The sequence below is a fragment of the Paenibacillus durus genome (assembly GCF_000756615.1).
In the GTDB taxonomy this organism is placed as follows: Bacteria; Bacillota; Bacilli; order Paenibacillales; family Paenibacillaceae; genus Paenibacillus_AQ; species Paenibacillus_AQ durus.
The window spans coordinates 3,228,373-3,286,043 of sequence record NZ_CP009288.1 but is presented as its reverse complement, the minus strand read 5'-3'; the positions used below and the strand labels follow the sequence as shown (position 1 = coordinate 3,286,043).

42 protein-coding genes and 2 pseudogenes (2 of these 44 only partly in view) are annotated in these 57,671 nt (G+C 49.1%); 37 read left to right on the top strand and 7 right to left on the bottom strand.

Going from position 1 to position 57,671, the window contains the following annotated elements; genetic code table 11:
* The 4 genes in view from PDUR_RS13875 to PDUR_RS28780 are tightly spaced (at most 51 nt apart) and all read left to right on the top strand, a layout consistent with a single transcriptional unit that may run on beyond the window.
* Positions 1-495 carry the final stretch of a glycyl radical protein gene (locus tag PDUR_RS13875; protein WP_042206787.1) on the top strand. The gene continues 1,872 nt to the left of window position 1, outside the view, so the window shows 495 of its 2,367 coding nt (coding positions 1,873-2,367); its start codon lies off the left edge, out of view; the stop codon is at positions 493-495.
* A 51-nt stretch (positions 496-546) separates the two neighbouring features.
* A complete protein-coding gene (locus PDUR_RS13870; RefSeq protein ID WP_042206786.1) occupies positions 547-1,476 on the top strand; it encodes a glycyl-radical enzyme activating protein in 930 nt (309 codons plus the stop codon).
* Positions 1,477-1,501: 25 nt separating this feature from the next.
* Positions 1,502-2,188: a transaldolase family protein gene (locus PDUR_RS13865; protein WP_042206785.1), complete on the top strand. Its 687-nt coding sequence runs from the start codon at positions 1,502-1,504 to the stop codon at positions 2,186-2,188.
* Positions 2,189-2,212: 24 nt separating this feature from the next.
* Positions 2,213-2,362, top strand: a complete 150-nt coding sequence (locus PDUR_RS28780; RefSeq protein ID WP_156130459.1) for a hypothetical protein — start codon at positions 2,213-2,215, stop codon at positions 2,360-2,362.
* 117 nt (positions 2,363-2,479) lie between these two features.
* On the opposite strand, the gene PDUR_RS13860 is transcribed toward PDUR_RS28780, so the two are convergent.
* Together PDUR_RS13860 and PDUR_RS13855 are read right to left on the bottom strand one after the other, a co-directional pair.
* Complete coding sequence (locus PDUR_RS13860; protein WP_042206784.1) at positions 2,480-3,406, bottom strand: response regulator; 927 nt, start codon at positions 3,404-3,406, stop codon at positions 2,480-2,482.
* Between the two features lie 4 nt (positions 3,407-3,410).
* Positions 3,411-4,691 carry a sensor histidine kinase gene (locus PDUR_RS13855; RefSeq protein ID WP_042206783.1) on the bottom strand — a complete coding sequence of 427 codons (1,281 nt, stop codon included), beginning with the start codon at positions 4,689-4,691 and terminating at the stop codon, positions 3,411-3,413.
* A 218-nt stretch (positions 4,692-4,909) separates the two neighbouring features.
* On the opposite strand from PDUR_RS13855, the gene PDUR_RS13850 reads away from it, so the two are divergent.
* From PDUR_RS13850 to PDUR_RS13735, 24 genes and pseudogenes are all read left to right on the top strand, one after another.
* The gene (locus tag PDUR_RS13850) at positions 4,910-6,184 is read left to right on the top strand and encodes a cation:dicarboxylate symporter family transporter (protein ID WP_042206782.1); all 1,275 of its coding nucleotides are present in this window, start codon (positions 4,910-4,912) and stop codon (positions 6,182-6,184) included.
* 61 nt (positions 6,185-6,245) lie between these two features.
* A complete protein-coding gene (locus tag PDUR_RS13845) occupies positions 6,246-7,220 on the top strand; it encodes an aromatic acid exporter family protein (protein ID WP_169744912.1) in 975 nt (324 codons plus the stop codon).
* A gap of 202 nt (positions 7,221-7,422) precedes the next feature.
* Positions 7,423-9,492 (top strand): serine hydrolase domain-containing protein, encoded by a 2,070-nt coding sequence (locus PDUR_RS13840; RefSeq protein ID WP_042206781.1) that lies wholly within the window; start codon positions 7,423-7,425, stop codon positions 9,490-9,492.
* Positions 9,493-9,698: 206 nt separating this feature from the next.
* Complete coding sequence (locus PDUR_RS13835) at positions 9,699-12,092, top strand: polyprenyl synthetase family protein (RefSeq protein WP_042209359.1); 2,394 nt, start codon at positions 9,699-9,701, stop codon at positions 12,090-12,092.
* A 297-nt stretch (positions 12,093-12,389) separates the two neighbouring features.
* A complete protein-coding gene (locus tag PDUR_RS13830) occupies positions 12,390-13,868 on the top strand; it encodes an Lsa family ABC-F type ribosomal protection protein (RefSeq protein WP_042206780.1) in 1,479 nt (492 codons plus the stop codon).
* Positions 13,869-13,951: 83 nt separating this feature from the next.
* Positions 13,952-14,293, top strand: a complete 342-nt coding sequence (locus PDUR_RS13825) for a hypothetical protein (protein WP_042206779.1) — start codon at positions 13,952-13,954, stop codon at positions 14,291-14,293.
* Positions 14,294-14,502: 209 nt separating this feature from the next.
* Complete coding sequence (locus tag PDUR_RS13820; RefSeq protein WP_042206778.1) at positions 14,503-14,769, top strand: CD3324 family protein; 267 nt, start codon at positions 14,503-14,505, stop codon at positions 14,767-14,769.
* Positions 14,770-14,917: 148 nt separating this feature from the next.
* Complete coding sequence (gene cysC / locus PDUR_RS13815) at positions 14,918-15,499, top strand: adenylyl-sulfate kinase (protein WP_042206777.1); 582 nt, start codon at positions 14,918-14,920, stop codon at positions 15,497-15,499.
* Positions 15,499-16,230: a Stf0 family sulfotransferase gene (locus tag PDUR_RS13810; RefSeq protein ID WP_042206776.1), complete on the top strand. Its 732-nt coding sequence runs from the start codon at positions 15,499-15,501 to the stop codon at positions 16,228-16,230. Before cysC ends, PDUR_RS13810 begins: the two co-directional genes overlap by 1 nt.
* Before the next feature lie 78 nt (positions 16,231-16,308).
* Positions 16,309-16,995, top strand: coding sequence for a CTP synthase C-terminal region-related (seleno)protein (locus PDUR_RS13805; RefSeq protein ID WP_042206775.1), 687 nt, complete (start codon positions 16,309-16,311; stop codon positions 16,993-16,995).
* A 53-nt stretch (positions 16,996-17,048) separates the two neighbouring features.
* Entirely contained in the window at positions 17,049-18,023 is a 975-nt protein-coding gene (locus tag PDUR_RS13800; RefSeq protein ID WP_042206774.1) for a bile acid:sodium symporter family protein, read from the top strand.
* Between the two features lie 89 nt (positions 18,024-18,112).
* Positions 18,113-18,415, top strand: a complete 303-nt coding sequence (locus PDUR_RS13795) for an ArsR/SmtB family transcription factor (protein WP_042209358.1) — start codon at positions 18,113-18,115, stop codon at positions 18,413-18,415.
* 150 nt (positions 18,416-18,565) lie between these two features.
* Positions 18,566-19,141 (top strand): NAD(P)H-dependent oxidoreductase, encoded by a 576-nt coding sequence (locus tag PDUR_RS13790; protein WP_042206773.1) that lies wholly within the window; start codon positions 18,566-18,568, stop codon positions 19,139-19,141.
* Between the two features lie 93 nt (positions 19,142-19,234).
* A pseudogene (locus tag PDUR_RS30345) lies at positions 19,235-19,448 on the top strand (ROK family protein); the annotation flags it as partial.
* A 326-nt stretch (positions 19,449-19,774) separates the two neighbouring features.
* Complete coding sequence (locus PDUR_RS13780) at positions 19,775-21,208, top strand: SWIM zinc finger family protein (RefSeq protein WP_042206771.1); 1,434 nt, start codon at positions 19,775-19,777, stop codon at positions 21,206-21,208.
* A 22-nt stretch (positions 21,209-21,230) separates the two neighbouring features.
* Entirely contained in the window at positions 21,231-23,060 is a 1,830-nt protein-coding gene (locus PDUR_RS13775) for a HEAT repeat domain-containing protein (RefSeq protein WP_042206770.1), read from the top strand.
* The gene (locus tag PDUR_RS13770; protein WP_042206769.1) at positions 23,057-24,160 is read left to right on the top strand and encodes an AAA family ATPase; all 1,104 of its coding nucleotides are present in this window, start codon (positions 23,057-23,059) and stop codon (positions 24,158-24,160) included. The genes PDUR_RS13775 and PDUR_RS13770 overlap by 4 nt, the downstream gene beginning before the upstream one ends.
* Complete coding sequence (locus tag PDUR_RS13765) at positions 24,157-26,619, top strand: DUF5682 family protein (RefSeq protein WP_233277374.1); 2,463 nt, start codon at positions 24,157-24,159, stop codon at positions 26,617-26,619. The genes PDUR_RS13770 and PDUR_RS13765 overlap by 4 nt, the downstream gene beginning before the upstream one ends.
* A 1-nt stretch (position 26,620) precedes the next feature.
* A complete protein-coding gene (locus PDUR_RS13760) occupies positions 26,621-27,838 on the top strand; it encodes a VWA domain-containing protein (protein ID WP_042206768.1) in 1,218 nt (405 codons plus the stop codon).
* Positions 27,839-28,413: 575 nt separating this feature from the next.
* Positions 28,414-28,809 (top strand): VOC family protein, encoded by a 396-nt coding sequence (locus tag PDUR_RS13755; RefSeq protein ID WP_025696883.1) that lies wholly within the window; start codon positions 28,414-28,416, stop codon positions 28,807-28,809.
* A gap of 107 nt (positions 28,810-28,916) precedes the next feature.
* Positions 28,917-29,759 (top strand): tyrosine-type recombinase/integrase, encoded by an 843-nt coding sequence (locus tag PDUR_RS13750; RefSeq protein WP_042206767.1) that lies wholly within the window; start codon positions 28,917-28,919, stop codon positions 29,757-29,759.
* 245 nt (positions 29,760-30,004) lie between these two features.
* Complete coding sequence (locus PDUR_RS13745; protein ID WP_042206766.1) at positions 30,005-30,673, top strand: Type 1 glutamine amidotransferase-like domain-containing protein; 669 nt, start codon at positions 30,005-30,007, stop codon at positions 30,671-30,673.
* Positions 30,674-30,971: 298 nt separating this feature from the next.
* Positions 30,972-31,400 carry a 3-hydroxyacyl-ACP dehydratase FabZ gene (gene fabZ, locus PDUR_RS13740; protein ID WP_042206765.1) on the top strand — a complete coding sequence of 143 codons (429 nt, stop codon included), beginning with the start codon at positions 30,972-30,974 and terminating at the stop codon, positions 31,398-31,400.
* Positions 31,401-31,855: 455 nt separating this feature from the next.
* The gene (locus tag PDUR_RS13735; RefSeq protein WP_042206764.1) at positions 31,856-34,111 is read left to right on the top strand and encodes an ATP-binding cassette domain-containing protein; all 2,256 of its coding nucleotides are present in this window, start codon (positions 31,856-31,858) and stop codon (positions 34,109-34,111) included.
* Positions 34,112-34,391: 280 nt separating this feature from the next.
* Here PDUR_RS13735 and PDUR_RS13730 read toward each other — a convergent pair whose 3' ends face one another.
* Positions 34,392-34,934, bottom strand: a complete 543-nt coding sequence (locus PDUR_RS13730; RefSeq protein ID WP_042206763.1) for a TetR/AcrR family transcriptional regulator — start codon at positions 34,932-34,934, stop codon at positions 34,392-34,394.
* 305 nt (positions 34,935-35,239) lie between these two features.
* Here PDUR_RS13730 and PDUR_RS13725 point away from each other — a divergent pair, with 305 nt between their 5' ends.
* From PDUR_RS13725 to PDUR_RS13715, 3 genes are read left to right on the top strand one after another with little or no spacing between them, the layout of a single operon-like run.
* Entirely contained in the window at positions 35,240-36,106 is an 867-nt protein-coding gene (locus PDUR_RS13725) for a pentapeptide repeat-containing protein (protein WP_042206762.1), read from the top strand.
* A gap of 13 nt (positions 36,107-36,119) precedes the next feature.
* A complete protein-coding gene (locus tag PDUR_RS13720; RefSeq protein WP_042206761.1) occupies positions 36,120-36,890 on the top strand; it encodes an ABC transporter ATP-binding protein in 771 nt (256 codons plus the stop codon).
* Entirely contained in the window at positions 36,891-37,658 is a 768-nt protein-coding gene (locus tag PDUR_RS13715) for an ABC transporter permease (protein WP_042206760.1), read from the top strand.
* Between the two features lie 295 nt (positions 37,659-37,953).
* On the opposite strand, the gene PDUR_RS13710 is transcribed toward PDUR_RS13715, so the two are convergent.
* Entirely contained in the window at positions 37,954-39,360 is a 1,407-nt protein-coding gene (locus PDUR_RS13710) for an MFS transporter (RefSeq protein WP_042206759.1), read from the bottom strand.
* A gap of 147 nt (positions 39,361-39,507) precedes the next feature.
* On the opposite strand from PDUR_RS13710, the gene PDUR_RS13705 reads away from it, so the two are divergent.
* The 6 genes from PDUR_RS13705 (at position 39,508) to PDUR_RS13680 (ending at position 44,950) form a co-directional block, all read left to right on the top strand.
* Positions 39,508-40,476, top strand: coding sequence for an AraC family transcriptional regulator (locus PDUR_RS13705; protein ID WP_042209356.1), 969 nt, complete (start codon positions 39,508-39,510; stop codon positions 40,474-40,476).
* Positions 40,477-40,797: 321 nt separating this feature from the next.
* Positions 40,798-41,070, top strand: coding sequence for a CD3324 family protein (locus PDUR_RS13700; protein WP_042206758.1), 273 nt, complete (start codon positions 40,798-40,800; stop codon positions 41,068-41,070).
* Between the two features lie 157 nt (positions 41,071-41,227).
* Entirely contained in the window at positions 41,228-42,199 is a 972-nt protein-coding gene (locus PDUR_RS13695; protein WP_042209355.1) for an alpha/beta hydrolase fold domain-containing protein, read from the top strand.
* 240 nt (positions 42,200-42,439) lie between these two features.
* Positions 42,440-42,775 (top strand): EthD domain-containing protein, encoded by a 336-nt coding sequence (locus PDUR_RS13690; RefSeq protein ID WP_042206757.1) that lies wholly within the window; start codon positions 42,440-42,442, stop codon positions 42,773-42,775.
* A 539-nt stretch (positions 42,776-43,314) separates the two neighbouring features.
* Positions 43,315-44,088, top strand: coding sequence for a sugar phosphate isomerase/epimerase family protein (locus PDUR_RS13685; protein WP_042206756.1), 774 nt, complete (start codon positions 43,315-43,317; stop codon positions 44,086-44,088).
* 292 nt (positions 44,089-44,380) lie between these two features.
* Positions 44,381-44,950: a dihydrofolate reductase family protein gene (locus tag PDUR_RS13680; RefSeq protein WP_042206755.1), complete on the top strand. Its 570-nt coding sequence runs from the start codon at positions 44,381-44,383 to the stop codon at positions 44,948-44,950.
* Positions 44,951-45,355: 405 nt separating this feature from the next.
* Here the strand turns inward: PDUR_RS13680 and PDUR_RS13675 are convergent, their stop codons facing one another.
* The 3 genes and pseudogenes from PDUR_RS13675 to PDUR_RS27315 all read right to left on the bottom strand — a co-directional run.
* A complete protein-coding gene (locus tag PDUR_RS13675; RefSeq protein WP_042206754.1) occupies positions 45,356-47,605 on the bottom strand; it encodes an alpha/beta fold hydrolase in 2,250 nt (749 codons plus the stop codon).
* Positions 47,606-47,632: 27 nt separating this feature from the next.
* Positions 47,633-55,234, bottom strand: a complete 7,602-nt coding sequence (locus PDUR_RS13670; RefSeq protein WP_052410222.1) for an SDR family NAD(P)-dependent oxidoreductase — start codon at positions 55,232-55,234, stop codon at positions 47,633-47,635.
* 119 nt (positions 55,235-55,353) lie between these two features.
* Positions 55,354-57,671: pseudogene (locus PDUR_RS27315) on the bottom strand (SDR family NAD(P)-dependent oxidoreductase); its annotated part runs 3,583 nt beyond the window's last position; the annotation flags it as partial.

Sequence of the window (57,671 nt, the reverse complement as noted above, 5' to 3'; positions counted from 1 at the left end):
CAATACCGGAATTACCGGGGAGGACTCTATCATACGGGGATGTATACCGTTTCGGCGCATATACCTATGGGGGAAAATGTCGGCGCTTCGCCGGACGGAAGATATTCGCGGGAACCGTTGGCGGACGGCGGAATGTCCCCGGTATACGGCAGGGATCTGAACGGACCGACCGCTGTGCTGAATTCTGTATCAAGACTCGACAACCACTTGACGAGCAACGGCGGTCTGCTGAACATGAAGTTTCTGCCAGAATTTTTCAAAACAGAGAGCGGGATCAACAAGTTCTCCCAGTTCCTACGGACCTTTGTCGATCTTGAAATTCCTCATATCCAGTTCAACGTGTTAAAAAAAGAGGATCTGATCGCGGCGAAAGCGTCCCCCGAGGATTACCGCGGACTTACGGTTAGAGTGGCGGGATATACCGCCTATTTCACGGAACTTGCGGATGAGCTGCAAAATGAAATTATCGCAAGAACCAGCTACGGGGAGATTTAAGCGAAAGCTTCACAGCGAGCAGGGGAGACGACAGCACAGGAGGAGACAGCTATGGAACATGCAGCGGACATGAAATCCGGCAAAATTTTTGATATCCGAAGATTTTCCACCCATGACGGCCACGGCATCCGTACCAACATATTTCTAAAAGGCTGTCCTCTTGCCTGCCGCTGGTGCCAGAATCCGGAGGGGATTGCATTTCAGACCCATTTGGTCTACTTCCGCAATAAATGCATCCGGTGCGGCTTATGCGCCCGGAATGGACAGTACGGCGCTTCCGCCTTCGAGAACCGAACACGGATCAAGCTTGAGCGGGACCAGATCGAAGAATGTGAGGCATGCATCGACGTGTGTCCTGCCGGAGCGCTGTCCTTGGACTGCCAGGTTATGGCGGTGAACGAGGTGGTTACAGAAGTAATGAAGGATCGCCGCTTTTTCAAATATAGCGGTGGAGTGACCCTTTCCGGCGGGGAACCACTGTTTCAGCACGAATTTGCTTTACAGTTGTTAACAGCCTTAAAGCAAGCAGGCCTCCATACAGCGATCGAGAGCAGCTTGCAGACGTCCCCGGCCATACTGGAACAGGCGGCTGAAATGCTGGATTTGATCTATGCGGATTTCAAAATTTTTGATACGGAACTGCATAAGAAGCATACAGGACTGTCCAATGCCCGAATTAAAGAAAATCTGAAATGGCTGCTCACAGGTAATACCCAAGCTGAAGTAATTGTCCGTACTCCCCTGATTCCTGAATATACGGCTTTTGACGATAATATCCGCAGCATTTCTTCTTTTATATCTGCCATCCGGCCTGACGTTAAATACGAGCTGTTGAATTATAATCCCTTGGCACAGGCCAAATACAACCATGTCGAACAGAAATTCTGCTTTGACAGAAATCCCCGAATGTACAGCGATCAAGAAATGACTCACTTCCACACCATCGCTTTGGATGCAGGCATTACAAATTTGATTAAATAAACGAATCCGCAAAGGAGAGAGAACAATGCTTATATTGCTTGATACCGCAAATTTTGAAGCGATTACCCGGATGTATGATCTGTTCCCATATGACGGCGTTACCACCAATCCAACGATATTGAAAAATGAAAAAAATGATCCGATGAAGCAACTGCTTCGGATTTGGGAGTTTTTGCCTGCCGGTTCGGCGCTGCATGCGCAGGTGATTTCCGTGACCGCCGAAGAGATGGTGGAGGAGGCGCATTATATGGTCAAGCGGCTGGGGGAGGGATTATATGTAAAAGTTCCGGTCTCCGCTCAAGGACTTAAGGCAATCAGCATTCTATCCAAAGAGGGTATACACGTGACGGCAACCGCGATTTATACTCCGATGCAGGCTTTTATGGCGGCAAAAGCGGGGGCCAAATTCACAGCTCCTTATGTTAACCGAATTGACAACATGGGTGCGGACGGCGTGAAAGCAGCGATGGATATTCATGATATGCTCCGGATGCATAAACTTGATAGCGACGTTCTGGCGGCAAGCTTCAAAAATTCGCAGCAAATTCTGGAACTATGCCGGCATGGCATTGGTTCGGTGACTGCCGCTCCAGACGTGTTGGAGGCTTTAATCAGGCATCCAGCCACGGATCATGCGATTACCGCATTTAACAATGATTTTGCCGAGGCCTTCGGAAAAAACAAAACGATGCTGGAGCTTTATGAAATCTAGACCGGGGTTGATTACGGGGCATGATTGATCAACGACGGACTGCAAGCCGCCGGAGCCGACCTTTCCAAGGGCTTGTCAGCCATTGACAACACCGCTTCCAAGCTGTGGAGCGATCCGTCCAAACCCGCCCACACGCAGACCATCGGCTGGAAGCTGGCAGAAATATTTGAATAGAGAAAATAAGGTCATAAAATAGTGAAATCCGCGCTCAGCGCGGATTTTTTTAAAAAATATAAGAATATGCAAGTTTTACGGTTTTAAATGGCCTAATACGAGAGACGGAAGCTTCGGTTAACTCATAGATCGTTTCGTTTCCACATAAAGCACCTGGATGAATTTTTTCGTATTGATCCGCACCTGGGATTGGGAAGGCTCTGCCTCATTTTGCAGTTCCAGCATCCGTTTACGGATTTCGGTGAAATCGAAAAATTTCGAAGCGTAATTCTCAAATTTCGGATGCGAGTAATCGGTTAAGCCGAGAGAGGCCACATGGGTCAGGGTCTGAAAAATAGCCCGGCGCACCCTCTGCTCCGAGGCTTTGATTTCCTTACCCAGCTCAGTGGAGGCTGCCAGGTGTTCAAGTCTTTTTGCGGCGATGCTTCTAAAAATATCTTTAAGCGAAGGGAACGCAAAGGAAGCCTCACCCGTTTCCAAATCCAGCTGATACAGAACCTCCAGCATCTCCAATACGTCTTTGCTTCCCGCTTCCCCGATCATTCCCAGTTCAGAAAGCATAAAATGGCCGGACGTCACGATCTTGTTCTCGGCATCCGCTGTTCGCTGGTTCTTCGGAGAGCTTATGATCTGCAAGCCTTGAATCGTTCTCTGGATATCGCTCATCGACTTTTGCAGCCGCAAATGGTCCATTACTTTACGTATGACCTCCAGAATCTCCAGACGATTAATCGGTTTGGTGATATAGTACTGCACCCCCAGCGAGTAAGCCTCGCCAATCATATCCTTCGATTCAATTTGGGAGATCATAATAATTTTGCCGCTGAAGTCTTGACCTATCGCCCGAATCGTCTGGATTCCGTCCCGAATCGGCATCAATAAATCAATCATCAGAATATCGACTTTCTTCAGTTCAAGCAGATCATGACTTAGACCCGAGCCGTCTTCCAGTTCACCGACAACTTCACCGAGACCGAAGTCTTCAATGATGTCAGCCAACATGGAACGAACTCCCTCATCGTCATCTACGATAAAAAAACGCATGCTGTCATCCTTTCTGGGTTAATGGATCGATCGGAAGCAGCAGAGTAAATACCGTTTCTCCGGTTTCCGGGTCATCCTGCAATTCTATATCCCCCTGAAGCTCCTTTACGACCTCCCGGATATAATACAATCCCATTCCTGTAGAGGGTTTTCCCGAAATATCATACTTTGACGTGTATCCCGGTGTAAAGACCAGCTTCTTCTTCCGGTCCGGGATGCCCGGTCCGTTATCGCGGACCTGAATCTCAATCCTGCCTTGTGTACGGCTGACCGAAATGGCAATCGTCCCTTCCTTGGGAATGGCTTCTACCGCATTGGCCGCCAGATTGTTCATTAAAGATAATAAGGTGTACACATGCAGGGGAGGAAACGGATCGTTCACTTCGATGCCAAATTGAATCGTTTTGCCTAAAGATGCCGCGTATTTGTCGTTCGTCCGGACAATGAGCCGCATGATATCCGGAAGATCCATATAGTCAGACGGTCCTTCGTCGGCGATCAACTTGGAAAGTCCGGCGTGGATTCGCTGGTTGTCTTTTTTGATCTCATGTACCTGCCCTGAAATACTCAACGCTTTCCGCGCCAATGGGTCCAGCTCGTCCAGGGAACGAACTTGCTGCAATTGACGGTACAATTCATAGCCATCTCTCGTAATATCTTCGGCGAATTGCAGCGTCTTTCTGAGCTGGACAGACTCTTCATATAAATTCGATACGAGCAGAAGAACACGTTCCTTTTCTTTCCGCTCATGCTCTTCGGCCAAGACGGACTGGCGTAATTGCATGATATTAAAGAAACCAAGAACAAAAAAACTGCGAATGACCGCGATGACCAGCAGCTTGCCTACCACCTCCAAATTCAACTGACCCATGGAGTCCGCATGCCGAACGGAGAACTCAACCAGATTGGCAATGATTTCGATGAAGATGCTTAGAACCCCTACCCGCACCGGCCGGTAAGGAACCTGATTTAACCGAAGGAGCTGGAACAATGCGGCGTAAGCCAGATAATAAAAGAACGCCGGAAAATGCTTCAGATACAGCGCTCCGATGGAAACATCCGCCTGAACCAAGGAGTCCAATCCGATGCGGAAGGCAACGACGAGAATGCCGGCAAGGAATCCGGATAAGGCAGGGGGGATTCTTTGAATCCATAACAGGAAAAAGAAAAATATGGGAATCCCTAAGCTTACGCGAAATTCATCATGAAAAGGAAAGAATTTTAACTCGCCGGCTAGGGGAACCGCAATAAGCATAAGGACGAACGCAGCGATATTGGTTTTCAATACGAAACACTTCCAAATCTCAAAAAATGATATTTATAGGATGGTTCATATTGTAGCATCAAATGGACCGCTTTTATGCAATTTCAGAACATGTCAGTTTAAATTACATGATTTTATTTTTTTGTTGTCCATTTTTGTAGATTTAAGTAGATGCCCGTTTACGATGTGAATATTAATGTGACCTATAATAACATCTTGACGATTTAAGGAGTGATTCAATGAAAAGAATAGGACTGGCCTGGCAAATACTGATTGGACTTGCATTAGGGATTACGGCAGGCGCATTGTTTTACGGGAATCCATCTATTGAAAAGTTTCTAATGCCTATTGGCGATATTTTTATCCGGCTGATCAAAATGATCGTCGTTCCCATCGTCGTGTCTTCGCTCATTGTCGGCGTAGCGGGAACAGGGAGCGTTAAGCAGCTCGGTAAATTGGGCGGCAAAACGATCCTCTATTTTGAAATTGTGACGACCGCCGCGATTATCGTCGGACTGGTCACAGCCAATCTGCTGCATCCGGGATCGGGGGTGGATATGTCTCATCTGGCCAAAACCGATGTTCATAAATACATGAATTCTGCGGAAGCAGTGAGCAGCCACGGTTTTGCCGATACCTTTGTGAACATCGTGCCAAGCAATATTGTGGATGCCCTGGCGAGAGGAGATATGCTGGCCATCATCTTTTTCTCCGTCATGTTTGGTCTTGGCGTTGCTGCCATCGGTGAGAAAGGCAAGCCGGTGCTCCAGTTTTTCCACGGGGTCATGGAGGCCATGTTCCAGCTCACCAATCAAATTATGAAATTTGCTCCGTTTGGCGTCTTTGCGTTAATCGGCGTAACCGTTTCGAAATTCGGGATCGCTTCTCTTATCCCACTGGGTAAGCTTGTATTCGCTGTCTACTTATCCATGGCGTTCTTCATCATCGTGGTGCTCGGCATCATCGCTAAACTGTGCGGAACAAGCATTTTTGCCATCGTCAAGCTGCTGAAGGATGAGCTTATTCTTGCCTATTCCACTGCAAGCTCCGAGACCGTCATGCCCAAAATCATCGAGAAAATGGAAAAGTTCGGTTGTCCCAAGGCGATTACCTCTTTCGTCGTTCCCACCGGCTATTCATTTAATCTGGACGGATCTACATTGTATCAGGCGCTTGCGGCGCTGTTCATTGCGCAAATGTACGGAATCGATATGTCGCTGACCGCCCAAATTACGTTGATGCTCGTATTAATGGTCACATCCAAAGGGATCGCGGGCGTACCGGGCGTTTCGTTTGTAGTCCTGCTGGCAACGCTCGGTTCTGTCGGAATTCCGCCGGAAGGCCTGGCCTTTATCGCCGGAATCGACCGGATTATGGATATGGCGCGGACCGTCGTTAATGTGCTGGGCAACAGCCTGGCCACCGTGGTCATTTCCAAATGGGAAGGTAAATTTGACGCTGAAAAAGCGAAGAGATATTTGAAGTCCAAAGAGACCGCCCAAGACGCCGCCTAAACTGAAGGAGGTAAAGGAGAACCGTGATAAGTCTACAAATGGTTGCGGTGAAATGGAGAGGATGGATATAGAGAACGGAATGCTTCGGTTAAAATGGAGGGTGCCCACGTTAAAAATCGGGCTGCGGACACTCAAAACGGCGGTTGGCGTCAGCCTGTCCGTCATGGTGTCCCAGCTGCTGCAACTGCAGTATTTTTCTTCGTCCGGTATCCTTACGCTTTTGTGCATTCAGAAATCGCGCCGTAAATCCATACAAGCAGCGGTAAGCCGTTTTTTCGCTTGTATTATCGGCATGTTTTTCGCGAGCGGCATCTTTTTCATCTTTGGATACTTTCCCTATTCTTTTCTGATTCTGATGCTGCTCTTTATCCCGTTATGTGTCCGGCTTCGGATTCAGGAGGGGATCGCCAGCAGCTCGGTCATCGTGATGCACGTCTATATGCACAAGGAGGCGTCGCTTGCGTTTTTTGCCAATGAGTTTCTCGTGATTATGGTAGGCCTTGGCACAGCGCTGATCATCAACGCATATATGCCGAACATCGAGCGGCAGCTTAATCGCTGCAAAGAAGAGGTCGAGGTGCTGTTTCAGGCTCAATTGCAGGAAATCGCCGCTTATTTGAAGGATGGGAACAGGCCTTGTGATGTCAAAGCAATGCAGCGGCTTTCGGATATGTTCAAGAGGGCCAAGTCGTTGGTGCTGCTCTATAACGAAAACCATATTCTAGGCAAGGATGAAATGTATTCTCCCTATTTTGAGAAGAGAGAACAGCAATACGACGCGCTCGCCCGGATGATGCCTTACGTATCCCGGATTACCGTTCAGATGGAGCAGCGGGAGAGGATTGGCGAATTCCTGCTCACTCTGAGCAATAGTCTCCGCCATTCCGGATGGAGTCCGGGCCTGCATGAAGATTTATGTAAAATAAGACGGTATCACAAGCTTCTTCCCATGCCGCAGTCCCGCAAGGAATTTGAAGACCGTGCAAGCTTGTTCGTCGTGGCCAATGAATTGGAGCTTCTCCTAAAAGCCATTTAGTACATCGTTAGAGGCATGTTTGTGTCCCGGGTTTCCGGCATAAACATGCTTTTTTTCATTAGTAGAGCAAAAGCAATTCTATGTTATCTTCCACCCCCCCTTTTTTTCAATAGGAAGGAATATACTTTTTTTGCAATGAATTGAACCCTTTACTCTATTAATTCGTACTATATCATAGTCTACTATTAAAGGAGATATTTCAATGAAGAAAAGATTGGTTTGGTTATTAACGGCCGTAATTGCACTGACTTCGCTTGTCCCAACGGAGGCGATAGCGTCCAGCAACAAAGTGGTCGATACTAATCAGGCGCTGGAGAAGATCGCTTCTGAAAAGGCGGCGCTGTTAACCAAAAATTACGGTACGGTCAGCGTCCAGTATGCATTGATTGATCACGGCGAGATTAAGGTGTCGGGACAGACAGGGGTAAACGATAAGGCAGGGAAAATCCCGCTTAGCAAGGATACCATGTATGGCATTGGATCGACGAGCAAAATGTTTACGGCCGCCGCTGTCATGAAATTGGTAGATGAGGGGAAGATCAATTTGGATACCCCTTTGGTGCAGTACATAACGGATTTCAAGATGAAGGATGAACGTTATAAGCAAATTACCCCGCGTATGCTGCTGAACCATTCCTCTGGCCTGCAAGGCACAAGCCTTAGAAATGCTTTTCTGTTCAATGATCCAGACACCTATGCTCATGATACGCTGCTGCAGCAATTGTCCACCCAGAGCTTAAAAGCGGACCCAGGCGCCTTCTCCGTGTATTGCAATGACGGATTCATGCTGGCGGAGATTCTTGTTGAGAGAGTTAGCGGCATGGATTTTACCGCATTCATCCATCAATATTTTACTGGACCGCTAGAAATGAACCATACGAATACACCGCAGGACTTACTGGAACCAGGCAAACTGGCCGCTCTTTATTATCCGCCTTTTGAGAAGCAGCTGCCGAATGAAACGGTCAATGCAATTGGAGTGGGAGGAATTTATTCCACCGCAGAAGATCTGGTACAATTCTCGCAAATATTTACAGGACAGAAGGACGGCATTCTCTCGGACGAGGCGGTCCGTGCAATGGAGCAGGAGGAATACAAAAAAGGGCTATGGCCCCAAGAAGCCGACAGCTCGATTGACTTTGGGCTTGGCTGGGACAGTGTAAGGTTGTTTCCGTTTAACGATTATGGAATGAAGGGTTTAAGTAAAGGCGGGGATACGATTTTGTATCATGCTTCCTTTGTTGTCCTTCCCGAGCAGAACATGGCTGCGGCAGTGCTGTCGTCGGGCGGCAGCAGCTCGTTGAACGAGATGCTGGCGAGTGAGCTGCTTCTTCAGGCAATGAAAGAGAAGGGCACGATCCAAGACATCAAACCCGGGAAATCATTCGGCACGCCGGTTAAAGCCGATATGTCCAATGACGTAATGAAGAACGTGGGCTATTATGGTACCCTCAACCAACTGGTTAAAATTGATATCAAGGATGGGATACTGTCCATATCGGTTCCGAGTATGCCTGGATATCCGGAGCAGGAGTTTGTATATACATCGGACGGGGCTTTTGTTAACCAGGAGGGCAGCGCGAAGGTCAGTTTTGTAACTGAAAAAAATGGACGCACCTATCTCTGGATCAGACAATATGCGACCATTCCGGGTTTAGGACAACAGGCCATGTCTCAGTATTTAGCTGAGAAGCTCGAATCTAACCCAATATCCACAGAGACAGCAGAGGCATGGGCGAAGCGGGAAGGTAAAACCTATTATCCTGTGAGCGAGAAGTTCAGTTCGGTCATATTCATGATTATGCCGACCCTTAAGATCACCCGGACCGACGATCTGCAAGGATATTTAATGGATAAAAAAATTACTGGCCCGAATACGGCTGTGAGCCAGCATCAAATTCCTGCGATAGGAAGCCGGGATACAGCTGAATACCGTTTTTACACAAAAGATGGGATTGAGTACCTTGAAGCCGCTGGAAGCTTATATGTCAGTGAGGATATCATAAAGCCGCTATTTGCGGGGAAACATTCAGCGGTTACTGTGCAAGCCGATGGCAACGCCAGATGGTACAGAGTTCCCTCTGCCGCGGCCGGTAAGAAGATGACTGTCGCAACACCGGCGAAAGGAGCTTTTGCGGTGTATGACGCCCAGGGAAAATGCGTGAGCTACACTGTAATCAGCCGCAATAACAAAGTGGTTCTGCCTGAAAATGGAACGATTGTATTTGCAGGCAATGCCGGCACTGTATTCCGCATTACATTGGAAAAGTAAATAGAATGAATTTGGCTTAGAAAGCCGCCGTCCCCGAAATGGAATCGATTTCTTTTGGGTAAACGGCGGTTTTTCTATTGCTGCGATTGGTCAGGCTATATCCCTCATAACGATTTGGTAACCAAAAAGCTTCTTTCCCGTATTAAGAATTATGAACATAATCCGATTTTACAAAAATAGAAGTAGGGGTAATGAAGCGTATGGTAATGAATCGTGTGAATGAGGAATTTACAGATCATGCTGATCTATGGTATCGGCTGGCTGAGCAGAAGGCGGCTCAGTATTTTGCAACCCTTTATATGCAGGTTATGGAAAAGACTTATGTGCCCATCCTGACAAAAGATATTGAAGTCTGGAAACGGAACCATGTCCATCATCGTTCCTGGTTATCCTTTTTTTCACGGGGAAAAAGAAAACCTGACTCTCGGGACTATCATAGATATATAGGGTGGCTGGATTATACGGGCAAATTGGATGAGTATCTGGATCGAAGCGTTTCTTATATTTACATGAGGGATTTGGGCAAAGCCCTTGATTCTCCTGACACTCAGACCCGGATTCAGCATGTAGTTGCCGACATCAAAAAACACTTGATTCATTCCACTGCAGCAAAGCGGGGAGAACAGCCCGAGTATATGAGCGTGGCCGGGTTTTATAGGTGGGCTCAGAAAGAAGGCATAGAAATCGCCGCGATGTGGGTGATAGATAAACTAAAGAACGTCGCCGCCCATATTCCAAAAGAAATGAACGCCGAGCAAGCCCAGCGTAAACTGATCAAGATCATTGTCGGGGTTGTTCTGCATGTGATTGAAGAGATGGGGGAGGAAACGCCGCCTGCGGAACGTTCACGGAGACTGGATGAAGCCATCCGGCTAGGGTATTCCTACGGACTGACCTATCCTTTTGTAGACGATCTGCTTGATTCCCAGGTCTTAACCGCCGGGGAGAAAGAACAGTATTCTCATATGATACGAACCGCGCTTCTCACAGGGTTTGTGCCTGAACTTAACGGGTGGGCCAGAAATGACATGGAATTCATACAATACGTCCATTCAGAGCTCCGGGATGCTTTTGAATATATTAAGGGAGTTCAGCGTCCGGAAACAGTGAGCACATTTTTCGAGCAGTCCTATGTGTTTTTTCATTCCCAGGACCTCGACCGCGCAAAGGACCTATCCAATGCAGATTACACCAACGAAGAGCTTTATTTACCCGTCATTTTAAAATCCTCTTCTTCCAGGCTGATTGTCCGTTCCGTACTTAGCGCCCGGATGGATAAAGGCTTTGATCATCGCATGTTCTATTATGGCATCTACAACCAGCTGGCCGATGATTTTGCGGATATGTTTGACGACATGAAGGACGGTGCGGTAACACCCTATACCTATTATTTAAAATACCGTAATCAGCGCTCGGATCTTATTAACCCTTTTGAATTATACTGGGCAGTCATTTCCCATTTGATCCACAACGTATATCACTCCGATGCCAAGACCCGTGAGGTGATACTGGATCGGGCAATCAACGGTCTAAAACGATGCAAACAACGCATAGGCACTGAAAAGTATAATGAAATCATGGAGATATTTGCTTCAGATAATCCGGAATTTAATCGCCTCGTGGGGCAGATGGTTCGAAAAGCGGAGGATGTTGATTTCTTCGATAAACTGCTGCGGGACCAGATGAATACAACTTTGAAAAGCGACCGGAAGGAAAAGGAAGACTATCAGAATACGATCCAAACGGTCCGCGAGCAGATCAACAACCTATTGCTGATTCCCAAAAATAACGGGACTCCAAAGGTGAAAGAGCCGCTTATTGATGCCGCAAATTACAGTCTCGAAGGGGACGGGAAGCGGATACGGCCAATATTGACCTGGGTCATGGGCGTAAACGAATATGGACTGAATGCAGCCGCCATCGCGCCGCTTCTGAGATCACTCGAATACATGCATACTGCATCCCTGATCTTCGATGATCTGCCGTCCCAGGATAATGCGCCTACCCGCAGAGGACGTCCAACACTGCATAAGGTGCATAACAGCGCCACGGCGGAATTAACCGGGCTGTTTCTGATCCAGAAGGCGATCAAAGAACAGGCATCCCTTGACCAGTTCGATGCGAAGACCGTGCTTTCCTTGATGCAATATTCGGCCCAGAAGGCGGAAGATATGTGTATGGGGCAGGCGATGGATTTACATTCCAAAGGGAAAGTATTGACCCTGGACCAATTGAATATGATGTGTTTTTACAAAACCGGAATTGCATTTGAGGCTTGCCTAGTTATGCCTGCCATACTTGCTCAGGTTAAAGAGCCGGAAATCGCGTCTTTGAAGAGATTCGCTTATCATGCGGGCATCGCCTTTCAGATTAAGGATGATTTGCTTGATGTGGAAGGTGATCTGCTCGTACTTGGTAAGCCCACCCGCCAGGATATCCAAAACAACAGTTCAACTTTTGTATCCGTCCTTGGTCAAGAAGGCGCCCGAAAAGAGATGTGGGAGCACTACTGCCTGGCGGTTGAGGCTTTAAGAGAGGTGCCCCGTAATACTGCTTTTCTGAAGCATTTGCTGGATTATTTGGTGAACCGTGATCGTTAAAAAGGGTTACACATGGTTGAGATTGCCTATGGGGTATGATAAGATACTTGTAATTTCTTCAAGGAGCTGAAAAGGATAATGTAGAAACTTTCTTGTTTAAGAATGGAAAACAATCAAGCGAACTCTTTTCGCGTGTTTTTATTCTTTGTTATGCAAGAAAGTTACTGAACCTTTTTAGCTCAAGTTTATATCCCTTATCCTGACCCGTAGCGGGCCGGATTTGCTGTATCTATTTGAGCTGCGAGAAAGGTACTTTCTTGCGGCTTTTTCTATTTTTGGATACAGGGGGATGATTTCATGTCATTAATCAATGTTACGAACCTGACGTTTGCCTATGAGGGCAGCTACGATAACCTGTTCGAGAACGTAAGCTTTCAAATCGATACCGATTGGAAATTGGGCTTTACCGGAAGAAACGGGAGAGGGAAGACTACTTTCCTAAACCTGCTGCTTGGTAAGTATGAGTATAGCGGGAACATTTCGGCGAATGTGCACTTTGAATATTTTCCGTTCCAAGTCGAAAACAAGGAAAATCTTACCTACGATGTCGTGGAGGAGATTGTTCCGGACTATCTTCAGTGGAAATTACTGCGTGAGCTTTCATTGCTGAACGTATCGGAGGATGTACTGTACCGGCCGTTTGATTCATTGTCTAACGGAGAACAGACGAAGGTGCTGCTGGCTGCATTATTTTTGATGGAGCACAGCTTTCTGTTAATTGATGAACCTACGAATCACCTGGACATGGACGCAAGAAGGATTGTCAGTGAATATCTGAGTACCAAGAGCGGATTTATTCTGGTGTCTCATGACCGATCGTTCCTGGATAATAGCGTGGACCATATCCTTGCTATCAATAAGACCAACATTGAAATTCATAAAGGCAATTTCTCGGACTGGTGGGACAATAAAGAAAGGCAGGATCGCTTTGAGCTGGCAGAGAACGATAAGCTGCGAAAAGAGATTAAACGTTTGTCGGATACGGCTAAACGAACGGGCGGCTGGTCCGACGAGGTTGAAAAAACGAAAAACGGCACAAGAAATTCCGGTTCCAAGGTAGATAAAGGCTATATCGGTCACAAGGCTGCCAAAATGATGAAACGCTCCAAAACGATGGAGCACAGACAGCAATCGGCGCTGGAGGAGAAGTCCAAGCTTCTAAAAAATATAGAAAGCTCAGACAGCCTCAAAATTGCACAGCTTGTGTATCATAAAAGCCGGCTTGCCGAGCTTGACAAGGTATCGATTTACTACGGCGATAAGCAGGTTTGCCAGGATATCAGCTTTACGATTGAGCAGGGTGAGCGAATCGCGCTTTCAGGCAAAAACGGCTCCGGAAAATCCAGCATACTCAAGCTGATTTGCGGTGAGGACATAAGCTATACGGGCACGTTCAGAAAGGGCAGCCAGCTTAAAATATCTTACGTCTCACAGGACACCTCCCATTTACAGGGCAACTTAACGGATTACGCCAGAACCCACGGGATTGATGAAAGCCTGTTTAAATCGATTTTAAGAAAGCTTGATTTTTCAAGAAATCAGTTTGAAAAGGATATATCCGCATACAGCGGCGGCCAAAAGAAGAAGGTGCTCATTGCCAAAAGTCTTTGCGAACACGCTCATTTGCATATTTGGGACGAACCGCTGAATTTTATCGATGTGATCTCCCGCATGCAAATTGAGGAGCTGCTGCTTGAACATTCGCCAACGCTCCTTTTTGTGGAGCATGACCGGGAATTTTGCAACAATATTGCCACAAAGCTGATTGAGCTGTAACGACATTTTGGGCTGATGGATTGCGCGCCGCAGCGCCAAGTGATATTTTGTTAAAAACCAGACTTGGTAAGGAGGCGAATGATGTGATCAATAAAGAGGAGTTAGACCGTTATTACACCCTTTCGGGCAAACGCAAGATGCTCTCTCGGCAGTTCGAAGAGGCTCTCCCGAGGTTTCACTCGCATGCGGAGGCCAGGGAATATCTGAATTCGCTGTTTGGCGAAGATTTCGTATACCTGGGATCGCAAGAAGACGAAGAGGACGACCGAGTCGTATATTGCTACACCATTGTCCATGACCGCCCCGGTTGGGAAGAGGGCACGCGAAAGATGAAAGAGACCGGATATGCGAGCGGGTCGGACTTCATTCATTCGTCTCAAGATGTTCAGATCTATGAGAATGGACAGATTTGGATGGTTTATTGATCATTAGTAGTCGGGGAGGGGGGACACAAGCCATGTATGATGACCAAGTAGAGAATCCGCTCTATGCAAAGTCTACATTATGAACAACGGCGGTTGTTTTGTATAGAGTGAGTAAATGAAGACCGCCTTACACCCTTTAATGGTGAAATCCGTTTATAATGAGACTTTGCTGCCTTGAAATGAAATTTATTTTAAGGAGTAGAGTGATCATGAAATATGTCAATGCTGACATTTTACCGGAGGAATTATTAAAGGAAGTACAAAAATATGTTAATGGTGCCATGATTTACGTTCCTAAACCTGAAGGAGTACGTGAGGGATGGGGCGTAAAATCCGGCAGTCGAAAATATATCAAGGAGCGAAATCTTGAAATCCGTCAAAGATTCTCGGACGGCGTGACGATGGATCAGCTTTCGGAGCAATATTTTCTTTCGCTGGACAGCATTAAGAAAATTGTTTACTCAAAATTAAAATAATTCACACCTATACCCCAAGTCACATTGGATTCATTTCTGATGTGGCTTTTTATTATGCAAAGAATACTTCCTAAGTATTTGCTCTATATATCCAAGCAGTTCCAGTTGTTAGAATGATCCTTGTCAACGTAAAGGGGAGGGAGCAGCTATCCGGAGAAATGTTATAGAACGTCTGAACGGACATCGGGGCGGAGTCGTATGGTTCACCGGGTTGTCCGGTTCAGGTAAAACGACGCTAAGTGAGCTTGTCGAGGAAGCATTGTTCAAACGCGGCTTCAAATGTGTTGTTATCGATGGAGACCAACTTAGAGCAGGTTTAAATCGCGACCTTGGGTTTTCCGAAGCAGACCGTGAGGAAAATTTGCGGCGTGCCGCGGAAGTGGCGGCCATGTTCTTGAATGTAGGTTTTGTCGTTCTCGTGCCGATGATTTCACCAGCAAGAGAAGTTAGAGATAAGATCAGGCATCGTTTTGATTCCAAGGATTTTGCAGAAGTTTATGTGAAATGTTCAATTGAAATGTGTGAAAGGCGTGATCCTAAAGGACTTTACCAAAAAGCCAGAAAAGGTGAAATCCGTTATTTCACAGGAATCGATGCTATTTATGAAGCACCCATACGACCAGAGCTGACTGTAGACACGGAACACACATCCATTGAGTACTGTACGCAGCAACTTGTTGAGTTCATCATCCGAAAATTTGATATAAAATCAGAAAGAGAGGAAGCTTGATGACACGGCCTAAATTAAGCTATACGATCTGGTTCTCGCAGCGAACGGGAAGCACACTGCTCAATTATGCGCTGGCCTCGACAGGGGTTGCGGGGGCCCCCCGAGAATGGTTGAATTTCCAATATAATAATCCCGCCAAATTCAAGCGTGAGGATCTGGAACAAATATGGAAGTGTGGAACTACACCTAATGGCGTGTTCGGGTTGAAGATTGGCTTTGAACAGAGATGGATCGACCTATTCCGTACCATGTCGGGGCTCCCGCAGAATGCTTCACGGGCGGAGGTATGGAGCGCTGCCTTCCCCAATTGCTTCAAGCATATTTATATGACACGCCGTAACAAAGTCAGATTGGCTGTCTCGTGGTGGCGCGCGATCGTTACCGGCGAATGGCATCGAAACTTCGGGGAGAAGCCTCAGGAACATGATATTGCGGAAAAGTATAATTTCGAAGCCATCCAATATCTGCTCCTTCAAAGCACGATGTGCGAAGCGGCAATCGAGGACTTCTTCTCGGAGTCCGATATCGTACCGCTGACGATTGTCTACGAAGATTTTATTCAGGACTATGAAGGCACGGTTATAAGGATGTTGGAGTTTTTGGATGTACAGACGGATAACATTAACGTAGCACCGCCGGCCTTGGATAAACTGGCAGACGATGTGGCGGAGCAGTGGGTGCAGCGGTTTCGGGAAGAGAGCCAGCAGGGATGGGAAAACAGAAGATGGTAAAGGGATCGTCTATCTTGGAAAAAATACCAGTTCGTGATAATATCGCTTGGTGTGATTTTTTTATAAGGGGGTATCCAAATGAAAATTGGTATTATTGGTGATTTTAATCCGGGTTATTCTTCACAACAAGCCACGAATGAAGCATTAGCCCATTCTATTAAGAAAAGTAGAAAACAAATTGAATATGACTGGATTCCTACAGCATCAATTCCTGAACAACTAGATACAATTAAAAAGGTTTATAATGGTTTCTGGATCGCCCCCGGTATTCCCGAATCTATAAGTGGAGTATTACAAATTATTAGATACGCTCGTGAACATAATGTTCCATTAATAGGAACTTGTGGCGGATTCCAAAATATAATTATCGAGTATGCCAAAAATAAATTAATGATTGAAGATGCTGATCATGAAGAACTAAACCCAGATGCTTCTAAGCTGGTTATCAGTAAACTTACTTGTTCACTAGTCGGTCAAAAAGGTGAGGTGCATATAAAGAGTCCTTCAAAGGTTGGTGAGATTTATCAGAAAAAAACTACTGTCGAACCATTCAGATGCAATTACGGGTTAAACCCGGAATTTGAAGCACCGATTCATGAAGCAGGGTTGAAAATTGTAGGCACTGATGTTGAAGGAAGGCCAAGAATTGTTGAATTACAAGGGCATCAATTCTTTATAGGGACGCTGTTTGTTCCCCAATTGAGTTCAACTCAGGAGAATCCGCATTGTCTGATAGATTCATTTATTGAACATGTATCCGGTTAAATAACCCCGGAAGTAAGTAGGAGGAAATAAATAATGAAAATAGGAACTAACCCATGCTGACCACCGTGAACCGGATGTTTGACCGAATCATGCCATGGATTACCCCCACAAGTCTGATTGCCGGTATGCTGTTCACCGTTTGGTTAAAACCCTATGGTTTTTTATCCACCTGGTTGTTTGCCTTTATGACGCTGGCAGGAAGTCTCGGGACAAGCTCCAGAGATTTCGTCCGGGTGTTCCGGAGACCGTCGCCGATGATTTGCGCTCTAATTCTTCTGCATTTTGTCATGCCGCTTGTCGCATGGCTGCTCGGGACGGCGCTTTTTGGCGGGGATGTTGAGACGATTACCGGCCTGGTGCTCGGAACCGCCATTCCGACAGGGGTAACGACCTTATTCTGGGTAGCGCACAAAGGGGGAGACGTAACCTTGACGATTGCGGTCATCCTGCTGGATACGCTACTTGCTCCGTTCCTCGTTCCGGGAATGCTGTCTCTCTTGTTCGCTTCGGAGGTACATATCGATGCGCTGGGGATGGTATGGAAGCTCCTGCTGATGATCGTGTTTCCGTCGCTGCTTGGCATGTTCATCAATCATGTGACCCGGGGAGAGGCGGAACGGGTATGGAAGCCTCGGCTCGCCCCGTTGTCGAAGATTGCGCTGGGCGGAGTAGTTGCACTGAACGGGGCATTCGTTGCTCCGTTCTTCATTCATTTTGAATGGAAGCTTGTGGGGATTCTTGCTACAGTGATTCTTCTGACACTCATCGCCTACTTATTTGGATATTCAACAGGCAGGTGGGGATGGAGGAAGGAAGCCGGGGTCACGATTTCACTGACTTACACGGTCGGTATGCGGAACATAAGCGCTGGAGCGGTAATAGCGACAACATTCCTGCCGGCTGCTGCGGCGCTGCCCGTTGTTCTTGCCATGCTCGTTCAACAATTGATGGCATCCATGGTAAGCAGCGTTCTAAGCAAATTAACTGACATTAAGCTAATCGTATCGGACAGTTATACATTGAAGTAAATTAAGTAGGTTCATTAGACAAACGAGTAATTAGAAATTCAATGGGTTGACATATCGGAAAACGTCGATAAAATGGTTACATGAAACCAATTGACCCTATTGAAGTATTTAAGGCACTGTCTAATGAAGCGCGTCTTCAAATCTTGGAGTGGTTAAAAGATCCTAAAGCCCATTTTGGACCCCAGGGAGGCGTTGATCTTATCCAGATTGGGGTATGCGTCAGCCAGATTACAACGAAACTTAATATGACCCAATCCACAACATCTCAATATTTGTCCGTCCTGCAGCGGGCGGGGCTTGTCCATGCGACTCGGCTGGGAAAATGGACATATTACAAAAGAGATGAAGAGGCAATAAAACAAGTTGCTTCCTACATTCAGCAAGAACTTTAAATCATAAAGACTGGATTCAAACCATTGAATTCAGTTTTTATATAAAAAATAAATCGATAATTCGAGATTTGTAACTAAATCTTTTTAATTTTTTCCCAAAAAATCGACATTTCTCGAATTATCAACACCTTAAAAGAGGAGCTGTTCCACATGTCCAACCATTCCAACCCGTCCGGCAGCGCCGCAACGCTCGTTATCGTTGCGCATCCGGATTTGGAGACGTCCCGGATTAACAAACGACTCACGGCCGAAATTGAACGAAGAGGCAATGTTACCGTTCACCGCCTGTACGAGACTTATCCGGACGAAAAGATCGACATTGCGCGTGAGCAGGCGCTGTTGAGGGCTCACGACCGTATCGTGCTTCAATTTCCATTCTTCTGGTACAGCTCGCCTTCCTTGCTGAAGAAATGGATGGATGAAGTGTTCGAGCTTGGATTCGCTCACGGCAAAGGCGGCGATAAGCTGAATGGCAAGGAGCTCCTCATTGCCATCTCTTCGGGAGGTGCGGAGAGCATGTACCAAGCCGGAGGCTTTCACAATTACTCTTACAGCGAGCTGCTGCGGCCGTTCCAGCAGTCCGCTAACCTGACCGGAATGATCTACCGTCCGCCCTTTGTAGTAGGCAGAATTCGTGAAGTGAGCGATGAACAGCTGGAGAAGTATGCCGCGGATTACGCCGACTATGTGGAGGGCCGGTCCGCCATCTCCGGCACAAAAGGTTAACCGCAGCCGCATACACCGAAGACAACAACGACCCAGCCACGACCTAGCCCCTTCCTGCCGCAGACAGCGGCCGGGAGGGGCTGGATTCGTCAATTTCCTAAAAACCATTTTCCCGGTGCCGGTTTTATCGTGGACGGGCGAATATTATCCAGTAACGCGAAATTCGGCGGCGAGTTTTCTTTTTTTGCCTTTTGGAATTGCACGCGAGGAGCAACTGTACGATACGCACCGAGAATACATGAAAGGCATGGTGATGGCAACCTTTGAAAGTTTAACCTGCCGGCTGCAAGTCATTGAAAAAAGATGAACGAACTCATAGATCCGTTTACGGATGAGTCGGTGAAAAAGGGCAGGTAAAGAGGCCCCTTATCAGGGGCTTACCCGTAAACGCTCGCGGTTGGCCAGACTTTCAGTGCGCCTTAAAGGCGCTTGCTTGTAACATGCCCTTATTAGGCTGATGGAAGCCACCGGCTAAGCCGGTAGTATTGAGACAGGAAAAATTGCATTTGCATAAGCGCGAAATAATGATCCCTATTCTCCTAAAAAATTGAAGACTTTCTGCAAGGATGATAGACTTTGGGATAAGACGGATTCATCCATATTTAATTTCAGAGATCAATAGGAGGCGTTAGCTTGCTCAATATTACAGCTTCTTATGCGGATACCCTTGCCCCCAATAGCGCCGCCGTCAAAAATGCCCTCGGACTGGTTCAGAAAAATAAATTTACCTCGCTCCACCGCTCTGAAGCCGGCGATCTGCTGTTTGGCGAATGTCAAGGAAGCGGCAGTTCTGGTTATTTGGCATCGGCCGATTTCGCCCAGCCAGACAAGCCGGTGTTCCGCTGCACCTGCCCTAGCCGCCAGTTTCCGTGCAAGCATACACTGGGATTGTTGTATGCGCTGCATCAGGGCAAAGTCTTTACCGTAGCGCCGGTTCCCGAAGATCTGGTGTCCAAACGGGAAAAGGCGGAGAAACGGGAAGAAAAACGACAACAGCAGGAAGCCTGCCACGCCGCAGAAAAGCCGAAGAAAACCAGTAAAGCCGCGCTCACCAAAAAAATAGGAGCCCAGCTCCAGGGGTTGGAGCTGCTGGAGAAGCTTCTGCTTGAGCTGGTACGCGCCGGACTTGGCACGATAAACGACAAGACGCTGAAGAATCTGACCGCCCAGGCCAAAGAACTCGGTAATTATTATCTCCCGGGGCCGCAGAATGAGTTGCGAAAACTGATTTTACTGATGCAGGAGGAAGCGGGGGGAAGCTTTGCTTATTCTATGGAACAGGTGACGATGCTGCATGCCCTGATCCGCAAGGGACGCAGCCATCTGGAGTCTAGGCTGGAGAGCGGCTCACCGGAGCCGGACCCCGGATCAGAATTAGAGGAACTGCTGGGCCATTTCTGGCAACTCGCCGAGCTGAAGCGTCACGGGATGACCGCGGAGGGGGTGGAGCTGGTGCAGCTTGCTTTTACCGGTTATGACGACCGGGCTCGCCAGGAATACGTTGATCTCGGTTACTGGTTGCAGCTGGACACGGGTGAGATTCACCGAACCTTGCAATACCGCCCGTATAAAGCGGCCCGCCATATCCGCGAGGAAGACAGCTTTACAGATGTGGTGCAAGCGCGGGAGCTATATCTCTATCCGGGAGGACTGAACCGAAGGGTACGTTATGAGGAGTGGCAGCCCCGCCATACGGAAGACGGTGACTGGGAGGCAGTTACCCGCAGCGCCCGTCGTTCGTATTCGGATGTACTGAAGACGGTCCGGAATCAACTGAAGAATCCGCTGGCCGACCGGATGCCCGTCATGCTGCTGCATGTAGCCGAAACGCTGGTTACGAACGGCGGCGAATACATAATTCGCGATGAAGGAGGCCATATGCTGCCACTGAGCGATATCGGCGATGTCGGACAAGGGACAGTAGAGCTGCTGTCCTGCATCAAACGCGACAGGCTCCAAGATGTCGCCCTGCTCGCAAGGTTTCGTCACCTGCCTGACGAGGGACGGCTGGCTGTTCAGCCGCTGACCGTGATCGGACAGGATGAAAGGATTCGATTGCTCTACTAAAAGAGGATAAGAGGTAGATAGGATGAGCACGACTTTATTGAATGAACTGCGTCTTGAGCTTGACCGCCTGTATATCGCCGGCAGCAATCTGGCGGGGGACGACTTCCGCCTGAAGCGTCTTTTGCCCAAATTCCAGGCTCTTGGCGAGCGTTCGCCGGTGTTCAAGAGACTAGCCGAAGGGATGGAAGGCTTGACACAATCGGGCAATCCGCCCGAGCTTGGCGCCTTTCGCCTGCAGGATCTAGGCCTGCTGCTGACCTCGGTACTGGCGACCCAGGGTTCAACGGACATTCGCGGCGAAGTGGGTCCGCTGCCCGATGGGGGGACGGATCTGCCTACCACGCTGACCTACCGCCAGTTGTCGGAGCTGCGCGGGGCCCTGACCTCAAACGGCGGAGGTCGCTACGAGATTGTCACTTCAGCATTCGAAAAAGGATACTTCTCCGACCTCCGGCTTCTGCCCCTGGCCGTTCGGGCTCTCGGCGATCCTTATGCAGAGCTGGCAGACTATGCCATGAGAGATATTATTCCTTCGTATGGCGAACAAGCGGCCCCGCTGCTCGCAGCCGGGTTCGATCCTGCCGGCGGAAGGCCGCAAGCCCGCCGTCTGTTTGCACTTGCCGCGATCGGACGGGAGGAGGACATGACCTTGATTGCCGGGGCGGCCGAAAGCGGCAGTGAGGAGGTCCGGATCGCAGCCATCGAATCGATGGGGCGGTACCCGGAATTCGCAGAAGAGCTGATCAGATATTGCGGCGATGGTAAGAAGGCTGTTCGCCAGGCCGCTTATGCGGCTCTGGCCGAAAGCGCTACTCTGGAAGCACTGGAGAAGCTATATACGGCCTTTGGCAGCAAGGACCGGGAGGTTGCAGCAGAAGCGCTCCGGCGCTGCCCTTCGGGCATCCTCAATCCGAGGTTGGCTGCGCTGCTCCGCTCGGAGCTGCAGCAGGCGGAGGAGAGCGGCTGGCCGGCGGGTGACAAAAAGAGGGCGGCCAGTTTGAGACGTATCGAGGCGCTCCGAACGGCGCTGGGCGATGTGCATCTTCCTGATCTAGACGCTGCTTATGACCGTGTGGCCGTGCACGAAAAGGAATATATCGTCGCAGGCTGGACGGATTTGATTGAGCAAGCCGCCGCCTATCTGGAGGGCTCGGAACGTCCCGAGGCCCTGGAAAGGCTGTTTGAACTAGAAGAGGCGGAAGTCCGTTTTTTACCCTACGCCTTCCGTACCGCGGCGACGCGGCTGACGCCCCGTGAGGTTTTCGCCCGTTACGGCGGAACGCGACTGGATAAGCTGAAATCGGCATTGGGCGCCAAAAACGAGCATCGGGACAAGGCTATTATCCGGACGCTGGAGGCCCTGATTCTTAAATCCCAAATGCGAATCTATGAGATGCCCTGGAACGATAATAAAGAATACGGGTTTCAGCGGGCCGAGATGCTTGCGCCTTCCCGGATCGCGGTGGAATGGGACGAGCGCTGGCTGGATTGGTTGATCGACCGTGATGCGCTCCAGTTGGTCTGCGCGTTCGCAAGGCCGGGCCACGCCCGGGCTGAAAGATATATCAAAGGAAAACTGAAGGAGAAACCCGATCTGCGGGACGGCCATGCGGTCGACCTACTGAAGGGGATGGAGCGTTTGGGGAGCCCGGATTCGCTTCGCCATGAAATGCTTCTGCTTGTGCTGGAGCATAAACGCAACTCCACGCACTATGTGCTGGACCCGTATCTGTTCGAGCAGATGCTGAGCCTGCCTCCGGACTATGCAGAGCGGCTGCAGATGCTGATTGGAGTTTACCGTTACGACAGCGCCAGACAAATCGAATATGTGCTGAAGGAGATGAACCCATGAGTACTGATACTAACACAGGAACGGGACTGCTGCGGCAGCCGGCCGAAGCGTTGTATGCGGAGGAGCTGGAGGCGCTGCGCGAGCATGACGATGGCCGCGTACCAGCGGGCTGGAGCATGTCTCCTCGGGCTGTGCTGACTTATATTACGGGTGGTACCGCTGGCAAAAAAACCATAACCCCCAAATACATCGGTAATAACCGGCTGGTCGAGATGGCCATCGCTACCCTGGTAACGGACCGCGCGCTGCTACTGATCGGCGAGCCGGGAACCGCCAAGTCCTGGCTGTCGGAGAATCTGGCCGCGGCCATATGCGGCGATTCCGGACTGGTCGTGCAGGGGACGGCAGGAACAACGGAAGAGCAGGTCCGTTATTCATGGAACTATGCCATGCTGCTTGCGAACGGGCCTACGCCGGAGGCGCTGGTGCGCAGCCCAATCATGAGGGCGATGGACAGCGGCCAGATCGCCCGTTTTGAAGAAATTTCCCGCTGCGCTTCGGAGGTGCAGGACGCCCTGATCTCCATCCTGTCGGAAAAAACGATCGTTGTGCCAGAGCTGGTTGCGGAAACGGGGGCGAAAAAAGGCTTCTCCATGATCGCTACGGCCAACACGCGTGATAAGGGCGTCAACGAAATGTCGGCTGCGCTGAAGCGAAGATTTAACATTGTCGTGCTGACTTCACCAGCTGATCTGGAGACGGAGGTTGAAATCGTCAAGAAAAGAGTGGCCGAAATCGCGTCCGCCTATGATCTTCAGGCCTCATTGCCGGCGGACGAGGCGTTTCGCAAGGTCGTTACCGTCTTTCGCGAGCTGCGCAGCGGCATGACGCTGGACCGCAAGGAGAAAGTGAAATCGCCGGGAGGCGTCATTTCCACGGCAGAGGCGATTTCGCTGCTGACGAACGGCATGGCGCTGGCGGCCAGCTTCGGGAGCGGGGAGCTGAGCGACGAGGATTTGGCCGCCGGTCTTCAGGGCGCCATTGTCAAGGATGACACCAAGGACGCACTGGTCTGGAAGGAGTATCTCGACCAGATTATGAAAAAGCGGGGAAGCGAATGGCGCGGGCTGTACCAGGCTTGCCGGGAGATAAACGGATGAGCGCCGGGAATGAGGAGGCCGACCTGCTTCTGGGTGATTCGAGTGACTGGGACACACCGGAAATCGGGGTCCATATTTTCGGCGTGAGACATCTTTCGCCAGGTGGGGCCCAGCATCTGCTGGAGGTGCTGGACGCCGTGCGACCGACGGCGGTGTTAATCGAGGGTCCATCGGACGCAACGCCCGAAATTCTGCATTTGGTCAACGAAGCCACGCGGCCGCCCGTAGCGATTCTGGCTTATACCTCAGAGCTGCCGGTGCGGACAGCGGTATGGCCACTGGCCGTATACTCGCCGGAGTACCAGGCGATGCTGTGGGCCCGCCGCAGCGGCGCGGAGGCGCGCTTTATCGATCTGCCGTCCCCGGTAATGCTGGCTCTACAGGAGCGGGAAATAGGGGAGACGGGGAAGGCTGAAGGCGGCCCGGAAGACCTGCCCGGCACCCCTAAAGCGGAGGGTAAGCCGAGGGATGAAGCCGGCAATGAGGCGGAACATGGTTTAAAGCCCCCCGCCATTGTAGGGGGCAATGAACCCGGAAATACCGGCTTTTCGCTCTACGAGACCTTTGCCCAGCTGCACGGGGAGCCGGACTACGAGACATACTGGGAGCGCCATTTTGAACATAATCTGAACCCGGATGCTTACCGGCGGGCGATCCTGGCTTTTTCCTCCGGTATGCGCGGGCTGACGGAGAAGACGGAGCACCGGGAACGCACCGGTGAACACGCGGTCAACGCCGTGCGGGAAGCCTATATGGCCCACTGCATTCAAGAGGCAGTTCGGGACGGCCACCGGCCGGACAAGATCGTAGTCGTCTGCGGTGCCTATCATGCCGCCGCGCTGACCGATCCGGCTCTGGCCATGAAGGATGAGGAACTTAAAATGCTTCCGGTACTCGGCGCGAAGCTGACCTTGATGCCTTACTCCTATTATCGGCTTTCGAGCTTATCGGGCTACGGAGCCGGGAATGAAGCGCCGCATTATTTCGACATGATGTGGGAGGCGATGGCGTTGGGAAATCTCTCCCACCTGCCTCACCGGTACATGTCGGCGGCGGCTCAGCATATGCGTGAAGCCGGCACCCATCGCTCGACGGCCGAAGTAATCGAGGCGGTGCGATTGGCAGAGGCGCTGGCTTCACTCCACGGTGGAAGCCTGCCGGCGCTGCGCGATTTGCGGGATGCCGCTCGCACGCTGCTAGGCCACGGGGAGCTTGCTCCTGTCGCAGAGGCGCTGGCCCGGCTTGACATCGGGACCGAGATTGGCGAGCTGGCCGAAGGAGTAAGCCAGACGCCGATCCAGGATGATCTTGCACGTGAGCTGAAGGCTCTCAAGCTCGAGAAGTACCGAAGTGCGGTCGCCGGGGAACTTACGCTTGACCTGCGCGAGAACCGCCGGGCTTCCACGGAGGCGGCGGCTCTACTGGATCTGCGCCGTTCGCGCTTGCTGCACCGTCTGGAGCTGTTGGACATCGGCTTTGCCAAGCTTAGACCGAGCGGGCAGGACTCCGCGTCCTGGAAGGAAGAATGGATACTGCAGTGGACGCCCGAAAGCGAGATACGGCTCGTTGAAGCGACGCTGCTCGGCGAAACAGTGGAGCTGGCCTGCGCTTATGCCCTGCAGCGTAAGCTTGAGACTTCCACGTCATTGGGCGAAGCGTCCAAGCGGATAGCGGAGGCGTGCCTTTGCGGGCTGACCGCCCAGATGATGGCCGGCATGCAGACGCTGCAGAGACTGTCCTCGGACAGTCGTGACGTCGTTGCCATCGCCGCAGCTACGGGCGATCTCTCGGCCGTCATGAGCTATGGTAGCCTTCGTAGAATTGACACGGAGCCTCTGGGTCCGCTGCTGGAGCAACTGTTCCTGCGTGGCTGCCTATTTTTAGAGGAAGCCTCAGGCTGCAACGACGAAGCTGCCTCAGGCATGGCAGCCGCGATCGAAGAGCTGAACGCCGTGGCTCAGCGGCACAGCGAAGGGGTGGACGAGGCGCTGTGGGTCCGCTCACTGGGCAACTTGGCGATGCGTGACGACCGCAATCCTAAGCTATCCGGTCTGGCATGCGCGATTTTGTTGGAGAGGGGCGAGCTTAGCGCGGAGGAGGCCGGAGCCGAGGTGTCCCGTCGCCTTTCTCCGGGCATATCGCCCGAGCTCGGTGCCGGCTGGTTCGAGGGTCTGGCCATGCGCAACCGCTATGCCCTGCTGTCCCGGCTTAGCCTTTGGGAGGAGCTGGACCGCTATATCGCCGGACTGGACGAGGAGCAGTTCCGGCGTGCGCTCGTTTTTCTCCGCCGGGCGTTTAGTTCGTTTTCGCCACGGGAGAAAACAATGGCCGCCGAATTGCTGGGAGAGATATGGGGAGTGGACGGAGAGCAGGCCGCCGAAGCGGTGACGGGTGAGCTAAGGGAGGATGAGCACGCCATGATTGAAGAACTGAACGAATTTGATTTTGAGGACTTCTAAGATGAGCGGCCGGGACCTTAACAGAGATACGAGGCGATGGAGGCTGATTCTCGGAAGGGAAAGCGAATCCCAACTGTCACGCGGGCTTGGCCCCGGAGGCGAAGGCGTACCGCTTACGGAAGAAGAAACGATTATGGACCAGGCGCTGGCCGCGATCTACGATCCGGAAGGCACGCTTTTCGGACGGGATTCCAGCGGAAGCTCCCCTCGCAGCGCCGGCCTCGGCCCCTCGGCACCGCATATCGCCAGGTGGCTCGGGGATGTGCGGGCCTTTTTCCCCGAGGAGGTCGTTTCCATTATTCAGAATGACGCCATGGAGCGCAAAGGCTGGAAGCAGCTGCTCTTTGAACCGGAGCTTCTGGCCTCCGTCAAGCCCGATATCCAGCTCGTTGGCACGTTGATGGCGCTCAAAGGTAAAATTCCCGAGCACACCAAGGAGACGGCCCGAGTACTGGTGCAGGCGGTCGTTGACGATCTGGTCCGCCGACTGGAGAACGATATCCGGCAGGCGGTAACCGGGGCGCTAAACCGCCGGCGTCATTCGCCGTTGCCCTCATTGAACGGAATCGACTGGAAACTGACAATCCGTAGAAACCTGAAGCATTACAACCAGGAGAGGGGCACGATCATTCCGGAGAGATTTTATTACTATGACAGGGCGAGACAAAGCAAGGAATGGACGGTGATTCTGGACATCGACCAGAGCGGGTCTATGGCAGATTCGGTCATTTGGGCATCCGTGACAGGATCGATCTTCGCGTCGCTTCCCGCGCTCGACACTAGAGTGGTCGTATTCGATACCCAGGTGGTTGATTTGACGGAGACTTGCGCAAACGATCCTGTCGATATGCTCTTCGGTATCCAGCTCGGCGGCGGAACGGACATTCAGAAGTCCGTCGCTTATTGCGAGCAGTTTATCGAGGAACCGAAGAAGACGCTGTTTATCCTCATTTCGGACCTTTATGAAGGCGGAAGCCAGGCCAGATTAATCCGTCGCATGCGGGAAATGCGGGAATCGGGAGTTCGGACCCTGTGCCTGCTGGCGCTATCCGACGGAGGTAAGCCTTTCTATGACGAACGGGTAGCGACCCAGCTCGCGAGGGACGGAACCCCTTGCTTCGCCTGTACACCAGGCGTGCTGCCTGCGCTGGTGGAGGGCGCGCTGAAGGGCAGCGATTTGACGGAGCTGGTCAAATCGCTGGAAGTGGAGACGGTGTGACGCGGCCTCGCAGGTTAGCTTCCGCTGAAGGCTACGAATCATTAATATGATTCTGAAGCGATTAGTGGGCTATAGATTTGAGCGACTGCCCTGAGAGGTTAACCCCTTTCTGTGACATACAGATTCGAGAAGTGGAGCCAAAGGAATCCGATTCTGTAGCGGCTATAACGAATGAAATTCATTTGAAGTATGGAAGAATTGATGGTCTTGCCAGTTGCGTCGGCGTTTTTGCAAACTCGAAAAACAATTGCTTCTCTAGTTGAAACCGATACAAAGGATCTCCAAGATGCGTTTCAAACGAATGTTATAACAACATTAGTTATGGATGGTGGCTTTATTATTTAAACTGTCTTATTCGAAATACGCCGGGGTCAGCTTTTCCAACCATATATCGTGACTGTCAAAAGAAAATAAAGTTCTAGACTGAAAAATAAAGTGTTAGACTCAGCAAATAAAGTTGTAGACTAAGAAAATAAAGTATTAGACTGACGATTCTTCATTAAGCTAACGGGCAGGATAATGCAATAGCCACCTTGAAATAATTGGAGATAAATTTATGACAGGGGCTGAGTAGTATGGTAAATGGGAGGATCTTAGGAATCGCATATAATGTAATTCCAGTTAAAAATGCAAAAAAATCTGGAGAATGGTTCGTCAGTCACTTTGGTTTTAACATCAGAAACGATAGAGGGAATTATATAAGTTTATTCAGGGATAACCGCCCAATAATTGATTTAATTGAATCTGATAATGACACAAGAGCGGTTTTTGAAGTAAACGGACGGTCAAGGTGGGTTGTAACATTTTTTACAGATGATATTGAATCATTACACATGAGACTAACATCTGAGGGAGTTACAACTAGACCAATTAGCAATGAAGGCATTTACGGCAAGTTTTTTGTTTTTGAGGACCTAGATGGAAACTTATTTGATGTATGGGAGCATAAAGATTGTGAGTTAATCTTTTAAGACAGCAGTCTAAGCTAACGGGAAACGTTAGTTCAAAACAGCAGGCAGATTAAAACCTCCCCTTAGAAGCAAACTAGATTTAATAGCTTCTAAAGGGAGGTTTTGTTATGAACTTAAGTGAGTTGTGGAGGTTGTATGAAGCTGACAAACGCATTCAAGGATTCAGTCCGAAAACATTAAAAGCATACGCTCTTCAGCACAAAATGTTGTTGTTGGAGCTTGGCAATCTCGATATCACAGAGGTAACGTTAACCATGCTGAAGGAGTGCTTGGCAAAACAAGCAGATCGTTTGAAGCCAAGCAGCCTGGGTCATCGAATTCGGTTTGTTCGTTCTCTTTTCCGTTACGCTTATGAAGAGACGTATCTGACTTCAAATCCTTCTCTAAAATTGAGAGAACCGAAATTAGATAAGCGCATTCCTAAGTTTTTGATTGAGGAAGACGTCATACACTTGAAGATCTCTTGTCAGTCACTCAGGGAAAGAGCGTTGCTTGAGTTCCTCTATTGTACCGGTTGCCGGGTTGGGGAGGTGGAAAAGATCAACATTGGGGATCTTAACTGGGAGAACTGCTCAGCGATTGTTAATGGCAAGGGATCTAAGCAGAGAGAAGTTTACTTTACGACAGAGTGCAAAGTATGGTTAAAGAAGTACCTGGCCAGCCGTGAGGACTCCTGCAAAGCCTTATTTGTTACCGATACGCACCCAACAAAACGAATGGCCATACCTACGATTAGATGGGCATTAAAACGTCTTGCAGATCGGGGAGAAATTGAAGCGAACGTATACCCGCATCGCTTTCGACATACTTATGCATGCCAACTCCTTGATAACGGTGCCCCATTGGATTTCATCCAAGGTATGCTCGGTCATGAGAAAGCATCGACCACTCAAATCTACGCACAGCTCCGCGGCGAACGTCGGAGAGAACTTTATCGACGATTCTTTTAGTTTGTATTGGCGGCGGATCCCCCTTTAGAAATCCGCCGCTGTTCAACTAAAGGGCAGGTTAACGTGGTAACATATTTCTCATGCTTCAATTCCATGTTATGGTAATATAGAGTTTAATTTATGAAAAATGTACAAGGCACTGTAAGCGAAATGGCTGAAGAACCGCTCATCTTTCTAGCGTGTATAATATGTTTTATCGTTAAGAATGTATGAATGTAAAATAGTACATATGGAGGTAATTAAGTTTGAGTACTCACTACTATTTCAGTTGGTTTAATGATTTTTTTCCAGAGAAGCTGGTCAAATGGTTGCATGAGGATATAACAGATCGAAAATCGCTTGTTATGATTAGCGCTGAACCGTCTGGTTATACAGGTGAGCAAATTAACATTGATGATGTTTCTGAATGTACATGGTTAAATCAGGCTAACATTATTTTTGATGAATATCATTTCATTGATTACCGCATGCAGAAGGAAGATGCCCAGCGATTAATTCACAACGCTTCTGTCATTTTTTTATGCGGTGGAGATCCTGTTTTGCAAAACGATTTTTTGGCGGATTATGAATTATCAAATGTTATTAAGAACAGCAATGCCGTTATAATGGGTGCCAGCGCCGGTGCGTTAAACATGGCTGCAAAATGGTTAAGCTTGAAAAACACTGGCTATGAAGTTGAAACAAGTACTATTTATGATGGTATTGGCTTTGATCATTTTGCCTATGAATCTCATTCTAAACGCGACTACGCCGCGTTTGTTCAAGGCTACCTGTTCCCCTTGTCTGAAGAGATTGATGTTTATGCGGCAGAACAGGAGAGCGCTATGCGTGTAAAGGACGGCAAAATAGACATAATGGGTCCTGTATATTTAATTTCCCACTCAAAGATTCAGAAATTGGTTGAGACGCTCTAATCAAGGCTTACAGCGAATCATCTCAGGTTTCCCCTCAATCTTAATATCCCCAGGACTTATTGTTGGGCAGAAATGATAAAATTTTTAGACCGCCTTCAATGGCGGTCTTTCTATGCTCGGGGATGCTAGCTGCTTATTTAATTGAACTAACGGGGAACGTTAGCGCAGAAAATACATCATGAGGCCGCCGCGGACCAATCGGGCGGCCTCATTAAGCTATCGGGCAGTTTAGTTTCACTATGGTTGATTTTCCCAAACGGCGTTAAAATGATAATAAACCTACAAGAGGAGGCACTCCATGCTTGATATTGAAAGAATAAAAAAGGTTATTCCTCATAGATACCCATTTCTATTGGTTGATAAAATCTTAGAAATAGATGAGGGCAAGAAAGCTGTTGGAATTAAAAATGTGACAATCAATGAACCTTATTTCCTTGGTCATTTTTCCGACTATCCAGTTATGCCTGGAGTCTTGATTGTAGAAGCATTGGCGCAAGTCGGTGGTATAGTTATGTCCAAAGAAGATAACAGTAATCACAAAATAGGCTTATTAACTGGTATTGATAATTGTCGATTCAGACAGCAAGTGAAACCTGGAGACCGACTCCTCCTTACGTTTGAGGTAACTCGAGTCAAGGGACAGATAGTCAAAGGAAAAGGCGTTGCCATGGTTAACAATGAAATGGTTTGTGAAACTGAAATAATGTTTGCATTCAGTTCGATTTAGGTTTTAAGCTAACGGGAAACGTTAGTTGAACAACAACAGCGGCAGTCTAAGACTTTATTTATTAAGTCTTAGACTGCCGCTGCTTCTTTTAATGGATCAGTCTAAAACTTATTTTTCAGTGGCTGACGATTCTTTATTTCAAGAACCGCATTAAATCAACTACTCCAGTCTAATACTTTATTTTCACCTAACAGTGACAACCCGTAGTGAAAATGGATTCGCAGTCATTAAGCTTTAACGGGTAAAAAGCAAACGAACCGGTCAAGAATAACCCTTTGATCGGTTCGTTTTTTGAGACAGCCTCATCTTTTTTGCGCTCCAAGATAACCTATAGCATAACCTCCCAGGTTAGAACAATAACAGGTACAAGTTCGAGCTGCCCGACTTTCTATGCACGATGAATGGTACAATGTGAATATAAGTAGAAATTAACGCTACCCGGAAGGATGGTAAGCATGAGCGAATCCAATCAGGAGTATATCGTAATCTCGGGTGCGAGGGAAAACAATCTCAAGAACGTATCCTTGCGCATTCCCAAGCGGAAGATCACGATCTTCACCGGGGTATCCGGATCCGGTAAGTCATCGATCGTCTTCGATACGATCGCCGCAGAATCCACGCGATTGCTGAATGAGAACTTCAGTATGTTCGTGCGAAATTTCCTGCCCCGCGTTCCTCAGCCGGATACGGACGCGATCGAGAACCTGAGCATGGCTGTTATTGTGGATCAGAAGCGGTTGGGCGGCGGTTCCCATTCCACGATGGGTACGATTACCGATATCTCTCCCATTCTCCGCCTTCTCTTCTCCCGAGTGGGTCAGCCCTATGTTGGACAAGCGCACATGTTCTCGTTTAACGATCCGCAAGGAATGTGTCCCGAGTGCAACGGGATCGGTCGCAGGCTGGGTGTCGACATGAGCAAGGCGCTGGACATGTCAAAGTCGTTGAATGAAGGGGCAATCATGCTGCCGGACTATAAGGTAGACAGCTGGGATTGGAACATGATCGTGCAGTCGGGGTTCTTCGACCTAGACAAGAAGCTGAGTGATTATTCGGATGAGGAGCTAGAGCAGCTGTTGTACGCCAAGGCGAGGAAAGTGGAGATGGATTTCGCTGGGAAGGCAGTGAATATTACGGTGGAGGGCGTCATCGAAAAGTTCACTAACAAGTACATCAAGCAGGATGTGAAGACGAAATCTGAGCGCACACAACGAGCGGTTGCGCCGTTTATCTCCGAGGGGCCTTGCTCCAGCTGCAGAGGCGCGAGACTCAGTCAGGCCGCACTTGGCTGCAGGATCAATGGACGGAGCATTGCGGAGCTGTCTTCCATGGAGGTCGGACAGCTCATCCGCGTCATTCGGGAGATCGACGACCCGATCGCCGCGCCGATTGTCAAGTCGCTGACGGAGCGGCTGCAGCACTTGGTGGATATCGGACTTGACTACTTGACGCTGGACCGTGAGACGGATACTTTGTCCGGCGGCGAGTCGCAGCGCGTCAAGATGGTGAAGCACCTGAGCGGCAGTCTGGTTGATGTCACTTACATCTTCGATGAGCCCAGCATTGGCTTGCACCCCCGTGATGTACACCGGTTAAATGGATTGCTTCAGAAGCTGCGCGACAAGGGCAATACCGTGATTGTCGTCGAGCATGATCCCGATGTGATCAAGTTGGCGGATCATATCGTTGACGTCGGGCCTCACGCCGGCAGCCGCGGTGGTTCCATCGTGTATGAAGGAAGCTTCCAAGGCCTGCTGGAGGCAGGTACGCTGACAAGCACCCATATGAAGCGGCCGCTCCAGCTGAAGCCCGATTGCAGGCAGCCATCCGGCAAGCTGTCCATCAAGGATGCCCAACTTCACAACCTGCGGAACGTGAGTGTAGATATTCCAACCGGAGTGCTGACAGCAGTTACGGGTGTCGCCGGCTCGGGCAAGAGCACGCTGATTAATGAAGTATTCTTCAGCCAGCATCCGGATGCGATCGTCATCGACCAATCGGCGGTAGGCGTGTCAACACGCTCGAATCCCGCGACCTACACGGGCATTATGGATGATGTACGCAAGGCGTTTGCTTCCGCGAACAAGGTGAGCCAAGGCTTGTTCAGCTTCAACTCCAAGGGAGCTTGCGAGAACTGCCAAGGGCTGGGTGTTGTGTATACAGACCTTGCATTCCTCGACAGCGTGAAGCTGCCATGTGAAGTATGCGGAGGCAGACGGTTCAAGGAAGAGGTGCTCGCGTACAAGCTGAACGGCAAGTCCATTGCAGATGTGCTGGAGATGACGGTGGAGCAGGCATTGGATTTTTTTCAGCTAAAAGAGGTTGTGCGCAAGCTCCAGGCGATGAGTGATGTGGGGCTGAACTATATTACACTCGGCCAGCCGCTCAGCACGCTCTCGGGCGGGGAATGCCAGCGCATCAAGCTGGCAAGCGAGCTGCATAAGAAGGGCAGCATCTACGTCATGGACGAGCCGACGACCGGTCTGCATATGTCAGATATCGGTCACCTTCTTGGGATCATGAACCGCCTCGTGGATGCAGGCAATACCGTGATCGTCATCGAGCACAACCTCGATGTGGTCAGCCAAGCGGATTGGATCATCGATATGGGACCGGACGGAGGCAGCAAGGGCGGCCAGGTGGTGTTCGAGGGCACACCGGCGCAGATCATCCATGCGGAGCAGTCGATCACAGGAAGATACTTGATATAATGCATTAAATCCACTTTCGTAATGAGTAAGGGTGCAGAAGGTCTTTCTTTGAAATCAAGCGATATCGCAGATGCAGTAGCATATGCGATTAGCACACCTGAAACTGTTGCAGTAAGTGAAATTATTATTCGTCCAACAAAACAAGTTATCTAATGGATGTTGCGAATATCTCCTATTAAAAAAATTGCCCCGCTGCTTGTTGAGGGGCAATTTTTTATTAATGACAGTTTCAGGATAATCCCTGCTCAATTGTTGATGGATGTAGATAAGCCCTTTATTTTTATACGATTCTTTCCAATAACTCTCCAACTTTTTCTGCCATGACACGAGGCGGATAAGGCATTCCATTCTTTAACCACCATTCAACTACCCCTACATATGCATTAGAAACAAATTCAACAACTACATCTTCTCTTTGTCCGGCATTTTTTCCTTGAGTGATGTCCACATCTTTCCTGAATTCTTCGATATTAAACTGAAGGAACCGACTTCGAAAATACGGAGCTCCTTCACTCGCTAACATCGTCGAAAAGAATAAAAAATTGTTCTCAAAGTATTCCATACAGTGTACAGTCGATTCCAAAAAATCCATTTCAGCTGCCGATTCACAAAAATCACTCATATTGTATATATGTTCTTCCATGATCTTATCTAACAGGTCAAATTTATCCATGTAATGAAGATAAATAGTTCCCCGGTTTACATTTGCCCTGTCCGAAATATCTTGAATGGTAATGTTATCAAAACTTTTTTCAGTCATCAGTTCAATAAGAGCCTTCTTAATGGCTTCTTGGCTTTTGGCTACTCTTCGATCAACTTTCATTGTTGGGTCACCAGACTTTCTATAGGTAATTAATACTTTATTTAGATCTGTTGAGTGATCAACAAATTGTGTTCTTATAACGATTGAAAGCAGCATCTTTCAATTTTTTATTATAAACGAATGTTGTTTAATCAATCAATGGTGATTTTTGTAGACTAATGCGTAAGGCGACTGAAAAATAAAGTAATAGACCGGGAGCGGCATAAAGCTAAAGGGCAGGTTAAATAAATTATAATGTTTAGAAAAGAGAAAAACTGAAATGTAACAACATCAGATTATTCCTATATAAAAGGAGATTTGATGTGATGAATCAGAGATTGACGGACTATTTGAACGGCGTTTTTACGCCATACGACGGGGTAAAAAGCATCACCGAATTAAAGGCCTACCTGCTCTCCGATTTAAAGGAACGGTATAGTGAGCTCAGAGCTGAGGGTAAAGACGAAGAAACGGCGTTTAAGATGACCATTGATAGTATCGGCGACATTGAGCAGACGATTCTGGAGGTCGCTAACCTCTCCCGCTCGCTGGAGCGGCAAGTGCTGACAAACTTTAGCGCAAGCAACCTGCCAAAGAGCGACTTTACAGGCGTTACTGCCCATAAAGGACTGTTTGAAGGCAGTGCGCTGCGCGGTTCCGACTTTTCTGGCGCAGATTTGACCGGCAGTTCGTTTAAGGGCAGCGACGTACGCGAAGCCAATTTTGACGGCGCGAATCTGACAGACTGCAGCCTGTCCGCGCTTGACCTGGCAAATGCAAGCTTCAATAAGACGATCCTTGTACGAACCAATTTCAGCAAGTCGGGGCTTGACGGAGTCAAATTCACAGGCGTAAAACTGACCGACGTGATGTTAACAATGACCGATCTTAGAAAAACAATTTTTGACGGTTGTTTATTTGATGGCGTCAACTTCAAATATTCCGACCTTCGCGGGCTATGTTTCGACGGGCAAACTTTTATCGGTGTTAGGTTTGACAAAGCGGCATTAAACGAAGTTTCGTTCAGGGGAGCTACACTCAAAAATGTATCATTTCAATCTGCGTTTACCTTGTCAAAGAAGTATTATCGCGCAATCAAAACCATCTGTTTTGACGGCGCAACGATGGATAAACTGACCTTTGCTCTGCTCAAAGGCATGGAAGCCGATTTGTCAAAAGTTACAGTCATTTAAGGGAGGTAATCCGATGCAAACCGTGCAAACCAAGTCCATTCAAGTAAAAGGACTGCAGAAATCCTACAAGCAGCATCAAGTGCTGAAGGGCGTAGATTTCGAGGTGGAAAAGGGCAGTATTTTCGCTCTCCTTGGCTCCAACGGGGCAGGCAAGACAACGGTTGTCAAAATCCTCACCACGCTGCTCAAACCAGACGGCGGAACTGCAGCCATAAACGGATTCGATGTTTCGTCAGAACCCGATCACGTGCGGCAGGCGATCAGTCTGGCCGGGCAATTTGCCGCCGTGGATGAAATTTTGACTGGACGGGAAAATCTGATCATGATTGCCAAGCTGAGATACCTCAAAAACCCGCACCAGGTTGCGGACGACGTGTTAAAACGCTTCGGCCTGGCAGACGCCGCAGACCGCAGAGTGTCTACTTACTCGGGGGGGATGCGCCGCAGGCTTGACATTGCCTTGAGCCTTGTGGGAAAACCGCAAATCATTTTTCTGGATGAGCCGACCACCGGGCTTGACCCCGAGGCACGGATCGAGGTTTGGAAGATTGTCAAGGAGCTTACCGACGGCGGGACGACGGTACTTCTCACCACACAGTATTTGGAGGAGGCCGAGCAGCTTGCCGACCGGATTGCCATTTTGCACGAAGGCAGGATTATCGCGAGCGGGACGCTCCCGGAGCTAAAAAAGATGTTCCCGTCCGCAAAGGTGGAGTATGTTGAAAAACAACCGACATTAGAGGAGATCTTCCTCGCCATCGTCGGCAAAAAGGAGGGAAAGTAAATGGAGGCGGCAAAGAAGCATTTTTTCATCGATATAAGCGTTATGCTTGGACGTTCCATGCGTCACATTTTCCGCAGTATGGACACCATCATCACGGTCACCCTCTTGCCGATCGCGTTTATGCTGCTGTTCGTCTATGTGTTCGGCGGCGAAATTCAATCCGGAACGGATAACTATGTGAATTACTTGCTGCCGGGAATACTCCTGATGGCGATTGCCAGCGGAATATCCTACACGGCTTTCCGTTTGTTTACCGATGTGCAGAGGGGCATAGTCGAGCGTTTTCACACCATGCCGATTTCACGTTCCGCCTTGCTTTGGGGGCATGTGCTGACTTCGCTGGTATCCAACGCCATATCGGTGGTCGTCATCATTCTCGCAGCGTTGATTATGGGTTTTCGTTCGTCCGCGGGAGTGCTGCCATGGCTTGCCGTAGCCGGCATACTCGCGCTGTTTACTCTGGCCTTAACTTGGGTCGCAGCAATTGCCGGACTGTCCGCAAAAACGGTCGATGGCGCTAACGCCTTTGCCTACCCGATTATCTTCCTGCCATTTATCAGCTCGGCATTTGTGCCAACCGAGTCGATGCCGACCGTCGTTCGCGTCTTTGCCGAAAACCAGCCGGTGACCTCAATCGTAGAAGCCATCCGTGCACTGCTGTCAGGTCAACAGGTGGGTAATGATATATGGGTTGCGCTTGCGTGGTGCATCGGAACTATGCTCCTGGCTTATATCTTTGCAATGAGAGCGTATAAAAAGCGAGTATGAAAAAAAGACATTCCAGCTCCTGTTTGCGGGTACTGATCATTCCGATGGGGAAGGTCTATGGAGTAGATATGACCCCTGAAATGGCGAACCTGGCCCATAAAAATGCTTCCACGAACGGATACGAATGTCGAATTTCGATTTGGAGAAATCGAGTATTGGATTGTGTCGCAGTTACAAAATAACGAACCGTTCCCCGAATAGAGGAACGGCTTTTCATTATTATTGGCACTTAGTTTTTTAAAAAAATGAGTATTTCCTTGCTGAAGATATCCGGACGTCTTATGCCAGTGCTGTATCAAGAACCCATTGATGCTTGTTTTCGAATAGATTGGCGTGCCGGAAGAAAGCAGAGAAGCGTCACAACAAGGGCTGCTGTAATAAATACTACTGATCCCAATATGGAGCTCGATATAGCATGAGCGAAATGCATCTTTGAAGGTTGGTCCGTACGGATAGCTGCATCAAATACGGATATGAGAATAGCCAGTCCCAACGAGGAACCGCTTTGATGCGCGACATTAATCAGACCCGAAGCTGCACCGTTATCTTGAGGATCCACATCTGAGAGCCCCAGAACGGTAAGCGGTTGGAAAACCATTCCGGCGCCAATGCCCATGACGGTCAAGAGGATGAACATTTGCGGAAAGAACTGAGCTTGTACGGAGACGATTCGGCTTAACCAAAGTGTACCAATGATGGAGAGTAGCAAACCGGACATCAGGACTTTCCTATTTCCATAACGTTGCACCAACCCAGGTATTAGATACATCATCCCGAACTGGGCGACTGTAAATGGCAGGAAGGCTAAACCTGCTTCAAGCGAGCTGGAACCGAGGACGTTTTGCATATATTGAGGGATAAAGAAAAAGAGTGAAAAATTCCCGCATACCATTAGGAACCTTCCAAGATAAGCCCCGGACCGCTGGCGGCTCGCAAACAATCGGAGCGGGATTATCGGCTCAGCCACTCGAGATTCAATAAGAACGAATGCCGCTAACAAAACAATCCCGGCTGCAAGTGAAATCCATGTTTCGGGTTCCCCCCAACCGCGATCTGCAGCTTGAACAAAACCGTATACCAACGCAGTCATGCCGATTACAGAGGCAATTGCACCCCAAAGATCAAAACGTCCGGTCTTCGTACCTGTTTTCTGAATAAACCTCTGTACCAAAAAGAGCAAAGCAATCCCAATGGGGACATTGATAAACATCCCGACGCGCCAGGAAATAAAATCAGTGAAAAATCCGCCAAGAAGGAGACCGACACTGCCGCCTCCGGCCGAAACCGCGCTGTACATCGCGATCGCTTTAGCACGTTCCTTGGCCTCTACAAAGCTCGCTGACAGCAATGCTAGTGCAGCAGGTGTTGCCAAAGCAGCCGCAAAGCCTTGGAATGCACGGGAGACAAGCAAAAATTCGGCTGTCGGCGCCAAACCGGCCAGCATAGAGGTAAGCGAAAATAATCCAATGCCTACACTAAGCATTCTTCTGCGCCCCAAAAGATCCCCTGCACGGGCACCGAGCAACAAGAAACCGCCGAACGGCAAAATGTAGGCATTTTGGACCCAAGTCAAGCTGGTTGCCGTCATATGCAACGATCGACCGATTTGAGGTATTGCCGTTACCATAATAGAGGCGTCAAGCACAACGATAAGTTGACATGCGATAATTATGGTTAAAATGATCCACTTTGATTGATTCATAATCATGTTCCTTTCCAATTAGTTGTATAGTGTTCCTGAAGAATATTATGGATGAAGCCCGCGGAAGGAAGTAGACCGTTCCTGCAGAAAACTTGCCTAAAGCTGCAAATTGATATAGATTAGAAAAAGAAGGGGGGAATGGAATTCATGCCGGAACAAAGATTGGATAATCACGTTATCACTGGAAAGAATGTTTCTATTCATAAGAAAGCGCTGGATCAACTCATTGACATGACGGATCGGATTACCCCGGCAGACGGACGGACGCCAACCATTGTTCCGTTTCTTTCCATAATCAGAAGCAGTCGCGAGACACAGCGAAGTACAGGTGTTTTGACTCCTTCCTTTTGCCTGATCCTTCAAGGAACTAAGAGACTTTACCTTGGTCAAGAGATTTTTCATTACTCAGCGGGTGATTATTTGGCGTCGCTGATCGATATGCCGGCTTCAGCCCAAGTCATCGGAGCCACGGAAGAATCGCCTTACATGGGGTTGCGTATCGATTTTACAACGCAAGAAATAGCTTCTGTAGCCATGGAGGCACAAATCGTTACGGAGCCAAAAGAGAATGATCTGAGTGCCGGAGCCTTCATCGGAAAAGCGGATGCCGAGCTGCTAGATATATTTTTCCGGTTACTGAAGCTAATCGATAAGCCTAAAGAAGTCCGATTTCTGTCCGAACTGATCAAAAGGGAAATGATTTTTAACTTACTGTCAGGTGATTTTGGACACTTATTTTTCCAAAAGGTACTCTTTGATCAAAGAGCGGATGGAGTCGGTAAGGCGATCCAATGGATCAAAGAAAATTATGCACGTTCTTTTACCGTTGAGGAACTTGCAAAATCCTGCAACATGAGTACCTCCGGACTGCATCATAAATTCAAAGCGATTACAACAATGGGGCCTTTGCAATATCAGAAGCAGCTTCGCCTGCAGGAAGCCAGGCGCCAGATGTTGAGCGGTCCCATGGGGGCAACGATGGCCGCATTGACAGTAGGCTATGAAAGTCCGTCGCAATTCAATCGGGAATACCGAAGGCTTTTTGGTTTACCTCCTCTGCAAGATATCAAAGCGTTGCGAAAATCTTCCCGCGCTTGGGGATTCGAGGATAGTTAATGATGGATCTCATCTTTCACTACAGAACATCTTATAGTATTACCACCAAAAGACTGGGCAGTACGCAATTTAAATATAACTCGCTGGACTAACATGGATCGTGATGGACTTTTTACGGCCATGGAAGAGCCAGAGCTTTAGCCCAAGAAATTCGTGCCTTCTACAAGCCTTATAGAGTGAAAGAGGGAGTGTTTCTGATGGAGGACGACTTCTCTTCGTAAATAGATATATCGACATGATTACAGCGTATCTAACGCTTTATAAGCTTTTCTGATTTTTTGGCTTTGCACCTTATTTGTAAAATAAGAGGAGTGAAGCGCATTGAAATATACGAATGCAAAAAAAATATTACCCGAAAAGCTAATTATGGAGATTCAACAGTATGTCCAGGGAGAGACGATTTACATTCCTAAGCAGGAAAAGGAATTTCATCATTGGGGAAGCTTGAGTGGCGGAAGACAGTGGCTAGATCACCGAAATGCTGCTATTAAAGAAGCTTTTAAGAATAATCATAATAGTATTGAACAGCTAGCTAAGGACTATTTTCTCTCCGTAGAAACGATTAAGAGAATTGTTTATTCAGGAAATAAGTAGCACAAGACACTGATGAAGTTTCTTCATCAGTGTCTTTTTATGTCTAGAACGATTCTAAGTTATTGTTTTCATATTAATGGCTTATTGAGCGCTTTAGAATATGAACAACGGAAGAGGAGGCGACCCGCAAAAGATCAAGAAAGCGAGGAACATTACAATGAATGAACAAAAAAGCAGAAGCAGGCATCTGATAGATCATGAGATTATTAGTGCGATTGATTTATTTCCGACAAGTGATTTATCGGATACTACGCTAATGGAATCGCGGCAAAATCAATCAAAAATGGTGCCTCAAATCGATGTAACGCAACTGTTTCCTGTCACATTTGAAGAGAGGACGGTACCCAGTTATTTTGGAGGACCCGATATTCGCATAGAAATTATTAAACCCCGCCAACCAAAGTATAGTAAGACGCCGTTGTATTATTCGATTCACGGTGGGGGAATGGTTTTGGGAAGTCCGGTCGTCGACCGTCGAGGGAATGCGGCACTGGCTGCGGAACATGGTTTTTGCTGCGTATCTGTGTATTACAGACTAGCGCCGGAACATATTCAGCCAAGTCAATTGCAGGATTGTTATTCAGGCCTGAAATGGTGCATTGAACATGCTGAGGAATTAGCGATAGATGCTCAGAAAGTGGCTGTAGCTGGCAGCAGCGCTGGCGGCGGATTAGCCGCGGGCCTAGCCCTATACGTTCGTGATCAGAAGGAATTCGATATCCATCATCTAAGACTACGGAGTCCAATGCTTGACGACCGTACGGGAATTTCGTCAGAGCATCCTTATGCCGGCGAGTTTGTTTGGACAAAAATAAGCAACTATTTCGGCTGGAAATCGGTATTAGGGCATGAACCCGGTCAAGAGAGGACAAGCGAGTATTATGTGCCTGCGCGTGCAAAATCATTGGCTGATTTACCGCCAACTTATATAAGCATAGGAAGCATTGATTTGTTTATTGATGAAGCCTTATTATTTGCCAAACAACTAGCTTTTGACGGTGTCTTAGTTGAATTACATGTATACCCTGGATATCATCACTTGGCTCCAGCGTTTCCGAATGCGCATTACTCTCAAGAAGGCGCTAAATCAAGTGAATATGCGTTACTAAAAGCTCTTGAGTTACTTTGATTGTAACCCTTTAATATTTCTCTGCTGAGCGTTCATTTAGGGAAGAAATCTCCCCAACCAAACGCCTGATTTGACGCGGTTTTTTTGGTTACAAAATCGTAATGTATTGAGTAATAAGTTGTAGACTCATGATCCCGTTTCAGTTATATTTATCAAAGGTTTAAGAGCAATTTCGCTCTGCGAAGTTTGAGTAACTAACTTAGGAATAAGTCGATGGATTATAACTGAGGAGGAAATAAAATGTTTAAAGTTATGTCTTTTCTAACTAAAAAAGATGGAATGGATACTAGGGAATTTATCAATTACTATGAGAACAATCACGTGCCGCTAATTGCAAGTATTGCCCCTGTTCCAGACGGATATAAGCGCAACTATATTATAAAAGACAATATTCAGGGCGAAGTGGGAGACTATGATGTAATTACCGAAATGACCTTTTCAAATCGCGAGGCTTATGAAACTTGGGTGGCTAAAATGTATGCTCCAGATACCGGGGTAATAGAGGATGAGTCCAGGTTTCTGGACAGATCAAAAACTAAACCACATTTTATTGAAGAATATAAAACCGATAAATAATTGGAGTTATATCAAGTAATATGGTTTGAATTGTTGCATTCAACTAACAAGAGCCCATTACTGTCAGCAGAAAATAAAGTATTAGACGCTCATGCCGCTGACGCGGTACCATTAGAAGATGAAATAAAGTTATTTCAGGATAAACTGAATGTCTTTATTCCACGCGGCTTTTCGAATTGTAACTGACCCTAAAAATTGAAACAGCGACAGCAAAGGACGAGAAAATAAAGTCCTAGACTGTCGCTGTTTCATTAGAACTAACGTCTCCCGTTAGTTTAATCATAATCCACTTATACTCCTCCGTCAGCTCCGGCGCCTCAAATACTTTATACTCACATACATAGAAAGTAGAGCCGGTTGTAGTAAAGGGGAAGCTCCTCGGCCTGTAGGCCTGATTGCTTAAGACATCTAGAGTTGGATTTTATATGCAATATAAGTATATAATGTTATTTATGGCGATTTGTTAGGGCGATTTGTTAGGATGGAGTCTATGAATTATATAAAAGCTATAACGGAAAAAGCCGGAAAGGAAGCGTCTTATGATTACTATTTATGATTGGTTTGGCTATGAATTGCCGATTAAGGAACGTTATCAGTTAATAAAAGAAGCCGGATTTGATGGTGTTTTATTATGGTGGAGTGAAGGCTTTAATCGGAACGATTACCGCAACGGGCCACAACTTGCGCGAGAAGCGGGTCTTTTTATAGAAAATATCCACACGCCAATCCAAAACGAAAACAACCTCTGGCTTGACAATCTGGACGGTGAAGCCTTAACCGACTGCTATTTGCAATGTGTTGCAGATTGCGCCGAATTTGAGATTCCGACAATGGTGGTGCACCTGCCGGGCGAAGACAATCCATATAACGCATTGGGAATGGATAGAATCAAGAGAATTACTGAAAAAGCTGAACAGCTTGGCGTCAATGTTGCGCTGGAGAATTTACGCAACCTTACCAATTTGGCGTATGTGCTGGAGCAAGTGGATTCCCTGCGTATCGGATTCTGTTATGACTGTGGACATCACTACAACTACTATCCGGGCAATGATTTATTATCCATGTACGGGTCCCGGTTGATGGCAGTACATTTACATGATAATAACGGAAGTTATGCCCAACACGGGTTACCCTTTGACGGCACGATTGATTGGTCTACAACCATGAAAAAAATTGCGGAAACGGATTATCCAGGCGCGACTGCAATAGAGGCCATGAATTGGGATTATGAGGATTTGTCGGCTAAAGAGTTTTTACATACAGCGTTTAAGCGAGCAAAAAGGCTGGAAGCATTAAAGCTCTATAATCCATGAAAACAGAAATAATCCGCAACAATCTTTGATATATGCAGGATGTTTTCGCAGTATCTTTCATCATACGGATTATCATTACACACGTACGTGACACACGTACGTGGCCATCTCATCGTCGGGAATCCACTAACTGGCAGTTTTGCGCAACATTGTTGTCTTCAAAAAAATTCAGATTTCCACTTGAGCCTTACGTAACGTAATGATTTATAATGAACGTAACAGCAGGATGAAACGCAGGCCAACGGCCAAAAAAATCGAACAAAATAAATTCGAAATCGGAGGAGATACAGACATGAGAAAACTCGTATTGTTCATGCATGTGTCGCTGGACGGGTATGCGTCGGATTCGAACGGAGGACTAGATTGGATTCCGTATGACGAGGAAATCGAGAAATACGCCGAGGAGGTCGTAGCCGAAGTCGGCTCTCCCGTATACGGACGCACGACGTATCGTATGATGGAGAGCTACTGGCCCACGGTGCTGGACAATCCGAACGCGTCGAGGCACGCTATGGAGCATGCCAAATGGGTGCAGGATGTTAAGAAGATCGTCATTTCCGGCACGATGGACAAGGTGGAATGGAACAATACGATGCTGATCAAGAACAATATCGCAGAGGAAATCAAGGTACTCAAGGAGCAGCCCGGCAAAAATCTCGTAATCTTCGGCAGTCCGGGAGCGGCGAAGACGCTGCTTAAGCTCGGCCTGATCGACGAATTCCTGCTTACAATTTGTCCGGTCGTCCTGGGCGGCGGAAAATCGGTATTCGACGGCGGCGGCGAGAAAATCAGGCTCAAGCTGCTGTCCAGCCGAACGCTCAATTCGGGCATTATCGCGGCCCGCTATGAGTTGGAGAAATAGCCGTACAAGGTGTTTCGCTAACGGGTACGATAGCTTTTACACCAAAGGGCTGCCGCGGACGATCGGCAGCCCTGTTCAACGATCGGTCAGATTTACTCAACAAACTGGCAAGAAAGAACGGCTGATTAATCGGGGCTCATGCAAGGTACGGATTGACACAAAACAAACCCCCAATTTAGAACTTATTATTTGATGATCGAAAATACATATCATTATATTGTGTAACAATATATATATAAGAAACCAATGGCTGAAAGGGATTAAATCGATTTAATGACATATGTACAAAATACGGGTTTTGTGCAAATGTCCTAAACTATCAGAGAACATCGGCTTGTTTCAGAAAAATCATAACAAAAAAGCCCGCCCAGCTAACTATTAAGTCAGCCGAACGGGCTTCAATTCTTAGGTGTTCACCATCTCGCGATCTGCTTCTCGGGTTTTTTCGCTTTTTGATTGAATGAAAGCCTGTACTTTCTCGGTGAACAGCTTCGAATGCGTGATGTTGGGCAAATGTCCTGCGTTCGGGATTTCGAAGAGCTCTGAATGTTGAATGCGTTCATGAAGGAAGCGGGATTCATCCGTATCAAAAACTACATCCTTTCTTCCGGAAACGATCAGGGTAGGCGTGTTAATCATGCTGAGTATTTTTACTGATGAAGTTGTATTCTCCATATGCTCTCCGAACTCAGACAAAATCGCATAATTAACGAATTCGCAGTCCAGCACTCTCAAATAATCCTTGCTGCGCCCCAGATTGTCAAAATCCTGCCGCAGCCGCTCTCTCATATCAATCTCATACAGCTTTTCCACGCCTTGGGCAAAACTGCCCGCTAATGTTAAGGAAGCGACCTTATTAGGATGAAGAGCCGAAATATATTGTCCAAGCATGCCGCCCCAGGAGGAGCCGACAATATGAATAGGCCCGCCTGGATTCAACTGCTCCACCACCTCCATAAAGGTATTGCTGATGCCTTCCATCGATAAATCATGAGTGCTCTCGCTTAGGCTGGTGCCGGGCATATGAATGGCAATTAAACGAAACGACGAGGACCAATCCTTCATCTGCGGCACCCATTGTGAAGCCGTAAACCCGAATCCCGGGATGAGCAGAACCGTCTCTCCCTGACCGGATATGGCCATTTCGATCGCGGTGTCTTCCTTCGTTTGCACCGTTAAATGCACCAATAAAGAAGGGTCGCAATCCAGAATAAGATCGAGCTGTTCTCTGTTTAACAGCACCCCTTCCCGCTCCGGTATTTTACCAATCCTCATTTGCTTCCAGTAATTAACGGCAGCTTGGGAATGACGCAGTGAATTTACCGCCATCACCTTGATATTGGCTTCTGATTGTTGAGCTGGTGCAGCATAGGATGGTTCCTTGATGGTTTTTTTATCCGCTTTTACGTTTACAGCACTTTTGTCTGTTTGATGTACAGCATTCCGCAATTCTTTTTCGATATATTGGGATAGCGCCTTGATGTTCGTGTATTCGAATAGCAGCGTCGGATACATCTTTATACCGAACTCGGCTTCCAGTTTCCCAACAAGAGAAAGCAGATTTTTGGAGTCCAGCCCTTGACTGTAGAAATCGTCAGTTAGACTTGTCTCTGCGGGCGGTTTATCGGTTATTGCGGAGATTGCCTCGGTCACCACCTTTTCAATGTCGCTGCGTGAGACACTTTTGGATACAGAAGGAACAATAACCGGCTCTGTAACAACAGTATTTGCAGGCTCTGTTAAGACCGCTGGCCCGGCATTGCCCTTCACCTCGGACAGGACCGGTTCACCCGCAGGCTTTTCTGCATCATTCCGGGCAGTAAAGTCGATCCGGCGGGCTCCGAACATTTTGTAGCAGGCGGCAATCTCTCCATTTTCATGATAGAGCTGGACGTCAAAATAAATGATATCCTGTGCCGGACTTCGCTTTACACTGTCTTCGCGAATGTGAATATAGCCCTTGCCGCGAATGGGGCCAAAGGCTCTAAAAGATTGAACATACATCGGGACAAACGGGTGCTCAGCACTTTCTGTGCCGGCAGACACAACTCCGGGAACGAGAAAGGCCCCGTCCAGAAATGCCGGATGAATAAAAAACTGGTGGCAATACCGCTCTGCCAGGCTGCTTAGGGACACCTCTGCCAATAGATAAGAAACATGCATGTACACTTGACCCTGCAGCTTCATAAAATCGTAGTGGCACAGTCCTGCCTTGCGCATCTGGGCATAGGAGCGCTCGATGTTCTCCACCTGGGTGGCTTGGCTTTTTAATTGCTGAATACTTACTGGGTAGTGTTCCGCTGCACCGCTAATGACTACCTTTCCTTCCATTACATCCTTCCACTGGGGTTCCAGGACAGTCCCGTTTTTCTCATCTCTGCCTTGTACCTTGAACCCCCACCCCTCTGCGGCACGTTCCAATACAATCTGAATCGCCTTATCCCTGGTTGCACTGGTCATTACCGGCTCCAGGAACAGAATATCCCTAAGCTCCAATGAGGCTGGATCGAAGCCTCTCATGGTTAAGGCCCGGATGATAGAGTCTAGAAAGACCGCTCCCGGAACAGCACGCTGCCCATTAATTTGATGATGCTTGACGAACAGATTATCGTGCTTCATCAGCATAGTGAATTTATAATTATTTTTAAAATCCATGGATGCCCTCCTCGGCCAAGATAATCATTAAAGTGTTTCGTCAACAATTTCAAGCACCCATTCGCTGGTGTCCGGCAGCTCTGCCGCTGCGCCCGCTTCGGCTAACGGAGTGGAGACCTCGCCTAAAGCAAGTTCATCCATCCAATAATACTGTTTATTGAAAACTGCGGGTGCCAGCGGCTGTCTAACCGCATACTTCGCAGATTCCGGATAAGCTCCAGACTCACTCACAATAATATGGGCGTTAGTACCTCCAAAGCCGAACGAACTGATACCCGCTCTGCGGATGCCCTGGTGTGGTTCCCATAATTTGAGCGAGGTGTTTGGGTAGAACGGCGATTCCTGAAACTTAAACCGCGGATTCGGCGTTTGACAATTCAGTGTTGGGGGGAGCTGGCCGTTCTTCAGAGACAAAATCACCTTAATGAAGCTGGCAATCCCGGCCGCGCTGAGCAAATGCCCGATGTTCGACTTCACGCTGCCCACCGCGCAGTACTGCTGCTGCTCCGTATACGATCCGAATACATTACTTAATGCTCTAAGCTCAATCGGGTCGCCGATCAAAGTGCCCGTACCGTGCGCCTCGATGTAGCTGATTGTAGAAGGATCTACCCCGCATTTCTCCAGCGCCTCCCGGATTACAGCCTCCTGCGCCTCGGCATTTGGTGTGGTGATGCCCATTGTCCGGCCATCGTTGTTCACAGCCGAAGCTTCAATTACAGCGTATATTTGATCCCCGTCCGCAATAGCTTTATCCAGCCGCTTCAACAGAACCGCACCGCAGCCTTCTCCCGGCACAAATCCGTTGGCCTTCTCATCAAATGTATGGCATTGTCCGTCCGGAGACAAAGCGCCTCCTTCGCTTAAGATCAGGTATGACTTCTCATCCAGCAAAAGATCCACTCCTCCGGCGAGCGCCGCTTCGCATTCACCCAGCAGCAAGCTTTGGCTTGCCAGATGCAGGCTGACCAGTGAAGAGGAGCAAGCCGTATCAACGACGAGATTTGGACCCTTAAAGTTGAACAGGTGCGAGATATGAGCCGCGATGAAATTTTGCCCGATACCGACAATGTCATGTTTACGGATCTGCTTCAGCTTGGAGGCAAAGGTTCCGGAACGGGAACCGACAAAAACACCGATTTTCTTGTTCCACAGCTCCTTCGATTCGTATCCTGCATCCCTTATAGTCTGGGCGCTCACCTCCATAAATTGACGCATGAGCGGATCGATAAAGGGAGCATCCTCCTTGCTGATATTGAAATATTCCGGGTCAAATTGCTCGATTCCGTCGATGAACCCGCCCCATTTGCTGATGCTTCGGCCTGGGCTTGCTTCCGTAGAGTAATATTTATCTACATCCCAGCGGCTGGCCGGCACTTGCCGAATGCCGCTTCTTCCTTCGGAGAGCAGCTTCCAGTAGGCATCCTTGTCCGGCGCACCTGGAAAATGGCAAGCGGCCCCAATGACGGCAATCTTAGAATTCACCGTAACAGGTTCAGTCTTCTCACCGGAATAAACGGAATAGCTCTCATTGGGTTGGTCTGGTTCATCTAAAGAATGGAAAGTAACGGGTGTTGCGAATGTCTGCAAATGGCCAGCCAGCTTGCTTAAGGTCGGATGTTCCAGCACAACCGTCGGTTCCAAATTTGTCCCGATCATTTCTTCGATCCGTTTGACGAGCTCTGCCAGAAGAATGGAATCTACCCCGTAATCCCCGAAGGACACGTGTTCGTCCAGTCTGTCCAGAGGAATCTTCAACTGCTCTGAGAAAAGCTCCTTCAGTGCCGTCAGCATATTTCGGTTGCCTGCATTACTGGTCCCTTTAATGTTTGCTTTTCCCGGGGATTGCTGGGAATTTCCTTGAAGCTTATGCGTTGGCGTATTAGATTCCTTGGGCTGCAGCACTTGTTTGGCCCGAAGCCAGCTGCCGGGTTGGAAGCCCGCAGCATCCGCCACGCACGGCAAGCTGTATGCAGCACCGTTCTCCATAACATATTCCAGCAGCTCGAAGCCTTCCCCAACCGTATGCGTCCGTAGTCCCAATTGCTGGTATGCCGGGCTTTCCATGCCTTCCATTCCCGCTCCGCGCCAATGCGTCCACGAGATGGAATGATAGCTCCGCTTCCCCTGCGCCCTTTGATACTGCGCAAAATAATCCATATAGGCGTTAGCCGCCGCATAATCACTGACACCCGCCCCCAGGCGCGGAACCGTTCCAGAGATAGATGAGAACAGAATGAAATAATTCAGCCGGTCCTCCGCAAAAATCCGCTCTAACACCTGCAGACCTTCTATTTTGGGCGCAAGTACATCATTAATATCTTCTTCCGTCTTATGAATAAATGCCGGGTTGCGCTGATGGCTCCGTCCCGCACAGTGAATGACTCCGCCAATAGCTCCCCAGCGGTTCCTGATGCCGTTAAAGAACAGTCTGAGGGAAGCTTCATCAGTCAGCGGTCCGGTATACAGCTCCACCTCGGCTCCACTGCGTTCCAGTTCACGGATGCGGCGGATTTTCTCAGCGGTCTCAGCCGGCCCAACAGTCGCACTGTCCCACTGCTGTCTTGGCGGCAATGGATTAGCTCCCATTAAGACCAGCTTGCGCACGCCCTGCTTCACCAGATAAGCGGCCATTTGGGAACCCAGTCCGCGTGTGCCTCCGGTGATGACAACGGCCTTCGACGCGTCTCCGGTCCAGTGACTTTGCCGCTTATGGGCCTGTGCCGTTAACAGCTGCTGTTCCTGCAAATAAGGCGCATACCTCCGCTGGCTGCGGTAACAAAGCTCGCTGTGCGAGTCTTGACTTGCCCATTCAAGTGCCACAATTTCGTTTAAAGCCGTGAGACTCAGACTTCCCCGGTCCAAATCCAGCGTCTTGGCCTCGACATGACCGTATTCCGCTCCCAGCATCCGTATCCAGCCCGCCATTTGTGCTCCGGCCAGTGACGGCGCATCGTTCGCAAACGGCTGCAAGCCTTGCGTTACATGAAATAGACGCAGCGTGATCCGGCGGTCTCCCGGTGCAGGATAGCTATCCTTGATAAGCTGCTGCAACAGACCGAGCCTGCCCATCAGCCCCGCTCCGCTCTCTCCTGCCTGGCAATCCGCGAGATCGATAACGCCCATGATGGCTTGTTCCCGCTCCATAAGAGTCTTTGCTGCTGCGGCTCCCTCTTCGAAGCGCTTATAATCGATAGCGAAGCTGCCAGTGTCACTTTCCTTCCGCTCGCGTACAATAACAGTCTTCACATCCGGTAAATGCTTCAACAAGGAGACAGCCTCGATATCCGCAGACTCTGATCCCGCCAGAATGATTACGGTTCCCTGAATCGGTTCAGTTTTCCCGCTTGCGGAGGCGGCACGGTCAATCGCCGCTTCCTTCCAAGCTTTTTCCAGCAGGTGATAGGAAGAGTGCGGAACTCCCTGACTTTGGATGTTCGCCGATTGTTCAAACATATCCGGCAGCCAATAACGTTCCTTTGCAAAAGCGTAGGTAGGCAGGCTGATTCTTTGGACTGAGCCGGGCTCGTGCAGCAGGCTCCAGTCTATGTCGACTCCGCTTGTCCATAATTGACACAGCTTGGCCAGGTTCTTTTTACGGATAATTTGCTCCACAAAGGTCTTGCCATCTTCCCCTTCAAATAATGTATTATCCGAAAGGAATCTCAAGGTGCCTCGGAATAGCCCGCTCATGTGTCCTTCGCCAGCCAGCCATTTACCCAGCAGCTCTTGCAGTTCCTGAGGCGATGCGGCAACAAACGCGAGGCGTTCCTCCATGGCTTCTTTACCGGTTTGCAGCGTAAAGGCAATGTCAGCGATTGCTGGAAAAGCTTCATTCCCACAATATCTGCTCGATGTCAATTCATTGCCCGCAGCGCTTAGCCGGTCTGACGATTCCCACAGATAAGCGGCCAAGGCTTCCAGGCTTGCGAAAGCTTCAAGCGTATTCTGCGGCAAGGAAACACCGAATTTCTTCCGGATGGCCAGACTGGTTTCCGTAATTTTGACCACGTCGGTCAACATATCCGCCAGCGGATCGTCCAGGTTGATGTCGTCGATGTTAATATTCCAGACTTCGTTAATAATGTCCACAACGCCCTTCCGGTATTGCTCGAGATCCGCAGATCCATGTGCAGCTCCTTGTAATGAAGGGACTTCAGCGCCAGCATTCCATTTCTGAAGATGATCATGCAGACGCTTCGCGTAAGCTCTCAAACTTGGCTCCGTCCGTGCGGATAGAATGATGATTTGCGGAGCATCGGACAGATTCCGCTGAATATTCTGTCTGGGCGTATACTCCTCCAGGATAAGATGGGCGTTTGATCCGCCAGCGCCAAAAGCGCTCACACCCGCTCTCCGCGGCTCCAGGGCGTTGCCTGATAAGCTGCTCTCCGGCTGACCCCAGGGTTCCAGAGTCCGCTGAACCCGAAAAGGCGAGCTCTGGAAATCAATGTTGGGGTTCAGCGTCTGCGCATGAATGGAGGGTACTAATATACGGTACTTCATTTGCAGCAGCACTTTCGTAACGGCGGCAATGCCCGCCGCAGATTCGAGATGTCCAATATTCGACTTTACTGACCCGATGGAGCAGTGTCCCATCTCCTGTATAGACCCGCCGAACGCCCGGCTCAGTCCACTGATTTCAATGGGGTCTCCAAGAGAGGTGCCTGTACCATGTGCTTCAATATATGAGATTCCGTCCGGCTTGACACCCGCATTATGCATGGCCTCGATGATTAAGGAGGCTTGAGCGGCAGGACTGGGAACCGTATAACCGTTCGTTTTGCCGCCATGATTCAGTGAGCTGCCCTTGATAACGCCGTAAATGAGATCCCCATCCTGAATCGCTTGCTCAAGCGGCTTCAGCAGCACCGCCCCGGCTCCTTCTCCGGGAACATACCCGTCTCCGCCTTCCCCAAAGCTGCGGCAGCGTCCGTCACTCGCAGCGAACTTGCCTTGACTGAGAAGCAAATATTTATGCGGGTGTATGCTCAGGTTCACCCCGCCCGCCAAAGCCATGTCGCATCCCCCGCTGCGAATACTCTCGCAAGCCAGGTGAATGGAGGTCAGCGAGGAAGAACACATCGTATCAAGCGCAATGCTTGGACCATTCAAATCCAGCGTGTAGGACACCCTGTTCGCAATGGAAGCATAGGATGAATTCAGGGCGATGCCTTCTCCTTGAGCAAAATGCTCCGTGCCATACAGCTGATATTGACCGTACATCACGCCGACGAATACACCGGTTTTACGATTTTTCAGCTTCTTGCGGGTATAGCCTGCATCCTCTGCCGTCTCCCAGGCCACCTCCAGAAAGATGCGTTCCTGCGGGTCCATGAACTCCGCTTCACGGGGAGAAATATGAAAGAACAAAGGGTCGAATTTATCGTAGTCACGTATAAAACCGCCCCATTTGGTATAGGTTTTGCCCCTTACGCCCTTCTCGGGATTGAAGTATTTCCTATGGTTCCAGCGATCCTGCGGAATTTCGGTGATGCAATCCCGGCCTGCTCTCAAATTGTCCCAGAATTCTTCCAAATTTGCCGCCAGCGGATATCTGCCGCCCAGACCAATAATGGCAATATCGCCTGCGGTTTTATTTTGCTGTACAGGTCCCTTCAAATCTTCCGCTTCAGCAGCGGCTGCGACGAGCCTGCGGGACTTGCCCGTTATCGGGATCGCAGTTTGCCCTAACGATTCCGGCTGCGCAGGAACAGATACGGCCTCGGGTTCAGACTTAGCTTCATCGATGAGCACTGCGGGAACCGGATGATTGGTTAAGAAATAACCGGTCAGTTCCATGACAGTTCCGTATTCGAAAAATAAAGTCTTGGAGAGCGGCCCGTATAGCTGTTCCAATCTTCGGGTGACTTCCATAATGACAACCGAATCGATGCCATAGCTGTCAAAAGGCTCTTGAAGATTGATGCGTTCCGGGCTTAGCCGAAGCACCTCGGCAATCGTATTCTTAATCAGCGCTGCCGTCCGTTCTTGCCGCCGGGCTTCTTGCGGACTGCCCTCAGGAGCGGCAGCGGATGCTTGCATACTTGTCTCTTGAGCTTGCCGGGCAGGTGCGGGCACTGAACTCCGCTTTACGCCAAAGGATAACTTCATCCGCTGCGAATCACCCTTTAGAACAGCCATACTGGTCAGCTCTGAATTCAAACAACGTTCGAAGGCCATGATGCCTTCCTGCTCTTCCAGCAGATCAATTCCAAAGGCGGATAAACGGTCAATCATGCTCTGGTCCGCAGTCATTCCGCCTTCTTTCCACAGCGGCCAGTTTACCGATAAGCTTCTCCCCGGACGGCAGCTGGACCGGAAGGCTGCAAAATGATCCATAAAGCTGTTCGCATACGCATAGTCAGTCTGACCAATGCTGCCCGTTAAAGCCGCCGTTGAAGAGAACATGGCAAAAAAGTCGAGTTGCTGATCCTTGAACAATTGGTCCAGATGGATGGCTCCCAGCACCTTAGGCCGGATTACAGCATCCATATCGTCCATAGATTTTCCATAAAGAAGCCCATCTCGAAGATTTCCGGCACTGTGAATAATTCCATGCAGGCTGTGGAACCGCTGCTTGATTTGCTCGGCAATGCGTTTCACGTCTTCATGAACGGCTACATCCGCCTGAATGTACATCACCTCAGCGCCCAAGGCTTGTAAATCCTCCAATTTACGCGCCTTCTCCTGATCCAGTGCGGATCTGCCGGTGAGCACCAGCTTAGCCTGAACCTTACGGGCCATATGAGCCGCAAACAGATATCCCAATCCGCCCAGTCCACCCGTAATTAAATAAGAGCCTCCTTTAATAAAAGGGGACTCTTGTTTCTGCAGCCGCTGCGGTTCGATTTCCCGCACAGCCTGAGTGTATCTGCTCTTTCCCTCATAGCTGATCTCGATGGCCTTATCCGTAGATGCAGACCATTCCTGTTCCGCAATATGCCGGATTTGCTGACTGTCCAATTTGGCATTTGACGCAGCTACAGCTACGGATTTATAAATGAAGCGCGGGTTCTCTTGGCGAAGGCTGCGGATGAAGCCGCTAATGGCAGCCGGAAACGGATGATGAGCACTAATCGACGAGTTGTGGATAAACAGCAGCCGGATATCCCCTGCGGGGTACAGCTTCATCACCGATTGGCTGAACAGGGTTAACGCTTTGATGCCAAGCGCCAGAAGCGCTTCCGCAGCCTGTACCCGGGTATCCCCGGATTCAGGCAAATCTTCTTCAGACCATAGCCAGAGAATATGCTCAGGAATGATCCCGCGCTGCCTTACAGCTTTTAGCAGAAGATCATAATGCTCAGCCTGTCCGGGATTTACCCGGTAAGCACCGTCATGTTCCGTTTGGAATTCTTCACCCGGAGTGATCTGTATCACTCCGCTGCCAGCCAACCGATATCCCTGTTCCAGATTTTGGGATAGTGAGCCGCCGCTGCCAAAAATCAGGATATTCTTGGGTTGGGTCTGCATAAAATGGGTTAACTTATTTTCCTCCCAATAGCTCTGGAAGTAGTGCACCTCATTCAAAGAAAGCTTCTTCAGACGTTCCAACCCTTCTTCTGCCGTGATCCGGCCAGCCTGGATGGACTCAAGTATCTGTTTGCGTGCTGGATTGTTAATCACGATTTAAGAACCTCCATTCGTTGTTCCGCTTCATGTGCTGTCAGCTCGCCCGTCTCCAGCTTTTTGAGTAAGGATAACAAATCCGTTGACACAAGATCCTGGGCTGGTGAGACGGCGGCGAATTCCTTGACGGCAAAATCCTTCAAAAAGGCTCGTGTACGTCCCGCTTCATCCAAAATCGACACATTGTACTTCTTAATTCCTTTGCCGGAATGATTCTGGCCGTCAGCGAGTACGCAATACGCATAACAACGGCGTGGAAGTTCACCCCATAAGCTGACTTCGCCTAGCGAAAAAGGCATATAAAAAGCTTTCGGCTGATCCCCCATTCCCGCTTCCAGACCGGCTACCGATTGAAATGCTCCGTCGATAAGGGAAGGATGCAGGCTGTACCGGCTGAACTCCTCCTCTGCTTCATGGGGCAGCTCCAGCAAAGCCAGCGTTTCTGTATCACTGCAATATAGCCGGGTAATCGTCTGAAAAAGGCTGCCATAGCGGAACCCTTTGGCTTCCAGTTCGGCATAATGGTCTTTTCCCGTTACATATTTGTTGCAGCGTGACTGTACAGCTTGTACGTCCACAGCCTCCGGTTCCGGCAGGTGCTTGCTATCAAAGACGGCGTGTCCTTGGGCATAGACGGTTTTCTGACCCTGCTCCTCTGTGAAAATCTCAAACTCAGCCATTTGCTCCTCGGGATACAGAAAAATCTGCACATCTGCGGGCGCATCATTGTTCACGATGAGCGGTCTTGCCCACACGATATTGCTGAGTACCGGGAACCGGATGTCTATAGACTTCCGTACAGCCTCGCAGGCCATTTCCAAATAGACCGCTCCCGGTAAAAGCTGCTGCTGATCCAGAACATGATCCCTAAGCCAACCTTCCTCCCCGTTAAACCGCTTCGCAAATTTTTGCTGTGAGAACGTAGAGGTATTGCAGTCAATCAGAGGGTGAAGCGCCTCTGTTGCCGCCATTTGCGCATGCTTCATGGAATCGGCGGGAATCGCCGGAACCCAATACCGCTCTTTGGCAAATGGATAACCCGGCAGTGAAACACGTCTGGGGGTTTGCCCTTGGTATAGAATCTTCCAGTCAAACTTGGCTCCCAGCGTCCATAGTTCAGCCAGCTTAAACAGCTCTTTATTCTGTACAATAGTTTCCAGAAAACGTTCACCGGCTGCTCCGTCAACCAACAATCCCAGCCCTGAACGGCCGGAATTTACCTGGCCCCGGTAAACATCCGCATTCTTGGACGTGTTTGCCAGAAGCCCTTCCAGCTTCAAGCACAGCTCCTCGATGCTGGAGACCACAAAAGCGATTCGTTCCGTGAGCGCTTCTCTTCCCGTCTGCAAAGTATAGGCAATGTCCATTAAAGAAAAAGGCTCAGCCTCTAACGGGACGGAGTGAACGGAGGAATCTGCCCCCCAAGCTTCCTTGACGCTGTAATCTCTGCTTTTCTGTAGCTCAATAATATAATCACATAGCTGTGAGAACGTCAGATGGTTCCGGAAACGATCCTCATCCGGCTCCAAGTGAAAGTTCGCTCCGATTCGCTGAAACAGAATCGAATAGTCCAGTGGAGAGGCTACATATTCCAGCAGGTTCTCGTCCTCCAGCAAATCCCTTACATCCACCTGAAGCACCCCGGCCAAAAGCTCGGATACGCTCAGCCGGATTTGCTGCCGCCGGTTATCCGCGGCTATAGTTGTTGCCGCCAGTTCTTCCGCCGGCTGGGGCAGAGGCTCCCGCATCTTTTGGACAGGGCGCAGATACAGGAGAAGCTGCCGGACGGTTTCTGTCAGCCGCTCCGCGGTTTTGGCGGAAAGCAGAATGATCTGCGGCCCATTGTCCTTGCCGTAAGACTGGCGGACTTGCTGCACCGGATATTCCTCCAGAATAAGATGCACATTGGTTCCTCCGGCGCCGAAGCCGCTGATCCCCGCTCTGCGGGGGTAGCGCGTAACCGCTCCGCCTTCTTCAGACAGGACAGCCGGTTGTTTCCACTCCGCTATGTCCTGCTGCACATAAAAGGGCGAGCTTTCAAACGGGATGCCGGGATTCAGGATTTCCGAATGAAGGGACGGAGCAAGCGCTTGATGCTTGAACTGCAGCAGGACTTTGGTGATTCCGGCGATGCCCGCAGCAGATTCCAGATGCCCTATATTGGATTTGATCGAGCCGATTGAGCAAAATTGCTTATCCTGCGTATACTCTCGGAACACTCGGGTAAGTCCGGCGATTTCGATAGGATCACCGAGCGAAGTGCCTGTTCCATGCGCTTCAATGTAAGAAATCGAGCGCGGATCAATGTTTGCCTTTTTAATAGCATCCGAAATTACGCCCGACTGGGAAGCCGGACTCGGTACAGTAAAACCGCTCGTCTTGCCTCCATGGTTTATGGAACTGGATTTAATCACCCCGTAGATATGGTCTCCGT

Bases quoted from the DNA above. Each gene is read 5' to 3' on its own strand.
- PDUR_RS13870 (WP_042206786.1), top strand. From the start codon at position 547: ATGGAACATGCAGCGGACATGAAATCCGGCAAAATTTTTGATATCCGA.
- PDUR_RS13865 (WP_042206785.1), top strand. From the start codon at position 1,502: ATGCTTATATTGCTTGATACCGCAAATTTTGAAGCGATTACCCGGATG.
- PDUR_RS13860 (WP_042206784.1), bottom strand. From the start codon at position 3,406: ATGCGTTTTTTTATCGTAGATGACGATGAGGGAGTTCGTTCCATGTTG.
- PDUR_RS13850 (WP_042206782.1), top strand. From the start codon at position 4,910: ATGAAAAGAATAGGACTGGCCTGGCAAATACTGATTGGACTTGCATTA.
- PDUR_RS13845 (WP_169744912.1), top strand. From the start codon at position 6,246: ATGGATATAGAGAACGGAATGCTTCGGTTAAAATGGAGGGTGCCCACG.
- PDUR_RS13840 (WP_042206781.1), top strand. From the start codon at position 7,423: ATGAAGAAAAGATTGGTTTGGTTATTAACGGCCGTAATTGCACTGACT.
- PDUR_RS13835 (WP_042209359.1), top strand. From the start codon at position 9,699: ATGAATCGTGTGAATGAGGAATTTACAGATCATGCTGATCTATGGTAT.
- PDUR_RS13830 (WP_042206780.1), top strand. From the start codon at position 12,390: ATGTCATTAATCAATGTTACGAACCTGACGTTTGCCTATGAGGGCAGC.
- PDUR_RS13820 (WP_042206778.1), top strand. From the start codon at position 14,503: ATGAAATATGTCAATGCTGACATTTTACCGGAGGAATTATTAAAGGAA.
- PDUR_RS13810 (WP_042206776.1), top strand. From the start codon at position 15,499: ATGACACGGCCTAAATTAAGCTATACGATCTGGTTCTCGCAGCGAACG.
- PDUR_RS13805 (WP_042206775.1), top strand. From the start codon at position 16,309: ATGAAAATTGGTATTATTGGTGATTTTAATCCGGGTTATTCTTCACAA.
- PDUR_RS13800 (WP_042206774.1), top strand. From the start codon at position 17,049: ATGCTGACCACCGTGAACCGGATGTTTGACCGAATCATGCCATGGATT.
- PDUR_RS13790 (WP_042206773.1), top strand. From the start codon at position 18,566: ATGTCCAACCATTCCAACCCGTCCGGCAGCGCCGCAACGCTCGTTATC.
- PDUR_RS13775 (WP_042206770.1), top strand. From the start codon at position 21,231: ATGAGCACGACTTTATTGAATGAACTGCGTCTTGAGCTTGACCGCCTG.
- PDUR_RS13770 (WP_042206769.1), top strand. From the start codon at position 23,057: ATGAGTACTGATACTAACACAGGAACGGGACTGCTGCGGCAGCCGGCC.
- PDUR_RS13765 (WP_233277374.1), top strand. From the start codon at position 24,157: ATGAGCGCCGGGAATGAGGAGGCCGACCTGCTTCTGGGTGATTCGAGT.
- PDUR_RS13760 (WP_042206768.1), top strand. From the start codon at position 26,621: ATGAGCGGCCGGGACCTTAACAGAGATACGAGGCGATGGAGGCTGATT.
- PDUR_RS13755 (WP_025696883.1), top strand. From the start codon at position 28,414: ATGGTAAATGGGAGGATCTTAGGAATCGCATATAATGTAATTCCAGTT.
- PDUR_RS13750 (WP_042206767.1), top strand. From the start codon at position 28,917: ATGAACTTAAGTGAGTTGTGGAGGTTGTATGAAGCTGACAAACGCATT.
- fabZ (WP_042206765.1), top strand. From the start codon at position 30,972: ATGCTTGATATTGAAAGAATAAAAAAGGTTATTCCTCATAGATACCCA.
- PDUR_RS13735 (WP_042206764.1), top strand. From the start codon at position 31,856: ATGAGCGAATCCAATCAGGAGTATATCGTAATCTCGGGTGCGAGGGAA.
- PDUR_RS13730 (WP_042206763.1), bottom strand. From the start codon at position 34,934: ATGAAAGTTGATCGAAGAGTAGCCAAAAGCCAAGAAGCCATTAAGAAG.
- PDUR_RS13725 (WP_042206762.1), top strand. From the start codon at position 35,240: ATGAATCAGAGATTGACGGACTATTTGAACGGCGTTTTTACGCCATAC.
- PDUR_RS13720 (WP_042206761.1), top strand. From the start codon at position 36,120: ATGCAAACCGTGCAAACCAAGTCCATTCAAGTAAAAGGACTGCAGAAA.
- PDUR_RS13715 (WP_042206760.1), top strand. From the start codon at position 36,891: ATGGAGGCGGCAAAGAAGCATTTTTTCATCGATATAAGCGTTATGCTT.
- PDUR_RS13710 (WP_042206759.1), bottom strand. From the start codon at position 39,360: ATGAATCAATCAAAGTGGATCATTTTAACCATAATTATCGCATGTCAA.
- PDUR_RS13705 (WP_042209356.1), top strand. From the start codon at position 39,508: ATGCCGGAACAAAGATTGGATAATCACGTTATCACTGGAAAGAATGTT.
- PDUR_RS13695 (WP_042209355.1), top strand. From the start codon at position 41,228: ATGAATGAACAAAAAAGCAGAAGCAGGCATCTGATAGATCATGAGATT.
- PDUR_RS13690 (WP_042206757.1), top strand. From the start codon at position 42,440: ATGTTTAAAGTTATGTCTTTTCTAACTAAAAAAGATGGAATGGATACT.
- PDUR_RS13685 (WP_042206756.1), top strand. From the start codon at position 43,315: ATGATTACTATTTATGATTGGTTTGGCTATGAATTGCCGATTAAGGAA.
- PDUR_RS13680 (WP_042206755.1), top strand. From the start codon at position 44,381: ATGAGAAAACTCGTATTGTTCATGCATGTGTCGCTGGACGGGTATGCG.
- PDUR_RS13675 (WP_042206754.1), bottom strand. From the start codon at position 47,605: ATGGATTTTAAAAATAATTATAAATTCACTATGCTGATGAAGCACGAT.